Source organism: Effusibacillus sp. SKA8 (genome assembly GCF_058273125.1).
This window is the reverse complement of the sequence record NZ_JBZCSF010000020.1, coordinates 1-41,725: the sequence shown is the minus strand read 5'-3', so window position 1 is coordinate 41,725 and position 41,725 is coordinate 1. Positions and strand designations below refer to the sequence as shown.

Below are 41,725 nucleotides of genomic sequence, written 5' to 3'. Positions count from 1 at the left end.
TAATCTGGTTGGTTTACCGCAGGGAGCCTTCTTTTTTTAAGCCTTATAAATAAAGGGTTTTTCGCGTTCTGAAACCTTAAAAACTGTTGGTTGGGGACGAATTGGGGACCAAATTTTTTGGATCGAATTTTTCAAGGGTCTTTGCCACTTCCTTATTGACTTTTTTTGTGATGTGGGTATAGAGGTCTGCGGTTGTTTGAAATCGATGATGTCCCAATCTTTCCTGGATAGCTTTCAAGGTCACATTTGCATCCAGCCCGGCTCCGACATTGGTCTCGATTAGGAGTGTAGCTGCTGTATGCCGTAGATCGTGGAGACGTACATGTTTGAAACCATGGCGTTTAATAAATTTTTGCCATGTGATCGTAGGAGTACCGGGTCGGTAGGGAACACCATAGCCGCTGTGAAAAATGTATTGTTTATCCCCGCCTTGCCACTTGTCTCCGATTTGCAGCTTCTCTTTTTTCCACTGAAGGTAATACTCTTTGAGTTCCCGCATATACCATGCAGGCATTACAACGGTTCGTTCGGATGATTCTGTTTTCGGCTTTTTTACGACAGGGTTGCCATTTTCAAAAATTGAAATGCTTTTTCCGATATGGATTGTAGCATCTGAAAAGTTGACATCCGGCCATTCTATTGCAAGAAGTTCCCCGCGCCTAAATCCCCCGATCATTGCTCCAAGGAAATACAGTCTCCAAGCAGACGGCTCCTTGTATAAAGCCCGGATAACGGCTTGGGCCTCCAGTTCATCAAAGTATTGCATTTTCTTTTTCTCGATTTTTGGCCTTTTGACCCCTTCTATTGGGTTTTTAAGAATCAGGCGCCACTCCGTAGCCCTGGAAAGCACGTTTTTTAAGACTTTATAGATATAAGCGAGGGTGGAGCCGGAAAGCTTTTCTGCTTTTCCGTCCCGGCGATCGTATTCAACTCGCCGGAGGAAATTGACAATATGTATAGTTTGGATTTGGTCAAGGTGCTTATGACCGAATTCAGGTGAAATGTAGATCCTTAAATGATCCAAGTAATTTTTTCTGGACCTGGGAGACAGGTGCTTGTCCGCAAAATTGGGCATCCATTCGTTTTTTACAAATTCGTCAAACGTCATTTTTTGTGGTTCGATATACTCCCCGGCCAAAACTTCTGTTTGAAACTTTGCCAATTCGACTTCAGCTTCGCGTTTGGTTCTGACGTGTACGGTTTTTGTTTTCTTGATCCGTTTGCCCTGGGCGTCGTAGCCAAGCTCCACGATTAGGCGGTACGAGTTTTTCCCGCGTTTTTCAATGCTTGCCATAAGGTTCCTCCTTTCCAGGCGTCAAATCTTTTTGTTCGGGTCAAAAACAACCTGAATCACTTTGCCGCAAATTCGGGCGTTTTCTGACTTAATGACAATCGGTTCGTAATTAGGATTTTCGGAAAGCAATAGGACTTGTCCATTGAAGCGTCTGACGCGCTTTAATGTTGCGTTCTCGCCGTCCACGTTCACAACGGCGATTTCTCCATCCTCCACATTTGGCTGCACCCGGACAATCACCTTGTCCCCATCATAGATCCTGGCACCGATCATGCTGTCTCCTTCCACGATTAGGGCAAAGAATTCTCCCTCCTTGTATTTTCTTGGCTTCGGTATGATTTCCCAGTCGATGATGTGCTCATCTGCAAAGAGCGGCTTCCCGGCTGCAATATGACCCAGCACGGGAATGCGTACCACTTCGACGGGTACCGCGCCGAGTTTTTGCAAGTCCGGATATTCCAAGTCTTTCAGTTGCTCCGGGGATAGTTCTTCCGACTTTTGATTGTACACAGTCCCGGCTTCTCTTACGGCCCATTTAAGGTTATGATCCAAGAATTTGGCAGCGGCTTCGTTGTACTCTTCCCATGGCATATCCACCTTGCAGCCTAGATAGTCCACAGAGACAGAAAATTCGTCTGCGAGTTTCTGCAAGGTTTCTTGGTCGGGTTCTTTCGCCCCGCTTTCGCAGGCGGCAAGATAAAACGGATGTACCCCAATCCTGTCCGCTAATTCGTTGGTGGACATATCATAAGCAGCCTTCAGCAACTGGAACCTTTCTTTGAAGCTCCTTGGCGCATTCATAAGCTTCGTAATGTCTTCGCTGGAGAGTTCTTTACGAGATTTTTCTTCTGTAGGTTCAGGGTGTTCAGTTCGACCAAGTAAATAATCCGTAGAAACATTAAGAATTGATGCAATTTGATTTAGCTTCTCACTCGGTGGTACACTTTTATCTCGTTCATAGCTGGAAAAATTGGCCTCTGTCATGTTTAACTTAGCTGCCATTTGGCTTTGTGTGAATCCACGTTTCAAACGGTATTCCCTTATCCTTGAACCAAGGGTCATAACTAATCCCTCCACAAACAAGATTTGATAAAAAGGGTATTGCTCAAATTTAATTTGAGTGGTATAGTGGTTATACACCGATGAGGAGGTGAAAATACCTATGCCAAACAAAATTAAAAATCCGCGTCCCAAGTTAAAGGAATTCAGAAAGAAAAAAGGGACACAACGTGAAGTTGCTCAAGACTTAAACATTACAGAAACCCACCTTCGTGAATTGGAAAACGGGAGATCGGTGCCAGGAACCAAACTGTTAATAAGGATGGAACACTATTTCGGTGTGTCTGACAAAGAGTTGTTTCCTGATTTACATGAACCTGAGTTTTACTTGTGCGATTGACTTAAATTTAGTTTTACCGGATAGGTCGATTATATACCTAAATTTGAGTTTCCGCAAGTATAATTTGTGGTGCTTATTTAAACACGCCTTTTACTAAAATTTAATTTGATATGTGAAGCGAAGAGTCTACATGGAAAAAGAGGGGAACCGAATGGACAAAATCGCAATTAGCCGGTTAAAACCGCATCCAAAGAACAGCGAGTATTTCTCTGACATAACAGGCGACAAATACGAAGAAATCAAGCGTAGTATTGCTGAACACGGAATTCGCGATCCCCTTAAGGTACTGCCTGATTACACAATCCTTGCAGGGCATCAGCGGTACCGGATTGCGTTGGATCTCGGCATAGCGCAGGTTCCTATCGTCGTGTGTGATGTTGACGAGCAGGAAGCGGAATACCTCCTGATTGCCGACAACGAGGAACGACGATCGGACGATAACGACCCGATGCGAAAAGCGAGAAGGGCAAAGTTCTTAAAAGAATACTGGGGTATTAAACGAGGCGGAAACCAAAAAGCGAAAGACCAAAATGAGCTTTCGAAAGTGGCTGAAACCATCGGTGAAAGTGTTAGCACAACAAAACGCCTTCTTAAACTCAATGACCTCATTCCTGAACTCCAAAAGCTCGTAACAGACGGAAAACTCGGAACAACCGCAGGTGAGGCTTTGGCCTATCTTACGTCTGAAGAGCAGCAGAGTTTATACAACTCGCTTGGTGAGTCAATTGGGCAACAAAGCGTCCATGAGATCAGAGAGTTGAGGCGACTGGTAGAACAGGAAAGACAAGAGAAACAACAGTTCAAAAACGCAATAGAAGCCAATGATAGAACAATCCAGCAACTACGGGCGCAACTGGAACAAGCCCAAAAGGGGCAAAAGATCGTTGAGGTAACACCGGAAGAAATCAAACTTGCGATTCGGAGGCTGGAAGAACAGAACGAAAAATTGCAAGCCGAGTTGGGAGTTAAGGAACAAGTCATTTCCAGACTGCGCGACGAAAAACTGAAGGCGATTAAGGAAAAGTCAAAGGCTGAAGAACTGCAACGGCAGGCGGAAATTGAAAAGCGTCGTCTGGAAGAAACTTTGAAAAGCGCAGCCACCGGTGTCGATCATGTACAGTTGATCCACAAAATCACGGAAACGGCGTTCCAGTACGGAAAGGAGCTTTCCGGTCTGATAGACATGCTAAATCCTAATCAATTGGGGATCGGATTAAGCAGTCTCATTTCGATCAGCGGTAATTTGCAACAAGTACTTAACAAACTAGAGGCATTTATCCAAGCGGCGGACAAAACCGCCAGTGTGGTGATGTTCCGAAAGGAAGGGAAAGGGCCATGAGCATTTACGATGCAAAGAAAGAAGAACAGCTGGAGGCTATGGCAGCTGTTCGTTTCTCACAAACACGTTTAAAAGATTTGATAGGCGATATGCCGCAAGGCGAATTAAACGCTCTTTCAAAAGTTTTCCATGCAGTTCTGCGGGAAATTCCCGAAATTTCACTAATGACCGCTAAATCTGAAGTTGTTTCGCGTGTTTTGGAGCGAGTTTCTGCGATGGGAAAAACGGCCAAATTACGGGAGAGTTTTTTACGAGACGAAGCAAGGTTTACGCATAACGCAATTGTTTTAGCTGAACGCTTTGTATCAATTCACAAGGTTATGCGTGGTCAATTCTTTTCACATAATTTTGCTTTGGCAGTTGCGATGCATGTCATACGGAAAGATCTATTCAGTGTCGTTGCGCCGATTCTGAAGGAAGTAGCTCCAGCGCTCTTGGATGCGGACAACGAGAAAAAACTTCAGGTTGTATTGGATCGTATTGATACTACGATCAGTCTGCGTATGGCGGAAGTGACGGGCCTGAACATCACAGAATCAAGCGAACAAAAGATTAGCGAAACGGCATGAAAGGAATGATCCGGATGAACGACCAACGCATCCGAGAAATTGTACGTGAGGAGCTGGAGAAGATCCTCCCTAAGATCGAACGGGTCACCATGACTTTGGAAGAAGCGGCTACGTATATCGGGATTCACCATGACACGCTGTATACAATGGCCAGACAAGGACAAATTCCCTATATTCGCGCCAGAACCAAGTATCTCTTCCGGAAGGACACACTGGATGCCTGGATGACGCAACAGGAAACGCAGAACTGGAATGAAGAAACGGCATAAACAACGGCAAAAAAGACAAGTCAAACGTTTGCCGATTTTTTCAACCTTCTCCTTGTCGAATTTTGTCGAAAAATCTTTCACAATAATTCCTTTGAGCATTGAAGCCGCGGAAAGGGGGTGACCCAAACATGATCCGAGTCATCTACGTCAGCCAGCTGATGAAAGCGCGGGAAGTACAAAAAGCCTGCCGGGAGTTCCGGGAGCAGGAGGCCAAAATACGGCGCCAGCAATTCCAAGTCGTAGAGAAAGGAGAGTAAGGGATGCAAAACATTGAAGCGCTCCGCATTCGGGGCTTCCAATCGCATACCGACAGCTACATTCAGCTGGGTCCGGGGCTGAATGTGATCACCGGACCTTCGGACGCCGGGAAAACGGCTATCATCCGGGCGGTACGCTGGGTAGCCTTCGGGGAGCCGTCCGGGGAAGCGTTCGTAAACGAGGCTGTAGGGGAAGCGGAGGTAGTTATCACGCTGGACACCGGCGCGATCATCACGAAACGCAGGAAAAAAGGAAAAACGTCGTACCTGATTCAAACGGATCCAAACGACGAGGTAAGTCTTTTCGAAAAGGCGGAAGTCCCGGAGGAAGTCACCCGGATGCTGGGGATTACGAAACACAAATTCGGGGATTTTGAAACCGCATTAAACTTCGCTTTCCAGCTGGAAGCGCCGTTTCTGATCAGCGAAACTGCAAGTACCGGGGCAAAGATCCTTGGGAAGCTGGCGGGAACCGAAGTCGTGGACCTTGCGGTAAAAGCCGTAAGCAAAGACACGTATGCCGCGAGGCAGGAACGATTGCAGGCGGAAAAAGACCTGGAACGAATCGCCGGACAGTTGCTTGAATTCTTTGACTTGGACGAGCAGAAGCAACGGCTGGAAGCCTGCGAATTTTTGGTCGGACAAATCGAACATGCTTACGAAAAAGTGAAGCGGCTCAAAGACTTATTGAACAGGTTTACCGCAACATCGGACAACCTGCGGCAGATAACGGAAAGACTGAACGCCTTGACGGTGGTTCCGGAGTTATCCGAAAGCCTGCGGCAAATAGAAAAGGTCCAGCAACGCCGCATCTCGCTACTGAACCTTGAAAGCCAGTTCGGTAAGACCGTTGACTTGGTAGAACATCTTACCGATGAACTGGCAAAGTTTTCGGGGATTGAATCTGTTCGCTCCTGTATTGACGCCCTGGCAAACAGTCACGAAAGATTCGCAACCCTTACTAACTTATCCACAGAATACACCAAATATTCACAGGAATCAAATCGGGCGGCTGCAGTCCTGGAAGCGACCCGGGAGATCCCCGCGCTGGAGAATCTTTTAAAGCGTGTTCAGGAAAACGTTTCCCGGTTCGAGCGGTTCAGAAAGCTGGAAACGGACTGCAGTAATTACTTCGCTATCATACAGGAAAGTGAAAGTCGATTGCAGGAGTATGCGGGATTGGCGGAAGCCCGTAACCTGTTGCAGTCCATCGAGAATACGGAAATAAGATTGATGCGGCTGCAGGCTTTGTGTAATGAACGTAACTTTGTATTGCAAGACCTGGCAAAAATTGGCCAAAGCCTGCAGGAGACTGTTGGCAACATTTCCGAATGGGAAGAAGCTTTATCAAAACTTTGGGACGAGGCGGGAGACATTTGTCCGCTTTGTGAGAGACCTATACTGGGAGGGGTACATGATGGATATGAATGAAATTAAAAAAGCGGCGCAAAAGTTTATGAACAAAGTATACAACTGGAAAAGGTAAACAACATTCTTACACAAGTGGAGCAGGATCAGAAAATGGTTGTGGTATTTCCTTATTGTGGTAACCGTTACAGCTTGTCGGAAGATAACGGGTTTAATGAACGGGAACTCACGAATCTTCTGAAATATACGGTTCAGGGTTACTTGGAAAACAAGAAAGCACAACTGGAAAAGGAGATCAAATCTTTCACCGTAGGGGGTAAGGGTTAATGCTTGATATTAAACAGCGGATTGAATTTGCGAAAGTTAACCTGCAAAAAGCCGAACAGGCGAAAATTATTGCGGAAACACAAAAAGCGGCAGCCGAAGAAAACCTAAAAAAGATCGAATCCGAAATGGCCGCCGAGGGAGTGACACCGGAGACGATCCAGGAAGAAATCTCCCGGTTAGAAGCGCAGATGAAAGCCGACCTGGGAAAAGTCGAACAACTGATGCCGAAGGTCAATTAGGGGGCCGATCCATGTACGAGATTATGAAAGCGAAGGCGGATCTTCGGCAAGCTTCCCAAAAAATTGCCGAGAGGGAAGGGAAACGCCAGCTGCTTCTACAGCAGCAGGAGGACGCCCAGGCCCGTAAGGAGAAAGCCGAAAAAGACTTGGGAGTATTCGACTTGGTACAAATTCTTTTGCAAAAGACTTCGGATTACGCCCGCCAGCAGGCGAAAACACGGATTGAGGAAATTGTCACCAGCGCCTTATCTGTTGTCTTTGATCGGGAATACAAGTTTCAAATTTCCCTGGATGTGAAAGCGAATCAACCGGTAGCCGAGTACTTTCTGGAATCTGACGGCGTGGTGACACAATTAAAACCGCCGGATTACGATCGGGGCGGCGGGGTAGCCGATGTAATCAGCCTGGCGCTCCGGCTTGCGGTCGGGGAACTGACGGGGATACAGGGACCGCTTTTTCTGGATGAGGTAGGGAAGATGGTAAGTCAGGAATATGCGCCGAATGTTGCTTACTTCCTAAAACAGTACAGCCGACAATTTGGGCGACAAATGGTCCTTATTACCCACAATGCAGCCCTGGCTGAAGTGGGGGATCTGGCGATAGGCGTCACGCAGAAAAACGGGAAATCGGAGGTAGCGGCGATATGAACAAAGCGAGTCACTACTTCTACATTACGCCAGAAGAATATGAACGTGCTGCAAAGAATGGTGTGAGACCCGCATTGTTGGAAGTACGTGTGCGCTCGCTTGCTTGGCCAAAAGAAAAAGCAATTAATACGCCGCCACATAAGAAGAAAAGCCTGCGTGATTGGGTAAAAATCGCAGAGCAAAATGGGATCTGCTACAGCACTCTGCGGTATCGCATAAATCAGTTGGGTTGGGATCCGGAACGTGCGGCCACCCAACCGCTTCAGGATCGGAAAGCACAAGCCAAGTACGCATATGAACGAAGTCGAAAATATCCACGAAGGTACTTGGAGCTTGCCCGGAAAAACGGAATTCATGAAGATACATTTCGACGTCGGATTCGATGCGGGTGGGATATCGAAACAGCGGCGACACGGCCACCAATGACGGGCAGAGAATGCGGGTTGCTGACAAAAGCAAAACGGCAAAAGGGACTGAGAAGGGTATTTTTGCCACGTTAAGCAGATCGGAGGTAGCAGCAGTATGACGGATGATCGACTGGATCCGTATTGCATCCTGTGTTCCGACGAAATTACCGAAGATGACTTATATAGCGGTATATGCAATACATGTGCCGAGAAAGAGGGGATTTTGTGATGATTGATTCGGTTTCAAAGGCGAATGGTGTTTTCCGTGAAACTTTGCAGCTAAAAGGAGATCGGGCTGCACTTAATACCAAAATCAGAAACAAGACCAATGACCTGATTCGGTATGTGGAAAACCATGGCCCGGTGCTTGTTTACAATGCGAAGGATAAGCCGATCATACTGGAGATTGTCCGCAAGGCTAGCAAAAAATTGAACAAGCAAGCGCTGGCAAATGATCTGGGGATTACGGTGAAGAGCCTGACACCCACGAAGATCGCCAAGCTGGTAGAAGAAAAACAGCTTACCGCTAAAAAGATTCAGGAATACGAAGAGGAAGAGATTGTAACCAAACTACGGACACGAAAAGGCCGGAAAGATGAAATTGAAAGATTCCAGAATGTGCGGTAAGGCGGTGGAACTATGAAACTGTTGTACATGGGCGACCTGCACTTAAGAGGCACAAGCCCCCGGAACCGAACGGACGACTACAAAGAGGCTGTGAAGGCGAAGCTGCTGGAAGTGTTTGAACTAGCCCGTCAGCACCGAGTGAGAGCAATCTTGTGTGCCGGTGACATTTGGGACCGCCCAGAAGTGGCGACAGGCGTACTGCTGGAATTTGTTTACGTACTACGTGGAAGTCCTGTCCCGATTTATACGACGGCGGGGAACCATGACGTATATGGCTACAATCTGGAAACCTATGACCGTACCAGCCTTAAACTGCTGGAATTGTTGGTACCGCAGTTAGTAGTAACGAATGACCCCAGTATAGTGGTAAACCTTTCCGATCCGGAAACACATGTACAGATTACTTTTACTCCCTACAGCGCAAAGATGGATCGTTACGGGTACGGTTATAGTCCGGAAGTCGTTGGGGGCCATGTGCATAATCGAATGTGCTATGACGATCCTGGACCAGGCCACGGTTCTCCGTTTCTAGTATGCAACCTACCGGAGACATTTAAAATCCACGTAGCTCATGGCATGCTTTTGGACCACGACCCGCCTTTTGACCGGTACACGAAGGTTCAGGAAGTCGAAACGAATGCGGATTTGGTATTAACCGGCCATGACCACATTGGCTACGGAATCTATCGTCGTGCGGACGGAAAAGTATTTTGCAATTGCGGCAGCCTGACCCGTCTTTCAGCCAGCGTATCGGAAATGGAAAGGCCGATTCAAGTTGCATTGATCACGGTGAAACCGGGAAAGGAATTTGATATCGAATTAATCCCGCTTAAGTCCGCAAAACCCGGCCCGGAAGTCCTGGACCGCAGCAAGATCGAAGCGGAGCAGAAACGGCAATACCATATGGAACAGTTTGCAACTTTGATCCAGGCTAAAACCGGGGACAAAATTCTTCTGGATATACTTTCTATCGTCGAAGAGATCGCGGCGCAGGAAGGAATCCAGCCGGAAGTGGTCCGGGTTGCGTTGGAAAAAATCGAACAAATGAGGGAGGAAGTCAAGGAATGAGCATCGATATCCGGCAAACAATTGAATCTTTGGCTCAAGCATTCGGCCCTGAAAAAGTTAAACAGGTTGCTATGCAAGTACTGGGTCTTGCAAACACTCCAGTTCCGAGTCAGTATGTCGAAATCCTTCATCCTGATAAACTGCAGCAAACCATTACCCAGCTAGACGCAACAGTTTCCGATCTGCTGGAAAAAGGACAAGTCCGGGAGGCTGCCTACAAAAACAAGGCGGAATTGATGCGGCAGAAAACGCAGTTAGAAACGGCGATTCAGCTGAAAGAAGCCGAAGCGTTTATGGCGGTAAGTACCGACGGAAAAAGTGTCCAGTACGATGGAAAAACCATCCCGCTTACGAATGACGCGTACCGGGATGCGTACCGCCGCATGTATTCAAAAACGGAGCGGGAAGCGTTGGCCTGCGTGGAAGCGGCATTGGCGCAAATCGACGTTGAGATTGCGAAAGCAAACGACGTTTGGACGACCGCAAAAGAAGCAACGGACAGCGTACGAGCGAAAGCGTATGTTCAGGCGCATTTGCTACAGTTTTTGGCGGACCGGAGGTAATTTTATGCGGCGGTTCGTTGACCACGAATTAGAAAAATACGTATGCCTAAATTGTGGTGAAAAGTTTCTTTTATCTATAAAAATTGCTGCAGAGCATATAAAAATCGGAAAAAAGCTAACTTGTCCATACTGCCGGAGTGAGGAAGTAGAAGCGGTCGCATATGGGTATATTGAAAATCTTGGATGCATGACCTTGGACTGGGACGTGATCGAAAAGTGAACTCGCGACAAATCACCATCCGTAACAAGCAACGCGAACGGCGCCAACGCGGAACCGATTTTCAGGATGAAATTCGTAAAAGCTGGCAACTTGTTCCGAATGTATGGCGCATGAGGATTGCAGACGGGGGCGGGGGGACCCGCCCGGCTGACGAAATTGTGCTAACGTTGTCCGGAAACATTCTGGCCGAGCACAAACGAACAGCGGGAAAGAAATTTAAGCTAGGATTTTTGCGCCCCAGCCAAATAGTCGGGTTGATCGATTTTGACGAAGTGCTCCCGCATAACTACGGCCTTGTTTTTGTCTCCTTCCTCAATACAAAAGATGGATTGGATGAGGTCTATGTCTTTCGGCTTCGTACTGCCATGACCTGGATGCGGAAACGGAATCAACATTATATCCACCTGGAAGATTTTCAAAAGACTGCATTTCCGTGCTTTAAAGTGATAAAGTGTGCGGATACGGACCTTTGGGATCTTAAGGAGGTAGCGCTTTGTTGCAAGTTTTTGTGACTAACCACATACGTATTCGCGGTGCCCCTACTCCTCTCCGATCATCGATCATGTCCGCGTTGACCATCGATAACCCGGAGTACGTGGAACGTAAAAAGAAAAGGCAACCAACCTGGGGTATCCCAGCCAAATTGCAGCTTTATCTGTTTGACCGGGGTGACCTGATCGCTCCCAGGGGGTTTCTTAAAGACTTGGAGGGGCTTCTGTCGCAGCAGGGGATTGAACCGGAAAAAGTAATCACCTTCGGTCAGACGGAGGGACGGTCTGTAGACTTCGGGCCTTGGAACCCTGAATTTGAACTCCGTGGAGAGCAGCCGCAAGCCGTAGAAGCCGTGCTAAAAGAAAACGGGGTGATCGTAGCCCCTGCAGGCGCCGGCAAAACGTTGATCGGAATGCGGTACATTTTGGAGAGGGGACGGCCTGCTTTGTGGATCGCCCATACTAAAGACTTGCTGGATCAGGCGAAGAAAAACGCCGAAAAATACCTGCTTGGGGTCGGGGAAGTCGGGGTATTGGGTGACGGAAAACAAATTTGGGGAAGCGGAAAACTGATTGTGGCGACCGTTCAGACGTTGCGGGAGAATCCGCAATTGGTTGACACACTTAACGAAATCGTTGGCACGGTAGTCATTGACGAAGCGCACCATTTTCCGGCACCGGATTTTGTTGAAGTCATTGGAAAACTCAAGGCCAAAAACATAATCGGGGTAACGGCTACACCGGACCGGAAAGACCAACTGCAGGCGTATATGTACCGCGGGATCGGCCCGAAGCTTTACGAGATCGACCGGCAAGGATTGTATGCGGATGGTAATTTGATCAAACCGGAAGTCCGGTTCATATATACCGACTTTCAGTATGAGCAGGCAAGCCTCCGGAATGAGATCGACGCGGTGGACGCCGGCGGCGAGGATCTGAACTACCGGGAACTGCTGGACACGCTGATAGCCGATGAAAAGCGGGCAAAGTTGATTGCAGAAAATATTTTGGATTACGCTCCCGGAAACTTCAGCATCGTTATTACGGAGTCGATTCGGTACTGTTATGTTCTACGTGATTGGGTAGAACGTTTTGCGAAGGCCCGCTTTGGGATCGTCCCCCGTATCGCTGTTGTACATGGTCCTTTGCAAAAGTACAGCTGGCGAGTAATCGGAACCGCAGACACTGCGGCAAAATACTTGCGGGAGCATCCACAAGCGGAAATCCGGGAACGGAACGGGCGGTATCAAGTAAAAGTTCAAAACTATACGGACAAAGAATACGAAGCCTGGAACCTGTCAAACGCCCAACGGAAAGCGATTATCGAAGCCGCCCGTAATAAACAAATTGACATTCTATTTGCCACTCAGTTGGCCCGCGAAGGGCTGGACATGCCGCATCTTAATGTGGGTCATATGGCAATGCCAAAGCGGGGCGATACCGACACGAACAGCCGGAACGGGGCGGCTCTGGAACAGGAGATAGGACGGATCATGCGGGCCGATCCTGATAATCCAAATAAAAAGGCGATCTGGTTCGACTACGTGGATTACAACGTCGGAGTTTTCCAGTCCCAGTATCAAAGCCGCAGGCGGGTGTATAAACGTTTGGGACTGCATTTGCCGAGAAAACCGAAGACGGAAACGGAAAAGGCAATGGAATTCTTGTTAAACATGGCTTGGTAGGAAGGCAACAAGCGCCTTTTTATACACAATTCTTGTCGAATTTTGTCGAAAAATATTTAAACGGAGGTTTTAAACATGACGGAACAAAACCAAATTGCAAAGGCTGAAACGACGGCTGTACAAGCAGCACAGGCAGGGAGCAACTATATTACCGCCATTCTGGAAGAAACGAAGCGCGGATTTTTAGAGGCAAATGCGGGACTTGACCTTGACTTTGTTCGGATGGGCGAATGGCTGACCATCAACAAAAAAGGGAACTTCGTCGAAGCAAACGACGAAACGGTCAGCTATGGGGATACATTGGATGTTGTGATCGGCTACGGGGAACAACGTTGGTCGCTTTGGGGGTTGGAAAACAGCCCGGAAGCTGGGCAGTTGATCGTCGCCTGCAAAACCCAAGAAGAATCCCGGCAAATGCTATCCCATTGGCTGATGGAGAACCCGGAAGCGGCGGAGCGCTACAGTCTGGATGACATTGCGCTGCGGTACATGGCCTACGTTGTTCCGGTGCAGACTCTCACTCCTGACGACTTCCCGAAGATCTACCTGATGTCGTTTAGCCCGACCGATACAATTGAGTTCGGCAAATTTACCTTCGCGGTCTATCAAGGGAAATACAAAGATCGAGGGATCCCGTCGAAAATCGGCGTTAATAAAATCGTGGTACGGTTGACCACAACCGAGAAAACGAGCCGGTCAAACGCTGCCCAGAAGTGGATTGGTGTTACTTTCTCCCCAGTCGGAGTCTTCAACCCGGCAGACTATGGAATCGAGGTCGAGAACCAGCAACAAGCCTAAAAATAAAGGGGCGTCTCACGTATGCCAAAAGAGTCGAAGCTGCAGGATTTTAAATACGTAGACGCCTGGCACAGTAAGCGCAACGGAGCAAATGCCGCATGGAAACGAATTGAAATTAGCGACATTTCACGGTACCAGCAGGAGGAAGCGTTTAACTTCAATTGCTTCTGTACGGTACAGAGATTCGCGAACAAGGAAAAAGAGAAGGGGGAAGCCTTTCTGGCCCCCCTCTACTTTGATCTTGACCATGCGGAAAATCCTTCCATCAGCCAGGCCGACGCGATAAAATTAATCGATTTCTTTACAAACGAACTTGACATAAAAGAAACAGACATTTTTGTCTACTTTTCCGGCAGCAAGGGGTTCCATATCCTGATTGATCCCCAAGCGTTAGGAATCGAACCCCGAAACGACTTACACAAGATTTTCAAACACATTGCGGGGTACTTAATTCACAGGTTAAGCCTTACGTCTTTAGATCTTGTCGTGTATACAAACCCGCGTATGCTGCGGCTTCCTAACAGCCAACACCAAAAAACGAACCTGTTTAAGATCGAATTGACGATTTCCGAACTGCAGACCAAAACACTGGAAGAAATCAAGGAAATGGCAATGGAGCCGCGGCCCAACAACAACGGGCTTCTTACCAAAGAGCAACGGGAAAGCGGACTTGGCTTGCGTACGAAAGCGGCAGATTTTTATGCGGATAAGGCGGAAGAATACCAGGAGGCTGCGGCAACCGCCAATGCCCGCTACGAAAAAGATGAATTCAATTTCAAAAAGGGCGAGCCGCCAGCGTGTGTGGAGGACATCCTGAACGGAGGCTGGAAGAAGGACGGCGACCGGAACCAGGCGACCGTGCAACTGGCTTGCTATTACAAAGACGCAGGTCACACAAAGGAAGAAGCTACTGAAATCCTGGTGGATTGGGTCAAGCGTCATACCAGCGCAAAAAGCCGGTATCAGATTGATCAACGGGTCGCGAATACCAAAAGCGTGATTGACGCGGTATACGCGAAAGATAACGAATACCGCTTTGGTTGCGCCTTTATCCGTAGTCTGCATGGGGAAAAGAAGCCTGGAAGCAAGGATTATGAGCGGGTTGCTTGTGCGGGAGCGCTCTGCCCCTGTATCAAGAAAAAAGATGAGACAGAGCAAAAGCCGATCAGTCTGCATTTGGCCCAAACCGGCGATGCGGAGCTAGCCGGAAAACTGGTCAAAACCAAAGTCATGGTAGCCGGAAAAAAACACACGCCCTATATCGTTCCGAAAAAAATTGAATATTACTGCTGGGGACGCGAAAAATGCAAAAAGTCCTGGTGTCTGTTGTACGATCTGCCAGGTCATACCGGATACAAAGACTTGGGAGTCCATAACCGGGAACTGATCCAATTTTGCGGCATCGGTGACGATAACATTAAAGGCATCCTGCGTGATATTAGCGGCATTCCAGCTTGCACCAAATACGATATTGACGTTGTTGAAAGTACAAACGTGGAAGAACTGTTGGTTATCCCGATGGCAGAAAGCAATCAGGTTATTGATGAAGAGGCCGGGAATGGCCGCTACGTCCTTCGGCGGGTTTACAGCGTTGGAAATACGGGATTGACCGAAAACAAGTACTACGAAATCGAGGGCTACGTTTACCCGCACCCGAAGAACCAGGAAAGTACGATCATCATCAAGAGCGCAGATCCGTTGCAGGACGTTATTGAACGCTTCCAGCTAACGGATGAATTAAGACAGGAACTGCGGATTTTTCAGCCGGAGGACTACGGTCCGAAAGCGATTGAAGAAAAACTGGCGACGATCTGCGCCGATCTGACTTATAACGTCACACACATCGTGGAAAGAGACGAAACGCTTTTAGGCGTGCTTTTGACAATGCACAGTGTTTTACGCTTCCGGGTGCCGTGGGATACCGACCCGATCCGGGGATGGGTGGAATTGAAAGTCGTAGGGGATACGGGTACCGGGAAGTCGGCTCTAATCCGCAAAACCCTGGAATATACGGGCCTGGGAACGATGGTCAATGCGGAGAGCACCAGCCGCACGGGATTAACCTACAAAATGGAGCAAAGCGGATCCGGCGGCGCCTGGTATATCGTTTGGGGCGCATGGCCGCTTGCCGATCGAGAATTAATCTGGATTGATGAAGATACCGGCATTGAAAAAGACGAGTACGGCGAAATGACACTGGCACGATCGGACGGAAAGCTGGAAGTAAAGCGGGCCGTTACAGCGGAAACCCCCTGCAGAGTCCGGGCGATTCTTTCCGGGAACGTTCCAAAAGGGAAACGGCTGGCGGATTACGGCCATGGGTGTGAATCGCTGAAGGATATTTTCAACAACGAAGATATACGCCGATTCGATGCTGCGGTATTTATGCGGGCGGCGGACGTGGATCCGGAATTGTATAACAAGCAATTGCCGGCCTACCCGAAAATGATCACCAGCGAAACCCTGAAAGCAAACGTACTTTTTGCTTGGTCGAGAAAGCCGGACCACGTACTTTTTACCGACGGCGCCATTGAAAAAATTCTGGAAGTTGCTACGGAGCTTTCAAAAGTCTACGGCGCAGCAACGGACGTGCCGCTGGTATCTCCTTCGGATCAGCGGAATAAGGTAGCACGGCTTGCGGTAGCCCTGGCCGCCCTGACGCATTCAGTAGACGAGTCAGGAGAACGGATCCAAGTATGGCCGGGACATGTTGAGTTTGTTCGGGAATGGCTGAAAGCGATCTACAACGCCCCGGGTTGCGGGCTGAACTATTACGCAAAACTGGCGATCCGGGAAGAGGAAATGAGTGAAGAATTATTCACCCGGATTACCAACGATCTTCGAAGTCTTGACACCCTGAAAGGGGATAACAAATTTTACGAATTTCTGAAGGTCTTTGTCCAGCAAAAATACTTGGGGATCGGAGACGTAGAGGCAATGCTTTCCATCGACAAGCAAGAGGCAAAGGCGATTGTCAATCTGCTGACCAAAATGCGAATGATCGTCAAAACGACCGGCGGATACCGGAAAACCCCAAGATTTCACGCGTATACAACAAAATGCTTCGAAGAAGGCTTGTTTGATGACATTAACGACGATTACTAGGGGGTGTAAAACATGGTTCGTGACTACAACCCCTATCTTGGAACGAAGGATGACGTCGCGCGGCAACATATCAAACTTGTTCATAAAGTGGCCCAACGTTACAGGATACTATGCCATAAAATCGGCGTGGATTACGAGGATTTAATGAGCGAGGGCTGCATAGGGTTAATGAAAGCTTTTGACAAGTATGACCCTTCAAAAATCGAAAATGTAGCAAGTTTCTCTACGTATGCGTTCCCTTTAATTTTAGGGGAAATCCGTAGATTTTTACGGGATAAGGTCTTGCCAATTAAAACTTCCAGAAGTTTGTACCAAGTATTTACGAAAATCAAAAGCAACAACTTTGAACATCTGCATCCTTCCGAAATTGCGGAAAGACTATCCTGTTCCGTCAAACTAGCTAAACAAGCTTTGGATTATACGGTAGCAAGCAACTTTGTCTATGTTAATGCGCCACTGCCTGGTCAGGACAAGGAAAGTACCGCATTAAACCTAATACCGACGGTGGAAGATTTCTCAGGTATTTTTGTTCAGGAATTTCTAAATTCCTTGTCAGAAATAGAAAGAGTTACGGCAGACCTGCGGATACGCGGATATACACAACAAGAAATAGGGACAACGCTTAACATATCGCAAGCGCAGGTATCCAGACTACTGAAAAATATTTCCGACAAATTAAAAACTTATATGAAACGTAATGAGGAGGGCGCGGATATGGTAGATAGCACGGAAAAACAGGCATTGACAAAAGAAAAGTACCTGGAATTACGAAAACAGGGGGCAGTTGACCGGGACATTATTAAAACTTATAAAATGTCAGTTGGAAGTTTCTACAAATTAAAGAAAAGTTGGGAACTTACCGAGGAAGAAAAACAAATCGGAGTGCTTGCAAAAAAGCAGGAGCCGCAGGTTTCTGAATCCGACAAACTCGTAAGAACATTGGAACACGATTTTCAAATTGAAATCGAGAAATACAAACAGATGGCTGCAGAGTACCGGGAACAGCTTGATAACGCATTGGAACAAAACAAACTGCTGCGAAAGCTACTCAAAACGTTTTTGTAACGGAGGGAATGACCTTGAAACTTGGCAGCCTATTCGGCACTCCGAAAACTTTAGCCAAAGCCAGGAGTACAGGTTTGGCAGAAACTGTTGATCGGCAGAAGACGTTAGCCAGTACCATGAAAAAGCCGGGGCCAATTCCGGTTCAGTGGCCAAAACCACGAACCCAGGGTCTGAAGGATTATAAACCGATTCTTTCCCTATCCGAGTTGGAGTCCTACCTAGACCGATGCGAACATACCGGATTGGCAGGATTCGACTGGGAAACGACAGCCAGCGAAGAAACAAGAATATGGTACGCGGCATTGAGCGACGAAGAAAAAGACGCGAACAGGGAAACGTTTTTAAAAAGCCCGCTTGACCCTTGGCGGGGGGAGATTTGTACAGTATCCATCTCCGCGTACCCGGACGAGGCTCGCGTAATTCCTATCAGCCATAAAAAGGGGAAAGTGTTCGAAGCGCACCTGGATCGGCACATGGCCCGAAAGATGGTATTGGATACGTTAGATCGAAAACTGTTTCGTAATCCAAAAATCACGAAGATTGCTGTCAATCTGGCATTTGAAGCGAAATACGCGGCAAAATACGCAAAATATATCCTGCCGCCGGTGGCCGACCCCCTCATGATGTGGGTACGTTGCCTGCAGGTGACGGCGCCGCACAGGATTCAAGATCCGAAAAAGCCGTTTAAGGGTCTAGGTTTGAAACCTATGACCAAAAAACTTTTTGGTGTCGAGATGAACGAATTTACGAAACTACTGAAGAAGTATCAGGTAGATTTTTTCGACGAAATTGACGCCAGCCAAGACGACGGACTGCTTTACAGCGCGGAGGATGCGGATTATGCGGTTCAGCATTATCTGTATTGGGATGAAGTAGCCAAGCAGATCGAACTGCCGGCGGATTGCCCAAATCGCACGTATAGCGAGTGGCTGCATGCTATTGAAATGCCGTTTACCCGGGTGATTGGCCTTATGGAATACTGGGGCATGGCATGGGATACAGAACTTGCAGAAATCAAGCGCCAAGAAGCGGAGTTGGCACAGGAACAGGCCGCGCTTGAGATTCAAAACATTGCACGTGAGTACTGCGGTATTGAAGTCGATACCGGGAAGTCCGGGAAAACCAATGACGTGAAGCATCTCATATTCGACGTAATGAAGCTGCCGGCGGCTAAGTGGAGCGAAAAGACCGGTAACCCGAGTCTGGACGAAGAGGCCATTATTGACATGAAATTCATACTGGAAAACAAGCTGGTAAGCCTGGACGAAGAAAAATACTTGGCTGTGCAGCTACCGGAGAATTGGGAAGAGATTGACCCGGAAACTGATCCCTATTTGGAAAAGGACACGCGGATGGGCATTCGGATCGCAAAGCGGAAACCGCATCCGTACCGGGACGCAGGAATAAGACTTTTGGATCAACTACAAAAGATCCAAAAGTACACAACGCTGCTTTCGGCTCACATAGACGGAAGGGCTAAACACCTTCATCCTGTCAGCGGACGCATTCATGCGGAATATGGACCGTGGACCGAAACGGGGCGGCTATCCAGCCGAAACCCGAACGGTCAGAATGTTCCCCGTACCGACAATGACGAATTCAAAATCCGAAACTTTTATATTCCGCGCCCCGGAAAGATTCTGTTTTTCATCGACTTTTCCGGTTTCGAACTCCGGCTTATGGCTTGGAGATCCGGAGATTCTGTTATGACGGAAATATTTAGAACCGGCGGAGATATCCACCGGAAAACAGCGGCGACGCTGACCGGAAAACCGGAGGAAGAAGTCACGAAAGAGGAGCGAACGGACGCAAAGCCGGGTAACTTTGGAATTTCCTACGGTGGTACGGAGTACTCCCTGCAGAAAACAATTAAAACCGACTACGGCAAACGCATGACGTTGGAACAATGCGCGGCGATAGTAAAAGCGGTCAAGAATTCGTATCCTGGAATCCCCAAGTATCAAAGAGAAATCGCGTTGTATGCTAGGGAAAAAGGTTGGGTGCATACGATTTACGGGTATATCCGTATGCTTCCGGGAATCAACAGCACGCATGAAGGAACCAGGAAAAGCGCGGAGCGCCAGGCTGCGAATACGCCGATTCAAGGAAGCGCTGCGGACATTATGAAACGTGCGCAAAATGCGGTATATGACGAGATTGGACGGGGGACAGGGGCGCTTCAGCATGGTGTAACCGATATGATCGCACAAATCCATGACGAGATCATTTTTGAAATAGACGACGACCCGGACGTAGTAGAAGCCGCGTACCGATGGATCAAGGCAGAAATGGAGAAAGCCCCCATTCCAGGCTTTCCGGTACCTATCGAAGCGGAGGCGTCGGTCGGGTACCGTTGGGGGGAGAAGATGAGCGTAGAGGAGTGGTTAGAACAGAAGCATTTAGAAAAATAGAGTTATTGACAAAGGGGAGTGTACACAATATGCAGTTTACCAGAGAAATCATCGTTGACAACTTCGCTGGCGGGGGCGGAGCCAGTACCGGCATCGAGCTGGCAACCGGCAGCCCTGTCGACATCGCGATCAATCACGACCCGGCCGCGATCGCCATGCACCGGGCCAACCACCCCGCAACCAAACACTACTGCGAAAGTGTTTGGGACGTCGATCCGCGGGAAGTGACGCGGGGCCGCATGAGCTTTTTGCGGCGCAAGGATTCCCGCCGGGGTACATCATAGATCGGGATAATGAAGGTAACCGTTTCAGCAAGTCAGAGCAGGTCGCCAAATGTGGGAATTCCGTTCCACCGCCGTTTGCCGAAGCTCTGGTCCGGGCGAATATGCCAGAATTATGTATTGAATACGAATTTTTATTAAGTAACTGCTGATTTTTATGCCTTTCAATTGTCGAATTTTGTCGAAAAAAATTTAAACGGAGGTTTGAAATGGGGATTAAACAGAAAAGCAGACGGCCTCCAAAACCACTAAAAGAGCAGATCGTAGTGGGATTTTTTGAAGTAGAACCGTATGAACGGAAAAACGGATACAACCCTTTACAGGCTATTTGGGTCCTGAGCAAATACAGGCGGGATCGGGGCGGGGTACGGAATCCATACCATCATCCCTGCAGCGCCTGGTATTACGAATTGGAGCAAGCACTCTTCCGGAAATGGAGGTAAGAAATGAACAAAATCGCGGCGGCGATTCTGACAGCCGCTTTACTAATACCAATCTGGGGGGCTGGATATGGAACAAAAGCGCAGCCTACAGGAAAAGAAACTGGAAAAACGAAGGAAGGCGGAACGTATGAGTACTTCGGAACTTCAAGGCTTGGCAGACTTGTCTTTGGAACTGGAACAAGCGAAACGGGAATCGGAACGGTACCAAAGGGCATACACGGACCTGAAAAAAGACTACACCGAAATGGACAACAATTGGCTGACCGCAAAGAAAACGGTATGGAAAAACTTTCTTCTGGGAGCGGCAGCCGGGGCACTGATCGGGATTACGATTGCGGCGTATATCGCCATGACCTTGGCAGCTTCGAAATAACGGCCTATACAGCGGGGCATGAGTCTACACAGAAAAAATTGGGGCAACCCGGTTATGGAATTACGGCAACCGGCACGCGTGCTGCCGAGGGACGGACAATCGCCGCCGACTGGAGCGTGTTACCGCCGGGAACGGTTGTCGAAATCGACGGACTTCCCGGGAGGTACGTGGTTGAAGATCGGGGAGGCGGAGTCCGGGGGCGGCATATCGACTTTTATATGACGGACTTAGAGCGGGCTTTAAAATGGGGCCGCCAGAAACGAAATATAACGGTAATTGAATGGGGGAACAACCAATGATACAAGCGAACGAAAGAGATGTTACGGAAATCGTGATACGGTATTCGGACGGCATGGAAAGGATTATAAGTCAGGGATTTGTTGGGCAGCTTCACGGAGATAAAATGAACATTGAATTTGCCCATATGAGCGGAGAAGACGTACAAACCGTCATGTTTGCGCTGCTCCAAATCGCTGCACGCGTCATCCCGACTGAAATGTTGGAAGAGTAGGGACGGATTTTATGCTTGCTAACGAAGAAAAACAATCCGTGCTAAAACTACTGGAAGACGTGCTTACCGACTTATTAGGAAATAAGTTGCAAAGTCTTATGGTTATCGGGGTTGACACCGACGGTTATATACGGCTGGCATGGGCCGGAATTGAAGATATTGGGCGGTACGACGAAATGGTTTCAGTAGCCTACGAAGCTATCGTGTTGGGGATCGAGAACGAAGCAGAAGAATCTGTACATTAAATTTTTTCAAGTAGACAATTAAGGTTTTTATGTATACAAGGGGCTGATAAGCGAATGAAAATCAGCGAAGCCATCTTATACGCGATTCGGGAATCAGGCGGAAGTGTCCGGCATACGCAGTTCCAGGAGTGGGTCGGTCAGCTACTGCAGGCAGGGTATGTATCTTTGCAACTTGTAACAGGTCCGGGAAGCCAGTATAAACAACTGCGCTATTTTCTGACGGAAAAAGGGCGGGTGTATTTGGAGCGGAGGGGGTTGTAATAAAAGCCCCATATCGGGGCTTTTATCTTTTACTTTCGGACCAGGCATATAAAGCAAGGAGTACGAAGCCAATACCTCCTACCACAATAAACGGCTTAAGAAAATCTAATACTGATGCTAGAAAATACAAGCCTAAACAGAAAATAAGCAAACCAAAAATCCCGACTGCGACTAATACCCATGTTTCGTATTCTTCGTACATCCCTACTGCTTTAAAAACAGTAACTGAACCAAGTACTGAGCACAACAACCAAGAAACAAGACTCCATAATACGGGTTTAAAATACCCTGCAGGGATATTGGACAGAAAATCAAAATACCCGGAGTCAGGTACCTTAACGCTTTGCATGAGCCAAACAGTATAGATAGAAATAATTATTGTTACCGCATACAGAGGCCAGTAGAACCTGTTTTTGCTTAAAAAAGCAAACAGTTTCAGAAAAAATTGAAAACGGGAACGTGAGCGGTAACGAGAATAACTCATGTAAATCCTCCTTAAAATTTTATTATCTGAAATTATATAAAACCATGTTGAAGCATGTCAAATGTTGTGAATTTCATGGGGAATAACGACGAGATTACAATAGGAGGTCTCAAAGATGGCAATCAGGCCGAAAATAGGTGAGCGAGTCGGACTTCATGTATGGAGGGGAAGTCATGAAATTCCAGATCCTCCACCTAGACCTTGGACAGGAACCGTAATCAACATCCGGAATGGAGTGCGGCGGAAGTTTTATGAGATAAAACGAGATCACGATGGTAAAGTTTGCCATTATTGCAGTTATGACTTGTACAGGCTGGAAAGGAAGATGAGGAATGACAGATCGCATAAAAGAGATTCGTGAACGATTGGAGAAAATTTCGCCTGGGCCGTGGCACGCACACATTTGCGAGACAGGTTCGGAGGTTGTATCGGATGAAGGGTGGGTTTGTCAACTTTGGGATATACATGAAGAGCCTATGGAAAACCACGTTTGCAACGCCGACTTCATCGCCCACGCCCCGGAGGACATTTCCTTTCTGCTGGCAGAAGTTGAGCGATTACAAACCGCCATCAAAGCGCTGCGAGAAGAAAATGAACGCCTGAACGAACGCCGAAAGGGGTATGACGCAACACCGAAAACGAAAAACGGAGTAATCGGAAGCTACAGCGAGTAAAAAAGAGTTTCTAAACTAAGTAAAAGTTACTCGTATAATCGACTATTTTGCCCGAAAATGGCGAAATTTGAGGAGCGGAAAAAAATATATAAGGCTTTCGGAAAAGGGGGGTAGTACCCCCCTAATTGAAATCGTTCCAGCGTGAAAAAATACTATAGTACCCCCAAAGAAAAAATATACCCTTATATATTATAATATATTATTATAATATTATATAATTATTATTATTTATATATAGTATTTATTATTAATAATACTATATAGTATTATTAATAAAGGGAAGATATCTACGGAGGTACTGAGAGATGAGCGCGGTGTCTAAACGAGTTGTCCGGTACTGGCTGGAGAATTGGCACGCAATTGTTGTTGGGGACAGATTGGAAGGGGCCTCATTGAACAGTGGGCCAAGACCCGTAGACGGGGTTACGTCTTGGCATTTGAACAAAATCATGCTGGAGGATGCCGTTAACAGGCTGCCATCGAGGGAAAAGGCTTGCGTTTATGCTAGGTGGGTGTATCGGATGCCATTGCGGGAGGCGTTGCGGAGGTTGAATATTTCGAAGGACACGTATTATAATAGCTGTGATAAAGCTGTGGCTCTGATTTGTGATCGGATTAACGGCACGACGGTTAACATGCAGCGGTTGTTGGAGAAGATCGGGCAGGAAACAGGTGGACTTGACAAAACACCCGAATTTGAAGTATCTTAAGAGTAAGATAAAATCAGTGTGTATACATAAGGGCGGACGCGATTTTAAAAGCGTTACGCCCTTTTTTGGAGTCGTCGCGCATTTACCTCTGCGAAGCTTTAAAGGTTTAACGCGGTAAAGCGAAACAATTTCACATACTATACAATATGCGAACAGTTTTGCTATAATCTATACAATATAATGCGGTCTAATGGACTCATTATCTTGAAAAAATCTGTTCGCATATTGGAGTGGTTTTCGTGTTGGCTGAATACCTGCAAATGCTGCAGGCCACGGGAAAAAGCGAAAGGACTATTGCTACACGCGAAGTTCAACTGAAAAAATTTTTGTCTTGGCTTGGTGACGAAACCGGATCCAGTGATCCATTAACGATTACGTCTATTGATGCCGCCCGTTACAGGCGTTATTTGCAGGAGCAAGGGAGGAAGCCGAATACGGTAAACACGGCTTTGTCTGCAATTTTTGCGTTTTGCCAGTGGCTGCATGACGAGGGGCGCTTGCCGCATAATCCGGTTCGAGGTGTAGAGAGGGTCGAAACAGTGCAAACCGCCCCGCGTGGCCTGAACAAAAACGAACAGCACCGCCTGATCCGTACCGCGTTATCACTGAAAAATAAACGGGACGGCGTGATCATTTTGACGTTACTGGGAACGGGGATGCGGGTGTCTGAATTGGTGAACCTAGTTCCTGAAGATGTGCAGATCGGTGAAAGAAGTGGAGCTATAACGATCCGATTAGGAAAAGGGAACAAGTACCGTGTTGTACCGATTCAGAAGGACTTGCGAAAGGCCCTCAGCGAGTACATTGTCAATGAACGATCTTACGGCCAGTATCTGTTTGAAGGACAGCGGGGACCTAAACTTACACCGCGTGCGGTGCAGTTGATTTGTGAGAAAGTCGGGGAAAAAGCTAAAATACACGGTTTGACGCCGCACGTACTGCGGCATACGATGGCGCATAACTTGTTGCAAGCAGGTGTTAGTCTGGATCGTGTTTCCATGATCCTGGGCCATGCGAATCTGAATACAACGTCAATCTATACGCGGCCCAGTTTGGACGACCTTCAGGAATCTATTGATAAACTGGCGTTCTTTTAGTCGGCACCCTGAATGAGTGCTTTTGTCATTTCCAGATCAAGCTAGGGAGTGAGGTGAAAAGCATTGTCTGACAACGAATTTTTTGACGAAGAGTTCCTGAATGAACTGAAGAGTATGGATCCTGCTAAACGGGAAGAAGAAATTTACACTACGGTAGCCGATTACGACGAAGCGCTGGCACAGGCGCTGGTAGAATCAGCGAAGCAGGAACTGGAAGTGAAGAAAAAGAGAGCACGGACCTACCTAAACTCCGAAATCCCGGTTCGCCCCTGCACTGGCAGCTGTCCGCACCGTCCTCGGTGCAAAGATTTCCTGGTTGGGAGGGTTCAGGATAAAGACCTGTGCAAACCCGAACTTCGTCAGATCAAAAAATGGCAAGTCGCTTTCCGAAAAGGCGACTTGGACAGTTTGAAAGATGACGTTGGGACAGTAGCAGGATCGATGGCCGTTCAGATAAGTCGGCTGTTGGAGGCTGTCATTCAGGACGGAGCGGTCGTGGAAACGACGAAATTCACCGCTAGCGGTAAGCCATACACAGAGAAGATGGCGCACCCTGCGCTGCAGCAGGCCGCCAACATCATGAAGACCCTAGGAATTGACCTGGGGTCTTTTCTTATGACGCCGAAGGCTGCGAAAGATGCAGGCCCGCAGGTGCAGGTGAATGTCGGCGTGTCGGCGGAAGAGGTTCACGCCCGTTTTGCGGCGCGGTACAGTCAGAGGAAGCAGGATGATTCATGAAAAGAGGACCGACGATCATAACCAAGAAAGAATTGACGCCGGAAGTGTTGGCCGACGCGCTGGCAACAGAAAGCGGGTATATCGAACTGCTTTCCGATCCGCCGGTTGAATTTGATGACTACCAACGGGAATTCCTTGAGTCGATTGAGCGGTTCCAGATATGGCTGAAAGGTCGGCAGCTTGGGCTGTCTTTTGCGTCTGCTGCGCGGGCGTTAGCAAGGAGTCAAAACCTGGATGATTACACTTGCATTATAGCCTCCTACAAGCTAGACGATTCGAAAGAGAAGATCCGGTATGCAAAGCAGCTGTACGATGCGCTTCCGGACTCTTACAAAAAGCGCAAATTGGTAGACAATCAAACATCCCTTGAGTTCGTCAGCAAGTCAGGGCGGCAGTCAACCGGTACCCGAATCATAGCACAAGGTAAAGGACCGATCCGGGGGAAAGGTTCGAACAACGTCCTGGACATCATACTGGATGAATTTGCGTTCTTTGGCTCATGGGACAGTACCGTTTACACGTCGGCTGTACCGGTTCTTACCCGTGTAAAGCACGGTTCGCTTACGATCCTCAGCACACCGCTGGGGAAGGTGGGTAAGTTCTACGAGATTTGGACAGAGGAACGCAAGTTCCGTAATTACAAACGCAGGATGATTCGCTGGTGGGACTTTTCCCTGCTTTGTAAAGACGTAGTACGGGCCAGGGTGGAGGCCCCGCATATGCACACACTGCTGCGGGTCGAAGAATTCGGTACCGAGCAGTTGCATGAGTTGTTCAACGCAATGGACCTTGAGTCGTTCCAGCAGGAGTTTGAATGTGCGTTTCTGGATGATTCTACGTCCTACTTCCCGCTTAATATGGTTTATGCCTGCGTAATGGAGGACGAGGCAGATGACGGAGCACAATCCGAACAGGACCGGCTGATGGCCGGCGACTTTTCTGAACTGCGCCAAAAAGTAAAAGGTCGGTTGGGTGCCGGGTATGACGTGGGTCGCCGACGGGATGCGTCTGAGTTGGTCAGCCTGGACGATACAGGCAACGGCAAGATCCTACGGCACCTGGGAACCTACAAGCAATCAGATTTTGACTTGCAGGAAAAGGAGCTTGACCGATATCTTAAGACAGTGAAACCGGTCAGGCTTTGTATCGACGAAACTGGACTTGGGATGGATCTGGCTGAACGACTTAAAAAGAAACACCGGGGGCAAGTGGAGCCGATTCCCTTTACCAACGCTACGAAAGAAGCAATGGCAATCGCGCTTCACAAAGAGTTCGAACGGGGCCGGGCTGGTATCCTGATTCCTAATGATCGGGATTTGATCAGTCAGATCGTGGCAATCAAGCGGGAGGTCACCAGCACCGGGGCGTTCCGCTACTCTGTGGAGCGAAACGAGAAGCACCATGGCGATAAGTTTTGGGCGCTGGCGCTTGCAAACTGGGCGCTATCTTCCCGGAAAAAGCAGGCGAAAGTCCAGACATTACGCAGGGGAATGAGGTGATCACATGGCGCGAAACCTGCAGCTATTTCCGACACTGGCCTATAAGTTTGACGACGGAATGGATTACCAGTACCTGGGCCGTGAAGGACTACAGTTGGTTAACAAGTTGATCGAGTGGTACAGGTACTACGATGGCAAGCATTGGGTGGACGAATTCGGAAACGAACTTACGCCGGACAGGCTGAGGGCAATCAACAATCTGGATTACAAGCCGACAATGCTTACGGCAAACCTGACCGCGTGGTTCATTGATCGACTGGCGGCGTTTATGTTCGAGCGACCCATCGGCCTAGCTTGTCACCCGGAGCAGGTGGACGACCTGGCGGAAATGGCGAAAACCGACTACCAGCCAAGTACCGGCCAGATCGAAGCAAATGAAAAGGCGGCGGCCCGGGAACGGCTGCTTTATAAAGTGATCAAGCAAAATCTCCTGCACGAAAAGCTGATCAGGGCGGCCACCGATTATCATATTGCTGGGTCGGTTTGCGCTAAGCTGCATTACGACGCGGATTGGGGCCTGCGGATCATCTGGCGCCCCCGTCTGGAGTTCTGGCCGATCTATGATCCCGACGATGTGGATGTGTTGAAAAAAATTCACTTTGTGGCTTTTATCGACGACAATACCATCTGGAAACAGACCTACGAGATGAAAGACGGCTCCTGCTGGATGGAAGAGGGACATTACGACACGATGCTCCAGTTGAAAAAGTGGGTCGTGGAGCCAATGGACACGGGGCTGCCGTTTATTCCGGTGGAAATTTTTCAGCGCGGCGGGCTGACCGGGGAAACGGAAGGGCGTTCACTGGTGGAGACCCTGGCCGGTTTGAATGACGAGATCAACCGAAAGATCAGTGATAACGCGGATTCCCTGCGATTCGGGATGTTTGCTTTGAAAGTGATTTTGAACGCCGTACTCCCGTCGGAAGAGGAAATAAAGGCGGGGACGGCGCAACCCCTGCAAGTCGCTCCGAATGCATTGTGGGCGCTGCAAGGGGATAGCGCAACACCAGCCGATGTAAAGACTATTGAAAACAAGTTTGAATACACGGAAACGCTCAAGCAGCACCTTGAGACGTTGCTCCAGATGATGCACCGGTTGGCAAACGTGCCGGAGATTTCCCCGGATAAGATTTCGGGGCTTGGCAGCGTGAGCGGGTTTGCCTTGCGGATTCTACATGGTCCGATCATCTCCGCGACAAACAAGAACATGACGACATGGGTTCCCCGGTTGCAGCGGCTTTTCGGGAAAGCGTTGTACATGCTCCATCATTACGATTCGAAAAAGCATTACGACGTTGGCCTATTGAATAAAGCGGCGCTTGGGGAGTTGAAAGTAGGCGATCTGGACGATGTTGTAACCGTGATCCCGGAAATGCCGCTCCCGACAAACAAGTCAGAAGAGATAGACCAGCAAATCAAGATGGTTTCGACCATGCTCCAATCGATTAAGGGCGCAATGGATGTTTTGGGAATCGAGAACCCTGAACAGAAGCTTGCGGAGCTTCTGCAGGAAAAAATCACGATCAGCGAGGCGCTGGGCGGGGTTCCGGATATCCCGGCAAATGATACCGGGGGCGGCGCTCAATGACGGATTTGAACAAGAAACTGATCGCCCTGATCAACCGCCTTTCCCAAGAGCGCGAACGCCGGGAAAAGAAGCTGGCTGCCGATCTGATTCGGATTTATGAGCAGGCCCGGAAAGACCTGTATGTCCGTTTCATGGAGTCGCAGGGAAACAAGGATTCTCTGCAGCTGCAGTACATTGAAAGCATCCTCCGCGACCTGGAAAACAAAATCCGGTACTACACCGACCTTTCCGCTGAAATTCGTCAGGAAGCCGTCGACGACGCTTTTCTGATGGGGAAGGATCTGGGAGCCAAGATGCTGGAGGCAGGGGGCGTAAATCTTGCGTCTATTTCAGGCATGGGGATGGTAAATAAGGGGCTGGTCGAAGCCTTGGTAGGCAACATCCCGAAACTGGCCGGAAGGGTGGAAAGCCAGGTGTTGTTTCGGATTCGTGACGAATTGACGCGGGGGGCGATACTTGGCGAGAGTATTCCCAAACTGGCCAAACGGATCTTGGGTACCGGACTCACACAGGACGGTCTCAAAAAGCCGTTCCCGAGTATCGAGGCAAGGGCGGCGACGATCGCAAGAACCGAAATTATCAAAGCCAGCGACGCCGGGTATGAAGATTTGGCCGTAAAAGCCCAGCAGGTGATCGGGAAAGAGATTTTCGACGCTTGGATTACGGCGGGGGATGGCCGGGTAGAACCGGAATGTCAGGCGATAGCCCGCGGTTCCGATCCACGTTTCCAAAGTATCCGGGGGTACCCGGGTGTTTACAGGCGCGACAGCGGACCGAGGCCTGTTATCCATACGCACCCGAATTGCAGATGTCGGAGGATTCCGTTTTTGAAGTCCTGGGCGGAAAGCGGAGCGCTGAACCTGAAAGATCTCAAAGGGGATCGCGGCTTCGGCTTGATCACGCGAGAAAACAGCGAGATTCCCGAAAAGAAACTGCTGGATTACTCCCTGAACAAGGACCACCCGAAAGGCGGACCGAAAGCGGTGGCGTTGGAAAAGCACTGGGGTATAATAAAGAAAACTACCAACAGTTGGTAGATGCTGTTTACAAAGAATTGGACAATTATCCAGCGGTTGAGAAAAAACAGAACGCTTACGGCAGAAACTTCGAAGTGCTGATGACTTTGACCGGCTTGAACGGCAAAAAAGCGAAGGTTATTACTGGATGGTTTCTGAAAAATGGCGCTACCAAATACGTTCTGACCAACGTCTACATTACGAGGAAGGGGTGATGAATTTGGAGATTGGCGAATCGGATGTTGTTAAGCTAACGGATGGCCGGGAAGGGACGGTCCTTTTGGTTTTTCCGGGTCCGGACTACCTAATCGAGTTTCCCGATCCGGAAGAAGAGTTTGTACAAGAAGTGATTCGGTACGATCAAATTGAAAAAGTGGTGTGGAGAGCACCGAGACATTGAGAACCGCCTTTTGCGAAAAGCGAGGGCGGTTTTTTCATGCCCAGAACGTGCGGAAGGCGTTAAAAGCTGCATGGAAGATGCCGACGGGCTTACGGAGGTTGATGATCGATGTTTTTCAATCGTTTTAAGTTCAATCCATTTCTGAACACTGACACGCCTGCTGGGGGTGGGGGAACCAATAACGGAGGAGGTGCCCCTCAGCCTGGAAACAACGGCGGGCAGCCGGAAAAAACGTTCACGCAGGCCGACGTGGATCGGATCGTAGCCGAACGGTTGGCGCGGGAACGGGAAAAATACGCCGGATTCGATGATTTGAAGAAGAAGGCGGAAGAATGGGAGAAGTTCCAGGAAAGCCAAAAGACGGAACTTCAAAAAGCGCAGGACGCGGCAAAAAAAGCCGAAGAGGAGCGCCAAAAAGCGCTTGCGGCTGCTAATGATCGCTTGGTCAACGCAGAAATCAAGGTTTTCGCCGCACAGGCAGGCTTTGCCGATCCGTCTGACGCGGTGGCCCTGGTGGATCGCTCCGGTATTAAAGTGGACGATCAGGGTAACGTTTCCGGGGTCAAAGAGGCGGTAGAGGCGCTGGCGAAGGCTAAACCGCATCTGCTGGGACAACAGAAGCCGGCGGGCAGTCCGGGAAGCCCCGGGAACGGGGGGAAACCGGATGGAGGAACCGATGGGCAGGGCGCAATCGGAAAGAAACTGGCCGAGCGCGTGACCAAAGCCGCAAAGGATGTCGTAGGTGCCCAACAACATTATTTCAAGTAACGGGAGGAATGACGAATGTCCAAATTTAAAGTGACCAATTACACGGGAACAAAAGAAATTTTGAAATTTCCCGATCACTACGTAGCAGTGGCCGTCACGGTGAATGACACCGGGATTGTGGCCAACTCAGACGGGAAGAAGATTGTACCGGCTGGAACCATCGTCGGGGGTGTAGGCGGGGCAACACTTGCAGACGACACGAAACCGGTCGAGAAGAAAAATACCCAGGGGGCCGTTTCCGGGAGTCCAGGGGCCGGGGTGGATGCCGAAGGTGTCCTTCTCTATGACGTGGATGTGACCCACGGGAAGGCTCCCGGAGCTATGATCATCCACGGATTCATTGACACAAATAAACTTCCGGAAGCGCCCGTAGCCGACGCGAAAGCGGCACTCAAGGGCGTTTTCTTTATTGACTAAGAAGGAGGCGTGAAGGACTATGAACATTTTTGACCTTGTAACTGCAAAAGAAATCGCAACCTACTACACAAACACGGCATCCAATCGGATCCCGTTTCTGGGCGCAACGCTGTTCCCGGCCAGAAAGCAACTGGGGTTGGATCTGTCCTGGATCAAGGGCGCGAAAGGGCTGCCTGTGGCACTGAAACCCGCCGCCTTCGATACGAAAGCGACGGTACGTGATCGGATTGGTATCAGCAAGATTGAAACCGAGATGCCGTTCTTCCGCGAGGCGATGCGGATTGGTGAAAAGGACCGCCAAGAGCTAAACAAGGTGGCCGCTTCCGCCAATCAGGCGCTGGTGGAGCCGATCATCAACCGGATTTTCGATGACGTGACTGCTTTGGTGGACGGTGCGGAAGTGCAAGCGGAACGCATGCGGATGCAACTGCTTTCAACCGGCAAAATTTCGATCACGGCAAACCGGATCAATTACGACTATGATTACCAGATGCCGGCCAATCACAAAGAAACCTTACTGGGGACGGCCAAATGGTCAGATACGACCAATTCCGACCCGGTGACGGATATTCAGCGTTGGCAGGATCGGGTCGAAGAGGATACAGGTACCCGCCCGGACCGTGCGATCTGTACCCGGAAAACCTGGGGGTATCTCCTGAAGAATCAAAAAATCAGGCTGGACATGAATCCTACAGGCGGCCAGAACATCATCATGACGGACACCATGCTGCAGCAGTATCTCTCTACAAAGCTCGGCTTGAGCGTCGCTGTATACAACAAGAAATTCACCAACGAAGCCGGCGCAACCCTGCTGTTCTTCCCGGATGATGTATTCACCCTGATCCCGTCCGGAACGTTGGGGAACACCTATTACGGAACCACCCCGGAAGAGTCGGACCTGATGAGCGGGGCAACCAAAGCGCAGGTTGAAATCGTCAATACCGGCGTAGCGGTGACCACCGTGAAAGAAGAACACCCGGTCAACGTCATGACGATTGTTTCCGCAATTGAAATGCCCAGTTTCGAGACTATCGACAGCATCTTTATCGCAACTGTACACAGCTAATAGCAGGGGATGACGAACCCCTGCTATTAGCTGAATGAAAGGAGAGGATGAGCGTGGCAAAAACGGCAACCGTGAAAGTGAAGGCCAACACCCCGGTAAAAGTCCATGACACCCCTTACGGCATCGGAGACATATTCGAGGTCGAAAAGGACTTGTACGAAGAAAACAAAGGCCTGTTTGAATTGATCAAGGAGGAAAAATCCGATGGCGGATCTGGCGACGCTAAAGGCAAGACTGGCGAGAAGGATTCCGAATAGGACGGGCAGCGAACTGACGGACTGGATTACAGAGGCCGCGGCGGATCACGGGTACAGTTCCGTGGCGGATATCCCAGCTGGTAAGGAAACGGCCATCGTCTGCTATGCGGAATGGTTTGGTCTGAAGGTCCTGGCATCCTCAACAGCGGAAAACGCCGCCCTAAGCCTGAAGGGAGTCAGTATCAACAAAACAAGTGCCAGCGGAAACTATCGGGAACTGCTGAAAGAAGCTTGGAACGCTTACAAACGAGAAGCCTTAAAAGCTGGATTTAAAGCCATCGGAGGCGGGACGGTTTCCGCTGCGTCCGTAGTACGGAAGGATGGTCGCTGATGTCGCTCATCAATCAAAGGGATATTGAATCGATAAAATCGGCGCTGGATGAACTGGCCCCCTATACAGAGGAACCGATCCTTTACCGGAAGTTTACCGGGATCATTCCCGGTGATCCGGTACTCGGTACATCGGATATGCCGAATTATACGGATATATCCATGTCCGCTATGGTTCGGGAGCTTTCCATCGAAGAGGTAACGGTATCGGGCGGTACCTATGTGATGGGAGATCTGGAGTTTACCATTCGAACAACGACGGTCCCGTCTTACGAAGACCGCATTGTTTACGGTGGAGTCACCTACAAACCCAAAAGCATCCAACACCAGTATCTGGGGGAAGTGCTCTGGTACGAAGTCAGGGCTGGGAAACAATGAACAAGCTATTTGAGATCGACTTCACAAGAACGGAAGAGATCCGGAAGTGGGCCGAGCAACAGGCCAAACTCCTGCAGCAGAACGTGGAAACGGCGGTCGCCAACACGGTCCTGCTTGGGGTTGCCAGAATCGCCAACGATGCACCGGTAGACACCGGGAGGCTTCGGGCGAGTATTGCTGGAGAATTCGCTGATCTTGCTGGGGTGTCGTTGGAAGGCGGCAGTCAGGAAATTGCGGAAGGGAAAAGGTTGAGCGTAACCGGATTCAATGGGCTGGAAGGCCGGATCGGTACCAACGTGGAGTATGCGCTGTACCAAGAATACGGATGGACACCTACCGGCCCACGTAAACTGACACCCAGACAGTTACGCTACCTGTTCGCTGTCGGGATACTCGAAAGCAAAAACGGTCGAGTGATGCCCAGCAATATTCACGTTCGGATCAACCGCCGTGCTGGGATCGTATGGAGGGTCAAGGGAAAGGGATTTTTCCGTCGGAATATCCCCATCATTCAGCGCCACTTCAATCAAGTGATGCAGGAAGCGATTCAAGCTACGGCAGAAGGCCGCCTGCTTCGGAAAGGGGAGTGAAAAAGCATGGACAATACCATGGTCACCATCGGCAAGTATATCACGGACAATTATGCGGTTTTCGGATTGGCCGCGGCATCTGATCTGAAATTGATCGAAAAACCGCAAACCCAAATTCCGAACGGCGCAAAATGGTTGATCATGCTGGCTATGCGGACCATGCCAGACACCACCCGAGGCGTCCCCTTCGGCAACCTGCTAGCTTCCGGTGTGAAGGGCGAAAGATTTTTGACCGTCGTGGAATTTGAATGCAAGACTACGGCCCCTGACCCAACGAAGGATTTCTACTGGAACACGGCCCGGCAGTTCCGCGACAAGGTGTTCCATGCACTGGCCGGGCCTAATCGCAACGGCCTGGTCATTCCACGCAAGGACTGGACGGACCCGACTAACCCGATCCACGTCGGAGAGATATGGTTCGAAGTCAACCCACCTAATTCGCCGCTGGAAGATCCGATCGAGGACCCAAATAATCCGAGCATGAAGTCGATCTTCCTGACCTATAACGTTCATTGGTGGCGACCGGTAACGTGAAAGGAGGTTCAATATGGAACCGTTCATCTTGTCGTGCTCCTGCGGGAAGCGCGATTTTGTTTTTGCGGAAAAACCGCATAGGCAGGTTGTGGTGAAATGCCCGGAATGTGGGCAGGAAACCGAATTTGACCCTGAAAAGCCCAAACGGGCGAAAAAAGAGGAGGCGAGTGAATAATGGCATTGCGTCAAAATAAAAACTCAAAACTGTTTCTAATTGGAGGGCCCTTTGCTTGGGGGGAGATTCCCGGAGTGCAGGCGTTTGGTTACGACCCCCAGCGCAAAGTGGAGAGGCGGGGAATCAATACCTTCTTTGGTGACGGACCCGTCGCAATCACAGACAACTTTGAAGGCGTGACTGGTTCCTTTGACGTTGAGGGAACTGACGGGGAAAAAGCGGTGCTTGCGTATACGAGCCGTCAGCCGTTAACATCGTTTGTCAGTTATCACCCCAGCAACAACATGCCTGTGTTTATCGTGGCGAAAAACTTTGACGACGACGGCGTAACGCCGATCGGTTGCGATTTTATCGACACCGCCAAGATCGGAACCATGAAACGCGGTGTGATTACCGGGTCCGCTCAATTCCCGTTTGAAGCGCTGCGATACAAGGAAGTTTTTGACAAGGAGATCATTATTCAGGAGTTTACTGGCAACGCGACCCCGGTAACGGCCTTGACCCTTAGTTCTCCAGCTGCCGCGCTGCAGGATAAAAACGGAGGTACTTACTACGCCCTTGCGGTCCTGAAACAAACGCAAGGAAGCACCGCGGTCAAGCGGCTGCAGAAAGCGGCAACGGCGTCGGCTGGCTACTTTTCGGAGACCAGTTCGGCGATCACGCTGGCCACTGACGACGGTCTGGGGGCCAACGACAAAGCGCTTGTGATTTATGTCAAGGAGTAGGAGGCTAACCCATGGCGGAGTTAACACCTGAAATGATTACGAGGCGGCTGGAGACAGTCGCCTCAGGTACGTATTCGCCGGAAATACCCGGGTTACCCGGCCTAACGTTCATCAAAATGACGCTGAAAGAACGAGGGGCTTCCAGCCGGGCGTACAGTTCGAAATTAAAAGAATTGATGACCGCCGGCGGATACTTCAACGAGGCGCTTTTGCCTTCTGCGCTGGAAAAAGCCTGCTGGGAAGCGGGTCTGGATATTGGTGTCCTACAAAAACAGCGGGAAATCCTCAAACGGTTCTACGACTCCATTCCGGCGGACCTGCAAGGGCCGATCGACCAACTGACTGATGAAGAAGTGGCACTTCTTTCTCCTGATAAACGGGAGGAACGGGAAAAAGCCATGGAGGAACGCGGGAAACGAATTATGGAATTCATGGCTGGTTTCTACACCGAAGATGATTACCGCATTATGGAGCAGGCCAAACAGATTGAAGCTTTGGAGCAACATTTGCGGGCCAATACCGCCGAACACCGGGCGCGGGAGTACCAAATGCAGATGGAGATTCTGCTGTGTGCCCGCAAATCCGAAAATCTGGGGGAACCGTATTTCTCTTCTATCGAAGAAATCGCGGATCTGGAGGATACAAATAGGAATGCGTTGGTTCAGCTATATCTCAAATGGAAACAGTTCAAAGAAGGACTGAACCCACAATTTTTTCGTACCAATCATCCTTCGGTGCAGTGAGTGGTCTGAAACTTTCCGAAGCGCCGGTGAGAATACCGATTCCCTCTTTCCGGGACCGGTATGCGAATGGACGGCGGATCAAAGGCGGCTGGTGACGATTACGAAAGAGTATACAAACGCCTTACAGGCTACTGCGATTCGTCAGCACGATCCACCGGGTGAGCATATTCTTGGCGACTATCGCAGGTTCCGGGACTGGTGGGACGTGTACAGCAAAGACCCGGAGGGAACACAAAATCCGTATACCCGATACACAAAAGGGTTCAGGAAATTCTGACACGGGAGGTGGTGAAATCGTGTCGGAAGCAGTTTTGCAGGCGAAGATAAGGGCGTTTGACGAGTTTACGGCAGTCTTTAACAGGTTCCAGCAGGAATTGCGGAAGACCGACCAGGCGCAGAAGCAGACCGCGCAGGGAATGGAAAGCCTCAACCGGTATACAGGTGCATTCCTGCAAACGCTGGGGAATTTGGGAGCGCTGTACGCCTTCCAGCGGGGACTAACCGACGTTTTGCAAACGGGCCGGGAATTCGAACTTACCATCCGGCAGGCGCAGGCGGTAACAGGAGATTTTTCCAGCCAACTCCGTGACATGGCAATGGCTCAGAAAGGCGGCAATCTGGACACCAAAGGGCCGATTGAAACCGCAAAGGCATATCGTGAACTGGGGCAGGCAGGAGCAACAACGAACGAGATTGTGGCGGCTACTCCTGACATTATGGAATTTGCGACTGCTGCAATCCTTGACATGGACGATGCCGCTTACGCTGTTTTGTCAACGGCCAAGTCGTTTAATATCGAATTGACAAAAAGCGGCCAAATCGTGGACGCATTTACGGAGGCCATGAATGAGGGCGCTCTGTCCGGAAAGGATTTTCAATGGATTATGTCTTCTGCCGGATCCGTAGCCAAAATGGCCGGGCAGGACTTCCGCGAGATTCTTGCCGTCGGGTCGGCCATGCGGGACGCTGGACAACAGGCGCAAGATGCCGGCACCAGCATCAAGTCCGCTTTGATGGCCCTCATGAATCCCAGTGATGAAGCGAAGAAAACAATGGAATTGCTTGGGGTTCAAATTTACGACGCGTCCGGGAAGATGAAACAATGGTCGGAGATCGTGGCAGCGTTCGAAGAAAAACTGGCCCCCTTTAACGAACAGAGCAGGAACCTGATCCTGACGACGATTTTCGGTTCGGATGGTATCCGGGCTATGGCGACCAGTTTAAACAAAGGAAGCCAGGCTTTGGCGGAAATGACCGCGCAGCTAAAAACGGCGGACGGTGCGACACACAAAATGGCTTCCGCTATGGCGGATACGTTTGACGGTGCGATCAAAAGGACAAATGCCAGCCTGGAAAGAACGAAGGTTCTCTTGTTTGAAGATCTGGCGGATAGTTCTGTCGGAGCACTAAACGTTATTAACCTGATGATAAACGGCTTTAACTCACTGGACGAGAACGCCAGAAAGCTGATTGAAGTACTCGTTGGTGGAGCGGGCCTTGCGCTGGCAATCATGTCCGTCATTAGGCTGCTGCAAACAATGGGCATAACCATGGCGGCCGTCACAGCATTTTTTTCAGGGCCTGTTGGATGGGTGGCGGCGCTTACAGGTGGGCTGGTTGCCTTAACCGGGGCCGTAGTGACCTATAAAGGGTACCAGGCACAGGCGAACCAGGAATTACGTGAATCCATCCGTACCAATCTGGACCAAGCAAAAAGCATTGAAACATTACTTGCAAAATACGAAGAACTTGCAAATAAAACGAACCTAACGCAGTTCGAACAGGATCAACTGAAGAAAATCGTAAGGGAACTGACCGACGCAGTGCCCTCTGCGGTAACCGGGTTTGATACTCTCGGACAAGCTATTACGAATGTCGGGGTAGCAAGTGAAGAAGCAAAAAGAAAGATTGCCGAACTGCGGGCGGAAGCTGTTCGGAATGCGGAACTCAACGCCCAAATTGCACAAGCGCAGATTCCGGATTTGGAACGAAGGAAAGCCGAGGCTGAACAACGGAGAAACCAGTTGCAAGCCTATATGGCAGCAGGAAACTACTGGGGCGCTTATATGGATGCTGACGGCGGCCTAAAAGGCTGGCGTCAGCTTACTGGTGTATTCAAAGACGACAAAGAGATTGCGGCCGAAGTTGCGCAATTGGCAAAAAATGCCCGTGACGAATTCGAAGCTGTTAACAAAGAACTGACAGAAGCCCAAAAGGCGATTGAGTTAGCAAACAAATTGAAAGCCGGGGATTATTCGGCTGCATACCCTGCAGCTGGGGGTCAGCAGGCGACAATCATTGGGACTGGGACAAGAACTTTTTCAGGAGTTCCCACATCAAAAAAAAACGAAGCAGCGAGTGTTGCGAAAACATACGTTGAGGATCTTACAGCGGCTCTTTACCCTTATCGGGCGGCAACCGAAGAAGCGGCCAATGCGGTTGCGATTCTGAGCACAAAGGAACAGTATTTTTCCCAATCTTTGCAGTCAGGCCTTGGAACTGTTCATGACGCTATCGAACTGAACAAAGTCCGTACCGATCAACTGTATGCTCTTTCCGAGCAGCAGGAAAAACTCCATCAGCAGGCGGAAGCGGAACGGGCTGCGTTGGCGATCCTGCGGGAAAAGTATGAAGCGGCCAATGACCCTGAGATTGCAAAAGAGTACCGGCAAGAGATTGAAAATCTCACCCAAAGCATTAACCAGTTAGGGCAGAACTGGTGGAAAGCGGAACAACAAAAACTGACCATTATGTCTGCTATCAAGCAGGAAGAACAAAAGCGGTACGATGATGCCTACCAAAACGCCATGGGACTGATGCGCCATGAAGTGAATATGGCCCGGATGAGCACGGAGCAGCAAATCGAATACTTGACCAGGCTCCGTAATGCCCATGAGTGGACAGCACAACAAATTCGTTCCATTGATGAGGACCTATTCCGGCTCCGCAAACAGCAGTTAAGTACCTATATGGACAGCCTAGAAGCGGAGTACAAATCCAAGCTGGAAGCCATTGAAACGGAGACGGAAAAGCAGACCAAAAAGATTCAGCAGCAAATAGATGAACTGGACGCCGAGCAGGCAAGGGACGACCGTTCCGAGGCTGAACGAAATCATACCGAAAAACTGAACGAACTTGCCCAAAAGCGGCTGGAAATCGAGCGGAAAACGAACGAAGAAATCCAAAGACGAAATGAAGAAACAGACAAAAAGCTGAAAAAGCTGCTGGAGCAACGCCGGTACCATGAACTAAGAACCGGAACCGAACATCAAAAAGCGATCAAGGATCTGGATGAACAAATTGATGAACTGCAGGAAGAGAAACGGCAACAGGACCTGAAGTCACAGGAAGAGCACAATAAAGCGATTTCTGACCTTGATAAAGAAGAAGCGGAAGAGCGCCGGGCATGGGAACGGCAGCAACAGGACTGGATACGCGAGGATAAAAAGCAGGCGCTGCAAAAGCAGTTGGAAGATGCCAGGAAAGCCGGAGAAGAAGAACGCAAACGCCTGGAATCACACTACAAACAAGTGGTGGACCTGGTGAACAAAGGCGCTGGAGACACGATAGCCGCTCTCGCCGCGAAAAACCCGGAATTCATGGAGACGGGGAAAAACTGGATCAAAAGCCTCATGGATGGTATTTCGCTGATGGAACCTGAATTCAAGGCAAAGATTCAGCAAGTATCATCCATGATAGACGGCTATGAAAGTTCCTCTCCGACAATGCCGGGATCAGGTTCCGACAACCCGCTATATACGATTTCTCCGGGTCAATACGAACTGATCAATGACCGTGCAGCCATGCGAAGCAGAGAACTGGCAAATCTGCTGGGCGGTCTGTCTGTTGTATGGGATGACGCTACACAGACTGTAAAAATAGGCGGCAAGACATTTACACCTTTAAAAGAGGAAAACGGTGTTTCTTACGTTTCGATCCGTGATGTCGCAGAGAGATTAGGTTACCAAGTCGGGTATGACGAACAAACCGAAGCAGTGAAGATTTACAGGCAATTTGCCGAAGGCGGATTAGTGACGGGAAAACGCCCTGTTTTCGCGGAAATCGGGGAAAAAGGCTACCCCGAAGTGGTGGCGCCGCTTCATATGTTCCAGCCGATGCTAAATCAGGCGGTTGCCAATTCGTTGGCCAGGGCTTCTAACGATGCACCTTTGCTGGAACGGATTGCGGACCGGATCGAAAGAGCAGTCGAAAACCTGAAAGTCAACTTCGACAAACTGGTTCATATTGAGCATTTTGAAAGCGAGAGGGAAACGGATATCCATATTTTGAGCAGTCAGCTTGCTGGCTTGATTAAGGTAAAGGGGTGAGGATTTTGGCCTTGCATTTTTATTTTGACGCCGGAAAGACGAACATGATCAGCGAAGGAACCAACGCCAACCCAGATACGGTCACGGGTTCCGGGGCAACCGGGTTTATGGACGAGAAGGCAATCTACGTCGGAAACGACTCGGCAACCAAGCGATACGAAACGGTCACCGTAACTGCGATCAACGACGACGCTAATGTAGATATTCAGTATGCGCTTGATAACGCCGGTTCGCCGGGCACATACGCCGACTCTATCACTTTGCCGAATATCCCGGCAGCGGGGCAGGCGGGCGACGTAGTGAAAATCTGGCGCAAGGTGATCGTGGCGGCGAGGCAGACTTCGCAGAGTCGAACCAATATCAAGCATCGCGTTTCCGCTCAGGAATATGCGGTCTAGGGGGTGTAGGGCATGCTATCTCCTTTGGCACAGGCAATTGACGTTTCCATTCCGTCCGGGGTCGAAACTACAATCTGTTCCTGGACTTCGGACGGGGTTCAGAAAATTGCATTCTGGAACGGGCTGGGGAGCTATCCCGCCCGTTTTCGTTTGTATATCAATGGGCAATATCATTCTGGATTCGTGACCAACGAAACCGAGCGAACGGCGTACATTCCCGTCTCGCCTGGCACCGTACCGGTGGGGCAGGTGGTGGAGTTGAAAGTCTATCACGAGGCAGGCAGCAACCAAACTTTTGACGGGTCTATTTGCCCGACAGGGACGTAGGAGGCGGTATAGATGGCACTTTGGAACGGGCCGGGAATAACTCCGGCAAAGCACAAATCCAGTCATGCGGCGGGTGGGAGTGATCCACTTACTCCTGCAGATATTGGCGCCATACCTCTAATAGACAAAGGAGCAGCGAACGGCGTGGCCACGCTGGACGGAAGCGGAACGATCCCGGATGCGCAGATACCCGCGAGCATCACGCGGGATACAGAATTGGC

General features: G+C 49.5%; 48 protein-coding genes and 2 pseudogenes. 47 read left to right on the top strand and 3 right to left on the bottom strand.

Going from position 1 to position 41,725, the window contains the following annotated elements:
* Nucleotides 1–76: 76 nt before the first annotated feature.
* Together AC4ED1_RS13985 and AC4ED1_RS13980 are read right to left on the bottom strand one after the other, a co-directional pair.
* Nucleotides 77–1,294: a site-specific integrase gene (locus AC4ED1_RS13985; RefSeq protein ID WP_490939640.1), complete on the bottom strand. Its 1,218-nt coding sequence runs from the start codon at nucleotides 1,292–1,294 to the stop codon at nucleotides 77–79.
* A gap of 21 nt (nucleotides 1,295–1,315) precedes the next feature.
* Nucleotides 1,316–2,356, bottom strand: a complete 1,041-nt coding sequence (locus tag AC4ED1_RS13980; RefSeq protein ID WP_490939638.1) for a helix-turn-helix domain-containing protein — start codon at nucleotides 2,354–2,356, stop codon at nucleotides 1,316–1,318.
* A 100-nt stretch (nucleotides 2,357–2,456) separates the two neighbouring features.
* Between AC4ED1_RS13980 and AC4ED1_RS13975 the strand changes: the two genes are divergently transcribed.
* From AC4ED1_RS13975 to AC4ED1_RS13860, 24 genes and pseudogenes are all read left to right on the top strand, one after another.
* Nucleotides 2,457–2,693 carry a helix-turn-helix transcriptional regulator gene (locus AC4ED1_RS13975; RefSeq protein ID WP_490939636.1) on the top strand — a complete coding sequence of 79 codons (237 nt, stop codon included), beginning with the start codon at nucleotides 2,457–2,459 and terminating at the stop codon, nucleotides 2,691–2,693.
* A 130-nt stretch (nucleotides 2,694–2,823) separates the two neighbouring features.
* Nucleotides 2,824–4,032 carry a ParB/RepB/Spo0J family partition protein gene (locus tag AC4ED1_RS13970; protein ID WP_490939634.1) on the top strand — a complete coding sequence of 403 codons (1,209 nt, stop codon included), beginning with the start codon at nucleotides 2,824–2,826 and terminating at the stop codon, nucleotides 4,030–4,032.
* The gene (locus tag AC4ED1_RS13965) at nucleotides 4,029–4,601 is read left to right on the top strand and encodes a hypothetical protein (RefSeq protein WP_490939632.1); all 573 of its coding nucleotides are present in this window, start codon (nucleotides 4,029–4,031) and stop codon (nucleotides 4,599–4,601) included. Before AC4ED1_RS13970 ends, AC4ED1_RS13965 begins: the two co-directional genes overlap by 4 nt.
* A 14-nt stretch (nucleotides 4,602–4,615) precedes the next feature.
* Complete coding sequence (locus tag AC4ED1_RS13960; protein WP_490939630.1) at nucleotides 4,616–4,870, top strand: helix-turn-helix domain-containing protein; 255 nt, start codon at nucleotides 4,616–4,618, stop codon at nucleotides 4,868–4,870.
* 128 nt (nucleotides 4,871–4,998) lie between these two features.
* Nucleotides 4,999–5,127, top strand: a complete 129-nt coding sequence (locus AC4ED1_RS13955) for a hypothetical protein (protein ID WP_490939628.1) — start codon at nucleotides 4,999–5,001, stop codon at nucleotides 5,125–5,127.
* Between the two features lie 3 nt (nucleotides 5,128–5,130).
* Nucleotides 5,131–6,558 carry an AAA family ATPase gene (locus AC4ED1_RS13950; RefSeq protein WP_490939626.1) on the top strand — a complete coding sequence of 476 codons (1,428 nt, stop codon included), beginning with the start codon at nucleotides 5,131–5,133 and terminating at the stop codon, nucleotides 6,556–6,558.
* Nucleotides 6,559–6,821: 263 nt separating this feature from the next.
* Nucleotides 6,822–7,061, top strand: a complete 240-nt coding sequence (locus tag AC4ED1_RS13945; RefSeq protein WP_490939624.1) for a hypothetical protein — start codon at nucleotides 6,822–6,824, stop codon at nucleotides 7,059–7,061.
* An 11-nt stretch (nucleotides 7,062–7,072) separates the two neighbouring features.
* A complete protein-coding gene (locus AC4ED1_RS13940; RefSeq protein WP_490939622.1) occupies nucleotides 7,073–7,708 on the top strand; it encodes a chromosome partitioning protein ParA in 636 nt (211 codons plus the stop codon).
* A complete protein-coding gene (locus AC4ED1_RS13935; RefSeq protein ID WP_490939620.1) occupies nucleotides 7,705–8,208 on the top strand; it encodes a hypothetical protein in 504 nt (167 codons plus the stop codon). The genes AC4ED1_RS13940 and AC4ED1_RS13935 overlap by 4 nt, the downstream gene beginning before the upstream one ends.
* A gap of 135 nt (nucleotides 8,209–8,343) precedes the next feature.
* Complete coding sequence (locus AC4ED1_RS13930) at nucleotides 8,344–8,742, top strand: hypothetical protein (protein ID WP_490939618.1); 399 nt, start codon at nucleotides 8,344–8,346, stop codon at nucleotides 8,740–8,742.
* A gap of 12 nt (nucleotides 8,743–8,754) precedes the next feature.
* Nucleotides 8,755–9,810 carry a metallophosphoesterase gene (locus tag AC4ED1_RS13925; RefSeq protein ID WP_490939616.1) on the top strand — a complete coding sequence of 352 codons (1,056 nt, stop codon included), beginning with the start codon at nucleotides 8,755–8,757 and terminating at the stop codon, nucleotides 9,808–9,810.
* Nucleotides 9,807–10,373 (top strand): hypothetical protein, encoded by a 567-nt coding sequence (locus AC4ED1_RS13920; protein ID WP_490939614.1) that lies wholly within the window; start codon nucleotides 9,807–9,809, stop codon nucleotides 10,371–10,373. The genes AC4ED1_RS13925 and AC4ED1_RS13920 overlap by 4 nt, the downstream gene beginning before the upstream one ends.
* A 4-nt stretch (nucleotides 10,374–10,377) precedes the next feature.
* Nucleotides 10,378–10,593: a hypothetical protein gene (locus AC4ED1_RS13915; RefSeq protein WP_490939612.1), complete on the top strand. Its 216-nt coding sequence runs from the start codon at nucleotides 10,378–10,380 to the stop codon at nucleotides 10,591–10,593.
* A 595-nt stretch (nucleotides 10,594–11,188) separates the two neighbouring features.
* Nucleotides 11,189–12,769: a DEAD/DEAH box helicase gene (locus AC4ED1_RS13910; protein WP_490939642.1), complete on the top strand. Its 1,581-nt coding sequence runs from the start codon at nucleotides 11,189–11,191 to the stop codon at nucleotides 12,767–12,769.
* A gap of 75 nt (nucleotides 12,770–12,844) precedes the next feature.
* Nucleotides 12,845–13,567: a hypothetical protein gene (locus tag AC4ED1_RS13905; RefSeq protein ID WP_490939610.1), complete on the top strand. Its 723-nt coding sequence runs from the start codon at nucleotides 12,845–12,847 to the stop codon at nucleotides 13,565–13,567.
* Nucleotides 13,568–13,588: 21 nt separating this feature from the next.
* A complete protein-coding gene (locus AC4ED1_RS13900; protein WP_490939608.1) occupies nucleotides 13,589–16,672 on the top strand; it encodes a DNA primase small subunit domain-containing protein in 3,084 nt (1,027 codons plus the stop codon).
* A 12-nt stretch (nucleotides 16,673–16,684) separates the two neighbouring features.
* Nucleotides 16,685–17,737, top strand: coding sequence for a sigma-70 family RNA polymerase sigma factor (locus AC4ED1_RS13895; RefSeq protein WP_490939606.1), 1,053 nt, complete (start codon nucleotides 16,685–16,687; stop codon nucleotides 17,735–17,737).
* Between the two features lie 8 nt (nucleotides 17,738–17,745).
* Complete coding sequence (locus AC4ED1_RS13890; protein ID WP_490939604.1) at nucleotides 17,746–20,148, top strand: bifunctional 3'-5' exonuclease/DNA polymerase; 2,403 nt, start codon at nucleotides 17,746–17,748, stop codon at nucleotides 20,146–20,148.
* A gap of 29 nt (nucleotides 20,149–20,177) precedes the next feature.
* A pseudogene (locus AC4ED1_RS13885) lies at nucleotides 20,178–20,387 on the top strand (DNA cytosine methyltransferase); the annotation flags it as partial.
* Between the two features lie 552 nt (nucleotides 20,388–20,939).
* Nucleotides 20,940–21,245: a hypothetical protein gene (locus tag AC4ED1_RS13880; protein ID WP_490939602.1), complete on the top strand. Its 306-nt coding sequence runs from the start codon at nucleotides 20,940–20,942 to the stop codon at nucleotides 21,243–21,245.
* The gene (locus tag AC4ED1_RS13875; protein ID WP_490939600.1) at nucleotides 21,152–21,544 is read left to right on the top strand and encodes a 3D domain-containing protein; all 393 of its coding nucleotides are present in this window, start codon (nucleotides 21,152–21,154) and stop codon (nucleotides 21,542–21,544) included. Before AC4ED1_RS13880 ends, AC4ED1_RS13875 begins: the two co-directional genes overlap by 94 nt.
* Nucleotides 21,541–21,756 (top strand): hypothetical protein, encoded by a 216-nt coding sequence (locus AC4ED1_RS13870; RefSeq protein WP_490939598.1) that lies wholly within the window; start codon nucleotides 21,541–21,543, stop codon nucleotides 21,754–21,756. Before AC4ED1_RS13875 ends, AC4ED1_RS13870 begins: the two co-directional genes overlap by 4 nt.
* 11 nt (nucleotides 21,757–21,767) lie before the next feature.
* Complete coding sequence (locus AC4ED1_RS13865; protein ID WP_490939596.1) at nucleotides 21,768–22,001, top strand: hypothetical protein; 234 nt, start codon at nucleotides 21,768–21,770, stop codon at nucleotides 21,999–22,001.
* Between the two features lie 54 nt (nucleotides 22,002–22,055).
* On the top strand, nucleotides 22,056–22,262 hold the full coding sequence (locus AC4ED1_RS13860; RefSeq protein ID WP_490939594.1) for a hypothetical protein: 207 nt from the start codon (nucleotides 22,056–22,058) through the stop codon (nucleotides 22,260–22,262).
* Nucleotides 22,263–22,284: 22 nt separating this feature from the next.
* Here the strand turns inward: AC4ED1_RS13860 and AC4ED1_RS13855 are convergent, their stop codons facing one another.
* The gene (locus tag AC4ED1_RS13855) at nucleotides 22,285–22,746 is read right to left on the bottom strand and encodes a hypothetical protein (RefSeq protein WP_490939592.1); all 462 of its coding nucleotides are present in this window, start codon (nucleotides 22,744–22,746) and stop codon (nucleotides 22,285–22,287) included.
* 332 nt (nucleotides 22,747–23,078) lie between these two features.
* Here AC4ED1_RS13855 and AC4ED1_RS13850 point away from each other — a divergent pair, with 332 nt between their 5' ends.
* The 23 genes and pseudogenes from AC4ED1_RS13850 to AC4ED1_RS13740 all read left to right on the top strand — a co-directional run.
* Complete coding sequence (locus AC4ED1_RS13850) at nucleotides 23,079–23,420, top strand: ead/Ea22-like family protein (RefSeq protein WP_490939590.1); 342 nt, start codon at nucleotides 23,079–23,081, stop codon at nucleotides 23,418–23,420.
* 949 nt (nucleotides 23,421–24,369) lie between these two features.
* Nucleotides 24,370–25,227 carry a tyrosine-type recombinase/integrase gene (locus AC4ED1_RS13845; RefSeq protein ID WP_490939588.1) on the top strand — a complete coding sequence of 286 codons (858 nt, stop codon included), beginning with the start codon at nucleotides 24,370–24,372 and terminating at the stop codon, nucleotides 25,225–25,227.
* A 63-nt stretch (nucleotides 25,228–25,290) separates the two neighbouring features.
* The gene (locus AC4ED1_RS13840; RefSeq protein WP_490939586.1) at nucleotides 25,291–25,965 is read left to right on the top strand and encodes a hypothetical protein; all 675 of its coding nucleotides are present in this window, start codon (nucleotides 25,291–25,293) and stop codon (nucleotides 25,963–25,965) included.
* The gene (locus AC4ED1_RS13835) at nucleotides 25,962–27,464 is read left to right on the top strand and encodes a phage terminase large subunit family protein (protein WP_490939584.1); all 1,503 of its coding nucleotides are present in this window, start codon (nucleotides 25,962–25,964) and stop codon (nucleotides 27,462–27,464) included. Before AC4ED1_RS13840 ends, AC4ED1_RS13835 begins: the two co-directional genes overlap by 4 nt.
* A gap of 4 nt (nucleotides 27,465–27,468) precedes the next feature.
* Nucleotides 27,469–29,052 carry a phage portal protein gene (locus AC4ED1_RS13830; RefSeq protein ID WP_490939582.1) on the top strand — a complete coding sequence of 528 codons (1,584 nt, stop codon included), beginning with the start codon at nucleotides 27,469–27,471 and terminating at the stop codon, nucleotides 29,050–29,052.
* Nucleotides 29,049–30,089 carry a putative phage head morphogenesis protein gene (locus AC4ED1_RS13825; RefSeq protein ID WP_490939580.1) on the top strand — a complete coding sequence of 347 codons (1,041 nt, stop codon included), beginning with the start codon at nucleotides 29,049–29,051 and terminating at the stop codon, nucleotides 30,087–30,089. Before AC4ED1_RS13830 ends, AC4ED1_RS13825 begins: the two co-directional genes overlap by 4 nt.
* Complete coding sequence (locus AC4ED1_RS13820) at nucleotides 30,083–30,283, top strand: hypothetical protein (RefSeq protein ID WP_490939578.1); 201 nt, start codon at nucleotides 30,083–30,085, stop codon at nucleotides 30,281–30,283. The genes AC4ED1_RS13825 and AC4ED1_RS13820 overlap by 7 nt, the downstream gene beginning before the upstream one ends.
* Nucleotides 30,283–30,468: a hypothetical protein gene (locus tag AC4ED1_RS13815; RefSeq protein ID WP_490939577.1), complete on the top strand. Its 186-nt coding sequence runs from the start codon at nucleotides 30,283–30,285 to the stop codon at nucleotides 30,466–30,468. The genes AC4ED1_RS13820 and AC4ED1_RS13815 overlap by 1 nt, the downstream gene beginning before the upstream one ends.
* 108 nt (nucleotides 30,469–30,576) lie before the next feature.
* Nucleotides 30,577–31,236, top strand: a complete 660-nt coding sequence (locus AC4ED1_RS13810; protein WP_490939575.1) for a phage scaffolding protein — start codon at nucleotides 30,577–30,579, stop codon at nucleotides 31,234–31,236.
* A 15-nt stretch (nucleotides 31,237–31,251) separates the two neighbouring features.
* The gene (locus AC4ED1_RS13805; RefSeq protein WP_490939573.1) at nucleotides 31,252–31,653 is read left to right on the top strand and encodes a hypothetical protein; all 402 of its coding nucleotides are present in this window, start codon (nucleotides 31,252–31,254) and stop codon (nucleotides 31,651–31,653) included.
* Nucleotides 31,654–31,672: 19 nt separating this feature from the next.
* Nucleotides 31,673–32,719: a major capsid protein gene (locus tag AC4ED1_RS13800; protein ID WP_490939571.1), complete on the top strand. Its 1,047-nt coding sequence runs from the start codon at nucleotides 31,673–31,675 to the stop codon at nucleotides 32,717–32,719.
* Between the two features lie 53 nt (nucleotides 32,720–32,772).
* On the top strand, nucleotides 32,773–32,976 hold the full coding sequence (locus AC4ED1_RS13795; RefSeq protein ID WP_490939569.1) for a hypothetical protein: 204 nt from the start codon (nucleotides 32,773–32,775) through the stop codon (nucleotides 32,974–32,976).
* The gene (locus tag AC4ED1_RS13790; RefSeq protein ID WP_490939567.1) at nucleotides 32,924–33,307 is read left to right on the top strand and encodes a hypothetical protein; all 384 of its coding nucleotides are present in this window, start codon (nucleotides 32,924–32,926) and stop codon (nucleotides 33,305–33,307) included. Before AC4ED1_RS13795 ends, AC4ED1_RS13790 begins: the two co-directional genes overlap by 53 nt.
* Nucleotides 33,307–33,684: a head-tail adaptor protein gene (locus AC4ED1_RS13785; RefSeq protein WP_490939565.1), complete on the top strand. Its 378-nt coding sequence runs from the start codon at nucleotides 33,307–33,309 to the stop codon at nucleotides 33,682–33,684. Before AC4ED1_RS13790 ends, AC4ED1_RS13785 begins: the two co-directional genes overlap by 1 nt.
* Nucleotides 33,681–34,274, top strand: a complete 594-nt coding sequence (locus AC4ED1_RS13780) for an HK97 gp10 family phage protein (RefSeq protein ID WP_490939563.1) — start codon at nucleotides 33,681–33,683, stop codon at nucleotides 34,272–34,274. Before AC4ED1_RS13785 ends, AC4ED1_RS13780 begins: the two co-directional genes overlap by 4 nt.
* 6 nt (nucleotides 34,275–34,280) lie before the next feature.
* Complete coding sequence (locus tag AC4ED1_RS13775) at nucleotides 34,281–34,808, top strand: hypothetical protein (protein WP_490939561.1); 528 nt, start codon at nucleotides 34,281–34,283, stop codon at nucleotides 34,806–34,808.
* A 13-nt stretch (nucleotides 34,809–34,821) separates the two neighbouring features.
* Nucleotides 34,822–34,983, top strand: coding sequence for a hypothetical protein (locus AC4ED1_RS13770; protein ID WP_490939559.1), 162 nt, complete (start codon nucleotides 34,822–34,824; stop codon nucleotides 34,981–34,983).
* Nucleotides 34,983–35,708, top strand: coding sequence for a hypothetical protein (locus AC4ED1_RS13765; RefSeq protein ID WP_490939558.1), 726 nt, complete (start codon nucleotides 34,983–34,985; stop codon nucleotides 35,706–35,708). The genes AC4ED1_RS13770 and AC4ED1_RS13765 overlap by 1 nt, the downstream gene beginning before the upstream one ends.
* Nucleotides 35,709–35,719: 11 nt before the next feature.
* On the top strand, nucleotides 35,720–36,451 hold the full coding sequence (locus AC4ED1_RS13760; RefSeq protein WP_490939557.1) for a hypothetical protein: 732 nt from the start codon (nucleotides 35,720–35,722) through the stop codon (nucleotides 36,449–36,451).
* A 296-nt stretch (nucleotides 36,452–36,747) separates the two neighbouring features.
* Entirely contained in the window at nucleotides 36,748–40,779 is a 4,032-nt protein-coding gene (locus tag AC4ED1_RS13755; RefSeq protein WP_490939555.1) for a phage tail tape measure protein, read from the top strand.
* Between the two features lie 5 nt (nucleotides 40,780–40,784).
* Nucleotides 40,785–41,177 carry a hypothetical protein gene (locus tag AC4ED1_RS13750; protein WP_490939554.1) on the top strand — a complete coding sequence of 131 codons (393 nt, stop codon included), beginning with the start codon at nucleotides 40,785–40,787 and terminating at the stop codon, nucleotides 41,175–41,177.
* Nucleotides 41,178–41,189: 12 nt separating this feature from the next.
* Nucleotides 41,190–41,504: a hypothetical protein gene (locus AC4ED1_RS13745; RefSeq protein WP_490939552.1), complete on the top strand. Its 315-nt coding sequence runs from the start codon at nucleotides 41,190–41,192 to the stop codon at nucleotides 41,502–41,504.
* A 12-nt stretch (nucleotides 41,505–41,516) separates the two neighbouring features.
* Nucleotides 41,517–41,725 (top strand): annotated as a pseudogene (locus tag AC4ED1_RS13740) (hypothetical protein); the annotation flags it as partial.

Coding starts and splice junctions, on each gene's coding strand:
- AC4ED1_RS13985 (WP_490939640.1), bottom strand. CDS start 1,294: ATGGCAAGCATTGAAAAACGCGGGAAAAACTCGTACCGCCTAATCGTG.
- AC4ED1_RS13980 (WP_490939638.1), bottom strand. CDS start 2,356: ATGACCCTTGGTTCAAGGATAAGGGAATACCGTTTGAAACGTGGATTC.
- AC4ED1_RS13975 (WP_490939636.1), top strand. CDS start 2,457: ATGCCAAACAAAATTAAAAATCCGCGTCCCAAGTTAAAGGAATTCAGA.
- AC4ED1_RS13970 (WP_490939634.1), top strand. CDS start 2,824: ATGGAAAAAGAGGGGAACCGAATGGACAAAATCGCAATTAGCCGGTTA.
- AC4ED1_RS13965 (WP_490939632.1), top strand. CDS start 4,029: ATGAGCATTTACGATGCAAAGAAAGAAGAACAGCTGGAGGCTATGGCA.
- AC4ED1_RS13960 (WP_490939630.1), top strand. CDS start 4,616: ATGAACGACCAACGCATCCGAGAAATTGTACGTGAGGAGCTGGAGAAG.
- AC4ED1_RS13955 (WP_490939628.1), top strand. CDS start 4,999: ATGATCCGAGTCATCTACGTCAGCCAGCTGATGAAAGCGCGGGAAGTA.
- AC4ED1_RS13950 (WP_490939626.1), top strand. CDS start 5,131: ATGCAAAACATTGAAGCGCTCCGCATTCGGGGCTTCCAATCGCATACC.
- AC4ED1_RS13945 (WP_490939624.1), top strand. CDS start 6,822: ATGCTTGATATTAAACAGCGGATTGAATTTGCGAAAGTTAACCTGCAA.
- AC4ED1_RS13940 (WP_490939622.1), top strand. CDS start 7,073: ATGTACGAGATTATGAAAGCGAAGGCGGATCTTCGGCAAGCTTCCCAA.
- AC4ED1_RS13935 (WP_490939620.1), top strand. CDS start 7,705: ATGAACAAAGCGAGTCACTACTTCTACATTACGCCAGAAGAATATGAA.
- AC4ED1_RS13930 (WP_490939618.1), top strand. CDS start 8,344: ATGATTGATTCGGTTTCAAAGGCGAATGGTGTTTTCCGTGAAACTTTG.
- AC4ED1_RS13925 (WP_490939616.1), top strand. CDS start 8,755: ATGAAACTGTTGTACATGGGCGACCTGCACTTAAGAGGCACAAGCCCC.
- AC4ED1_RS13920 (WP_490939614.1), top strand. CDS start 9,807: ATGAGCATCGATATCCGGCAAACAATTGAATCTTTGGCTCAAGCATTC.
- AC4ED1_RS13915 (WP_490939612.1), top strand. CDS start 10,378: ATGCGGCGGTTCGTTGACCACGAATTAGAAAAATACGTATGCCTAAAT.
- AC4ED1_RS13905 (WP_490939610.1), top strand. CDS start 12,845: ATGACGGAACAAAACCAAATTGCAAAGGCTGAAACGACGGCTGTACAA.
- AC4ED1_RS13900 (WP_490939608.1), top strand. CDS start 13,589: ATGCCAAAAGAGTCGAAGCTGCAGGATTTTAAATACGTAGACGCCTGG.
- AC4ED1_RS13895 (WP_490939606.1), top strand. CDS start 16,685: ATGGTTCGTGACTACAACCCCTATCTTGGAACGAAGGATGACGTCGCG.
- AC4ED1_RS13890 (WP_490939604.1), top strand. CDS start 17,746: ATGACCTTGAAACTTGGCAGCCTATTCGGCACTCCGAAAACTTTAGCC.
- AC4ED1_RS13880 (WP_490939602.1), top strand. CDS start 20,940: ATGGAACAAAAGCGCAGCCTACAGGAAAAGAAACTGGAAAAACGAAGG.
- AC4ED1_RS13875 (WP_490939600.1), top strand. CDS start 21,152: ATGGAAAAACTTTCTTCTGGGAGCGGCAGCCGGGGCACTGATCGGGAT.
- AC4ED1_RS13870 (WP_490939598.1), top strand. CDS start 21,541: ATGATACAAGCGAACGAAAGAGATGTTACGGAAATCGTGATACGGTAT.
- AC4ED1_RS13865 (WP_490939596.1), top strand. CDS start 21,768: ATGCTTGCTAACGAAGAAAAACAATCCGTGCTAAAACTACTGGAAGAC.
- AC4ED1_RS13860 (WP_490939594.1), top strand. CDS start 22,056: ATGAAAATCAGCGAAGCCATCTTATACGCGATTCGGGAATCAGGCGGA.
- AC4ED1_RS13855 (WP_490939592.1), bottom strand. CDS start 22,746: ATGAGTTATTCTCGTTACCGCTCACGTTCCCGTTTTCAATTTTTTCTG.
- AC4ED1_RS13850 (WP_490939590.1), top strand. CDS start 23,079: ATGACAGATCGCATAAAAGAGATTCGTGAACGATTGGAGAAAATTTCG.
- AC4ED1_RS13835 (WP_490939584.1), top strand. CDS start 25,962: ATGAAAAGAGGACCGACGATCATAACCAAGAAAGAATTGACGCCGGAA.
- AC4ED1_RS13830 (WP_490939582.1), top strand. CDS start 27,469: ATGGCGCGAAACCTGCAGCTATTTCCGACACTGGCCTATAAGTTTGAC.
- AC4ED1_RS13825 (WP_490939580.1), top strand. CDS start 29,049: ATGACGGATTTGAACAAGAAACTGATCGCCCTGATCAACCGCCTTTCC.
- AC4ED1_RS13815 (WP_490939577.1), top strand. CDS start 30,283: ATGAATTTGGAGATTGGCGAATCGGATGTTGTTAAGCTAACGGATGGC.
- AC4ED1_RS13810 (WP_490939575.1), top strand. CDS start 30,577: ATGTTTTTCAATCGTTTTAAGTTCAATCCATTTCTGAACACTGACACG.
- AC4ED1_RS13805 (WP_490939573.1), top strand. CDS start 31,252: ATGTCCAAATTTAAAGTGACCAATTACACGGGAACAAAAGAAATTTTG.
- AC4ED1_RS13800 (WP_490939571.1), top strand. CDS start 31,673: ATGAACATTTTTGACCTTGTAACTGCAAAAGAAATCGCAACCTACTAC.
- AC4ED1_RS13790 (WP_490939567.1), top strand. CDS start 32,924: ATGGCGGATCTGGCGACGCTAAAGGCAAGACTGGCGAGAAGGATTCCG.
- AC4ED1_RS13785 (WP_490939565.1), top strand. CDS start 33,307: ATGTCGCTCATCAATCAAAGGGATATTGAATCGATAAAATCGGCGCTG.
- AC4ED1_RS13780 (WP_490939563.1), top strand. CDS start 33,681: ATGAACAAGCTATTTGAGATCGACTTCACAAGAACGGAAGAGATCCGG.
- AC4ED1_RS13775 (WP_490939561.1), top strand. CDS start 34,281: ATGGACAATACCATGGTCACCATCGGCAAGTATATCACGGACAATTAT.
- AC4ED1_RS13770 (WP_490939559.1), top strand. CDS start 34,822: ATGGAACCGTTCATCTTGTCGTGCTCCTGCGGGAAGCGCGATTTTGTT.
- AC4ED1_RS13765 (WP_490939558.1), top strand. CDS start 34,983: ATGGCATTGCGTCAAAATAAAAACTCAAAACTGTTTCTAATTGGAGGG.
- AC4ED1_RS13760 (WP_490939557.1), top strand. CDS start 35,720: ATGGCGGAGTTAACACCTGAAATGATTACGAGGCGGCTGGAGACAGTC.
- AC4ED1_RS13745 (WP_490939552.1), top strand. CDS start 41,190: ATGCTATCTCCTTTGGCACAGGCAATTGACGTTTCCATTCCGTCCGGG.